Source organism: Agrobacterium cavarae (assembly GCF_004310285.1).
GTDB classification, from domain to species: domain Bacteria; phylum Pseudomonadota; class Alphaproteobacteria; order Rhizobiales; family Rhizobiaceae; genus Agrobacterium; species Agrobacterium cavarae.
The window spans coordinates 1-57,671 of record NZ_SISF01000022.1; the positions used below are offsets into that span (position 1 = coordinate 1).

Genomic DNA, 57,671 nt, shown 5'->3' on the forward strand with positions numbered 1-57,671 from the left:
TCTATCTTCTTTGATCTACGCATCGTGCTTTCCGAAAATCGATTCCGATTTTCGGGCCGATGCTGTAAAATTTCAAAAGCCCGGGAGACCGGGCTTTTTTTGTGCCTTCCGAAGCGGCGCAATCATGCGGCCGCCTTGTTGGGCTTGCTGGCCGTCTCGCTATTGGCCTCATGTTCCATCGTGTGACGGCGTGAGAACAGCCTGCCAAGAGCTTGGCCCGCACGCTCCATCTCGACGAAAATCACCGGCGTGATGAAGAGAGTAAGGACCTGTGAGACCAGCAGGCCACCGACCACCGCGACACCCAGAGGCTGGCGAAGTTCGGAACTGGCACCGGAGCCAAGCGCGATCGGCAACGCGCCGAGAAGCGCGCAGAAGGTGGTCATCATGATCGGGCGGAAACGGCGCACGCAGGCCTCGTGGATGGCGACAGCCGCCGCCTCTCCCTTGCTGCGCATGTTGTCGACCGCCACGTCGATCATCATGATCGCATTCTTCTTGACGATGCCGATCAGCATCAGAAGGCCGATCAGGGCGATGATGGAAAAATCCATGCCCATGATTTTAAGCGCCAGGAGTGCACCGAAGGCTGCCGCCGGCAGGCCCGACAGAATGGTGAGCGGATGGATGAAGCTTTCATAGAGAACACCCAGCACCACGTAGATGGTCAGCACCGCGGCCAAGATCAGCAGACCGGTATTGCCCTGTGACTGCTGGAAGATTGCTGCCGTGCCGCCATAGGTGGTGAAGACATCGTTGGGAAGGCCGATCTGCGCCTTGACCTGATCGATGCGCTGCATGGCCTGGCTGAGCGAGACACCATCCGGCAGATTAAAGGAAATGGTGGTCGAGACCAGCTGTCCCGTCTGGTTGATGGCAACCGGCGCCGGCTTGCTCTCCACCGTGGCAAAGTTGGACAGCGGCACCAGCGTGTTGGTCTTGGTGGAGAGAATATTGATGTCGCGCAGAGAGTCTGCCGTCCAGGGCTTGGAGCGATCGAACTCGACGATCACATTATAGCTGTTGCCCGTCGATTGGATCTGTGCGGCGTCATAGCCACCAAAAGACATTTCCAACGTCTTGCGCAGCTGATCGTTGGTAATGCCGTAGGCGGCTGCCTTCTCGGAATTAATCACGATGGTTGCGGCAATCGCGCCATTCTGCGCGTCAGATGTGACGGACGTGAATGTCGGGTCCTTGCGCATCTCGTCCATCAGCTTGCCCGACCAAAGGCTTGTAGCATCGGCGCTCAGGCCCTGTACGACGAGCTGATATTGCGAGGCCGAACTGCGGCCACCAAAACGAAGGCTCTGCTGCGGCGTGATGTAGGTTCTGATACCGGGAATCTTCGCGGTTGCCTTGGTGAGCTCAGCCAGTGTCTGCTGGAGCGGTTCTCGATCCGCTTTCGGCTTCAACTGCACGAACATGGAGCCATTGTTCAGCGGGCTGCGCGAACCGCCGCCAACGATGGAGGTGACATGCAGGACGGCGGGGTTGGTGCGGATCGCTGCCGCCACCTGGTTCTGCAGGTCACTCATGTCCGTATAGGAAATGTCCTCACGCGCACGGGTCGAGACCGACAGCTGACCAATATCTTCCTGCGGGAAGAAGCTGGATGGCAGGGTCCAGAACAGCAGGCCGGATGCTGCGACCGAGCCCAGGAAGCACAAAAGAACAAAGCCGCGATGGCGCAGGCACCATCCAACGGCGCGGTCGTAAACGCCGAGCGTCCGGTCAAAACCGGCATCGAACCAGCGAATGATCGCCGGCGGTCTGGAGGAATGAGACGACAGGCGCGAAGCGAGCATCGGCGTCACCGTCAGGGACACGAGCGCCGATGCCAGGATGGCAAGCGTCACCACCATGCCGAATTCGTTGAACAGGCGGCCAACCACACCGCCCATCAAAAGAATAGGGATGAACACGGCAACGAGCGATATCGACATGGACAGAATGGTGGAACTGACTTCCGCCGCACCTTTAAGTGCGGCTTCACGCATGGGCAGCCCCTCTTCATGCAGGCGCAGAATATTCTCCAGCATGACGAACGCATCATCCACCACGAGACCGACCGAGAGCGTCAGCCCCAGAAGTGAGATGTTGTCGATGCTGTATCCCAGGACATACATGGCGCCGAAGGCCGCAATCAGCGACAGGGGAACGGCAAGGCCTGGAATGATGGTCGCGGTCAGGTGTCCGGTGAAGAGATAGATGACCAGGACAACCAGCGCGATGGTCAGGAACAGTGTGAACTGAACATCCGAAACGGCGTCCTTGATCGCAACGGACGTGTCATTCATGACATGGATGTTGATCGAGGGCGGCAATTGTTCGCGAAGCGCCGGCAACTTGTCCTGTATGGCTTTCACCACATCGACCGTATTGGCATCCGATTGGCGCTGGACGGCGAGAATGATGGCGGGTTCGCCGTCGAACCAGCTGCCGGCATCCGGATTGTCCACGCCATCCTGCACATTGGCGACATCACCCAGATGGATCGGCGCACCGTTTGCGGTGGCGACGACCAGCGACTTGAACTCCTCTGCATTGGTTCTTTGCGTATCGGCATCAATCGTCAGGCGCTGGCTCTTGTTTTCCAGCGCGCCGACCGGGACCTGATTGTTCGCCTGTGCAATGGCTGTCGTGACCGTATCGACGCCAAGATTGCGGGCCTGAAGTTTGGAGGGTTCTAGACCCACCCGCACCGCATAGGTTTTTGCTCCGTAAACACTCACCTGCGCCACGCCTGAAATTGTCGAGAGCAGCGGCGAGATGATGTTCTCAGCAATATCGTCCACCTTGCTTGCCGGCATCTCCTTGCTGTTGACGGCCAGCAACAGGACCGGCGCGTCCGCCGGGTTGGTTTTGCGGTAGCTCGGCGCGGTGGTCATGTTGCTCGGCAACTGTCGCTGCGCGCGCGAAATGGCCGCCTGGACATCCGCTGCAGCTGCATCGATATCGCGGTTCAGATCGAACTGGATGACGATGGAGGCGTTGCCGAGCGTGTTGGTGGCGCTGATTTCACTGATGCCGGGAATGGTCTCAAACTGCTTGACGAGCGGTGTCGTGACCGAGGTCGCCATGGTCTCCGGCGAGGCACCGGAGAGCGACGCCGAGACGTTGATGGTGGGAAAGTCCACTTTTGGCAGCGCCGCCACAGGCAGGAGCCTGTAGCCGGCAAAGCCAGCGAGCGTCAGCCCGATCGCAAGAAGGATGGTCGCAACGGGGCGATTGATGCAAAAACGTGCGATCACTGGGCAATCTCCGTAGCGGGCGCGTTCTGTGCAACTTTGTTTGGCTGACCGGCGGCAGCTTCCGGCGTATCGACGACCGTCTGACCATCCGTCAATTCCGACTGTCCTTCGACGATGATGCGTTGTCCGGCAGAGAGGCCGCTGGCGATCGCCGTCATATTGCCGTTCGAGCGGATGACATCGACAGGCGTCATGTGAACATGGTGGCTGTCATCCACGGTGTAGACGAATTGCCCGTTTGGTCCCGCCCTCAGCGCCACTGTCGGCACAACGATCTGCTTCTGATCCGACTGGAAGTGAACGACGACGTCGGCGGACTGCCCGGGCCACACCAGGCCCTTGTCGTTCTTGAACGCGGCCTTTACCAGCACCGTACCCGATGCCTGGTCGACGGTGTTGTCGAAATAGGCAAGCTTTCCCTGGATCGGCGTTCCGCCGGTTGCCACCGGGTCGATATCGACCGTCGCGCCGTTTTTCATCCCTTCACGCAGTTGCTCCAGATAGCGCTGAGGCAGCCTGAACTGCATGTAAATCGGATCGTAGCGGGTGATGCTGACAATCGTCACACCGGCACTGAGATAGGCGCCAGGGCTTATGGTGATGATGCCGAGGCGACCATTATAGGGCGCGCGGATTTCGGTGTCCTGAAGGGTTGCCTCATCGGACTGCAATGTTGCCTTGTCGGCATCGATCTTGGCGGCGGCCATGTCGCGGGCTGCGCGGGCCTGATCCAGCACCTGTTGGGACTCCGCACTCTGTTTGGCAAGAGCGGTCGCGCGATCGAATGCCGCCTGTGCCTGTGCCAGACTGGCCTGATCGGACGCAATGTTGGCCTTGTCCTTGGCAACGGCAGCGCTCGCAAAGCGATCATCCATCTTGATGATGAGATCGCCCGCCTTGACCTCCTGGCCACTCGTGGCAGCCACAGACGCGACCGTACCCGCTTCACGCGGGGCGATGTTGGTGGCATCCGCAGCAACAGCCCAGCCGGTCGCTTCCACATCCATAGGCAAGGCCGCTTCTTCGACGGTGACTGTCGAAACTGCAGGCGGACCACCATTGCGCCGCCCGCCGCCCTGGCCCTTCGCCCGGTCGTGACCGCCGCCATCCTGGGCGGCGGCCTTGTCTCCCCCGGCCTTTCCATCAGCAGAAGCCGTGTGCGTCACGGCCCCTTGCGAAGCGACGAAAGGCAACGATTTGATATAGGGGATCTCGTCACGAAACGGCCAAGCCGCAACAGCGACGACAACCAGTATGCTGAAGAGTATCCAGATTTTTTTCATGCGGGGGGTCCGACTTGATGGAGAAAGCCGCGATACGCCCACCGTATCGTTGAGACCTTCCAGTCTCAGGAAACATCCTTATCACGCCAAAATCACCTTAAGTTTTGGTAACATGGACAAGTTTTAATTTTGGGAGGGGTGCGCGGAGCGCAAAGCAACGACAAGAAGAGCCACGCAATGCGCGAGATCTTTCGAAATCCAAAAATATCGTGAGAATTTATAAGCGCGAAATGGCGGACAGGGTGGGATTCGAACCCACGGTACGCTTTCACGCACACACGCGTTCCAGGCGTGCGCCTTAAACCACTCGGCCACCTGTCCTTCTTTACAATCTGCATGTTTGGGAAATGCAAATCACTGGAACGGCGCGATATATACCGATGAATTCGCGGCGATCAACCCGATTCTGACAGTTTTTTTAAATGTCTGTGAAAAGGCTGTTCATGAGGAGATTGCAAAGCGCTGCTTCGGACTTTATCCAGAACCAGGAGAAGGTCGCCTTGGGCGACTGTCCTGTTGAGTAAGCCGCCGGGGAGTCCTGCCATGAAAGCCTTGTTCCGGTTTCTTAGCTTTCTGCTTCTTCTGTGCGCAATTGGCGTTGGCGTCTTCGATTCCATCCGCTCGGTTTCCACATCCTCCGTCGATCTCTTGAGCTTTCGCGAAGGCTGGGCGGAAGTTTTTCCTTCCTCGCTTGCCATGGCAGAAAGCGTGACGGCACACTATATTCACCCGGAAGCGTGGCGCTGGATCGAAAACGGCTTGAATGCCGTTCCTGCCTTCGCGGTTCTTCTTGGGCTTTCGCTGCTTTTCTGGATGGCAGGCTACCGAAAGCCAAGACCGCTCGGTCGTTTTGCGGCCTGACGATACCAGCATCCCACACTGCATGAGAGCGGAACGCGGCGCCGATCGCCGCAGGGAGACTGCAATGTTTGGATTCGATACCCTTTCAAAAAAGACAGTGATGCCGACCGCAGAGACCGCGATCCCCGGCCGGGATGAGGCGGTGGTCGTGCCGGAACACCATTTCGTCAATGGAAGAAGCCTGAAAGGCCCCTACCCCGACGGGTTTGAAACGATCTATCTCGGAATGGGCTGCTTCTGGGGTGCCGAACGGTTGTTCTGGAAGACGCCCGGCGTCTACGTCACTGCGGTTGGCTACTCCGGTGGAATGACCCGTAACCCGCACTACCAGGAAACCACGACAGGGCTGACCGGCCATGCCGAGGTGGTCAAGGTGGTCTATGACCCGTCACAGGTGACGCTGGCTCAACTCCTGAAGATCTTCTTTGAAGAACATGATCCGACCCAGGGCATGCGTCAGGGGAACGATGTCGGCACGACCTATCGCTCGGTAATCTATACGACCAATGATGCGCAACTCGCCGAAGCCAAGGCCGCCCGCGATGCCTTCCAACAAGCGCTGGAAACGGCCGGTCATCGTCCGAAGATCACCACCGAGATCGAGCCGCTCGATATCTTCTATTATGCCGAGGACTACCATCAGCAATATCTCGCCAAGAACCCGGGCGGCTATTGCGGGTTGAGGGGAACCGGCGTGACCTGCAACATCGCCTAGTTGTATGGCAACTGCCCGGTGGAAGAGATTAAAAAACCACCAGAAAAGAGGTTTTCCACCGGGCAAAAAAAACGGGTGAATTTTTCTCGCAGCCGTGCAAGGATGCTCCTCACGCTCAGCCCACAAGGCTGGCTTTTCCGCAGAACATGCCCAGCATAAGGGCTTGCGGGAGGACCCTTTTTAATAAAATTAAACTGCAACAACAGGGCTGCAAAATGAAAAAATCCCTTCTGACGCTTTTCGCGCTTGCTGCGATGTCGGCTTCCGCCTTGGCCGCGGATATCAAGCCTGCATTGGTCTACGGAACGGGCGGCAAGTTCGACAAGTCGTTCAACGAAGCTGCTGCAACGGGTGCTGAGAAGTTCAAGTCTGAAACCGGCATCGAGTTCCGCGATTTCGAGCCGACCAGCGACACGCAGGGTGAACAGGCGATCCGCAACTTCGCAAGCCGCGGCTTCAATCCGGTGGTTGCAGTGTCCTTTGCCTGGACCTCCGCGATGGAGAAAGTGGCTAAAGAATTTCCCGACACCAAGTTCGTGATCGTCGACTCCGTCGTCGACCTGCCGAATGTACGCTCGGTCGTCTACAAGGAAGAAGAAGGCTCCTACCTCGTGGGTCTGCTCGCCGGCATGGCGTCCAAGACCGGCAAGGTCGGCTTCATCGGCGGCATGGACATTCCGCTGATCCGCAAATTCGCCTGCGGCTACGCCCAGGGCGCCAAGGCTGCCAATGACAAGATCGAAGTCTTCCAGAACATGACCGGCACGACGGGTGCGGCCTGGAACGACCCGGTGCGTGGCGGTGAACTCACCAAGAACCAGATCGACCAGGGCGCGGACGTGATCTACGCGGCAGCCGGTGCGACGGGTCTCGGCGTTCTGCAGACTGCGGCTGACAACAAGAAGTACTCGATCGGCGTCGATTCCAACCAGAACCACCTGCATCCGGGCTCGGTTCTGACATCGATGGTCAAGCGCGTCGATCTCGCCGTCTACAACGCGTTCAAGGACGTCAAAGACGACAAGTTCACCGCTGGCGTCAACGCGCTCGGCGTCAAGGAAGATGGCGTGGCTTATGCTGTCGATGACAACAACAAGGCTCTGATCACGCCTGAAATGGCGGCAGCTGCCGACAAGGCGAAAGCAGACATCATCTCCGGCGCCGTCAAGGTTCACGACTACATGTCGGACAATTCCTGCCCGAAATGATATGAAATTTGACAGGGGCGCATGATGTTTTTCATCTTGCGCCCTTTTCATATCCAGCCTTCGGAGAGGTTTTGGTTTGAGTATGAACCCTGCAATCGAGCTCGTGGGCATCGACAAGTCGTTCGGTGCCGTTCACGCCAATAAAAATATCAATCTGACCGTTGCCAAGGGGACCATCCACGGCATCATCGGGGAAAACGGTGCCGGCAAGTCGACCCTGATGTCGATCCTTTACGGCTTCTATCAGGCCGATTCCGGTGAAATCCGGGTCAACGGCAACCCCGTTACCATCAAGGACAGCCAGGCTGCCATCGACGCCGGTATCGGCATGGTGCACCAGCACTTCATGCTGGTCGAAAATTTTTCCGTGCTGGAAAATGTCATGCTCGGTGCGGAGGGCGGCGCTCTTCTGTCCAAGGGCACGGCGGCCACCCGCAAGGAATTGAAGCGCCTTGAGGATGAGTATGGCCTCGAGGTCAATCCGGATGCGATCATCGAGGATCTGCCGGTCGGACTGCAGCAGCGCGTGGAAATCCTGAAAGCCATGTATCGCGGCGCAGAAATCCTGATCCTCGACGAGCCGACCGGCGTTTTGACGCCTGCCGAAGCCGATCACCTGTTCAAGATTCTGAGCGTGTTGCGCGACCAGGGCAAGACGGTCATCCTCATCACCCACAAGCTGCGCGAAATCATGGCGATTACCGACGAGGTCTCTGTCATGCGCCGCGGCGAGATGGTGGCAACGCGCAAGACGTCGGAGACGACGGTGGAAGAACTGGCCGAGTTGATGGTCGGTCGCCGCGTTCTGCTGCGCGTCGAAAAGGGTGAGGCCAAGCCTGGCGCGGTTCTTTTTTCGGTTCGTAACCTGACGGTGAAGGACAGCCGTGGCGTGACCATGGTGGATAATGTTTCCTTCGATGTGCGCGCTGGCGAAATCGTCGGCATTGCAGGCGTTGCCGGAAACGGTCAGTCCGAACTCCTGGAAGCCATTGCCGGAATTCGCAAGCCGCATTCGGGTGAAATCCTGATCGGTGGCAAGCAGGTGGACAAGGTCGATCCGGCCATCTTGCGCCAACTCGGTCTGGCCCATATCCCGGAAGACCGCCACCATATGGGCCTGATCTTGAAATTCGAGGAATATGAGAATTCGATCCTCGGTTATCATCGTGACGAACGCTATGGAAAAGGTCCGTTTCTCGATCCCGAAGCCATTCGTAAGGATGCGGTCGAAAAGATCGAGAAATACGATATCCGCCCACCAAATGCCCGGCTGAAGACTGCCAATTTTTCCGGGGGCAACCAGCAGAAGATCGTCGTTGCGCGCGAAATCGAGCGCGACCCGAGCATGCTGATCATTGGCCAGCCAACGCGTGGCGTCGATATCGGGGCGATCGAGTTCATTCACCGCCGCATCATCGACATGCGCGATGCGGGCAAGGCCATCCTTCTGGTCTCCGTTGAACTGGATGAAATCCGCTCGCTCTCGGACCGCATTCTGGTTATGTTTGCCGGCCGGGTCGTTGGAGAAAAGACGGCGGAAGCCGAAGAACAGACGCTGGGCCTGATGATGGCCGGCATTGCCGCATAAGGCCACACACATGAGTACAGCTTCCGTTCCCCTGCCCGGTTGGATCACATACGGCCTTCTGCCGTTTCTGAACATCCTGACGGCCTTCTTCATCTCAGGCCTCGTCGTCTGGTCGATCGGCGAAGATCCCTTCGCAGCCCTTCGTCTCTTGATCGAAGGCGCGCTCGGTCGTGGCGACGCCATCGGGTTTACCCTGTTCTATACGACAAGCTTCATCTTCACCGGCCTTTCCGTCGCCGTCGCCTTCCATGCCGGGCTTTTCAATATCGGCTCGGAAGGACAGGCCTATATCGGTGGTCTGGGTGCGGCACTCGTGGCGCTCACGCTCGACCGTTACGTTCCCTGGTATGTGACGATGCCTTTCGCCGTCATCGGTGCCGCTGTCTTCGGCGCTGCCTGGGCGTTCATTCCCGGCTGGCTGCAGGCCAAGCGCGGCAGCCACATCGTCATCACCACGATCATGTTTAACTTCATTGCCGCGGCATTGATGGTCTATCTGCTCGTCAACGTGCTGATCGTTCCGGGCAAGATGGCGCCGGAAACCCGCACATTCCTGCCCGGCGGACAGTTGCCGAAGCTCGATTGGCTGATGGCATTGTTCGGCCTCAAGCTTGGCCCCGCGCCCTTCAATGTGTCCTTCATCATCGCGCTCGTCATGGCGTTTCTGGTGTGGGTGCTGATCTGGCGTACCAAGCTTGGCTATGAGATGCGCGCTCTCGGTTTCAGCCCGCAAGCGGCTATCTATGCCGGTATGCCCTATTCGCGCACGGTCATCATCACAATGCTGATCTCCGGCGGTCTTGCTGGCATGATGGCGTTGAACCCGGTCATGGGGGCGTCAGCCCGTCTTCAGGTGGAGTTCGTCGCAGGTGCCGGCTTCGTCGGGATTGCCGTCTCGCTGATGGGCAGAAGCCATCCGCTCGGCATCGTCTTTGCGGCGTTGCTCTTCGGCATTCTCTACCAGGGCGGCGCGGATCTCTCGTTTGAGATGCCCAACATCACCCGCGAGATGATCGTCGTCATCCAGGGTCTGGTGATCCTGTTCGCCGGTGCCCTTGAATTTATGTATCGCCCCGCGCTTGTGCGCATCTACCAGAATTTCGTGAAGAGGTAAGGCCATGGAAAGCTTTGACATGCTGGTCAGCATTCTCGGTTCGACCGTCCGCCTGACCATTCCGCTTCTGTTTACCGCCCTTGCGGGGCTATTCTCCGAACGCGCCGGCGTGTTCGATATCGGCCTGGAAGGCAAGATGCTGGCTGCCGCCTTCGCATCCGCCTGCGTTGCTTATCTGACCAAAGACCCATGGGCCGGCCTTGCCGCCGGTATCGGTATCTCGATCTTCTTCTCGCTGGTGCATGGCTTTGCCGTCATCACCAACCGCGGCAACCAGATCGTCTCCGGCGTGGCGCTGAACTTCGTCGCCGCTGGCCTCACCGTCGTTCTGGGTCAAGCCTGGTTCGGCCAGGGCGGACGCACGCCGCAGATTACCGGCGAGGGCCGTTTCACGCCGATCATTCTTCCGGGTGTGGACATGATGCGTGAGGTGCCCTTCATCGGCCCTATCTACGCCAATGTCATTTCCGGCAACAACATCTTGACGTATCTCGCCTTCCTGGCCGTGCCGATTTCCTGGTGGGTGCTTTACCGCACGCGCTTCGGCCTTCGCCTGCGCGCTGTCGGTGAGAACCCAGGTGCCGTAGATACGGCTGGCATTTCTGTGGCATGGATGCGCTTCCGCGCCGTCATCGTTGCCGGTTTCCTGTGCGGCTTTGCCGGTACCTATCTTGCCGTTGCGCAGTCGGCAGCCTTCATTGCCAACATGTCTGCCGGCAAGGGCTATATTGCACTTGCCGCTCTGATCTTCGCCAAGTGGAAGCCGGTCCCGGTCATGTTTGCCTGCCTTCTCTTCGGCTTCCTCGATGCGATGGCGAACTTCATGCAGGGCAAGGCGATCCCCGGCATCGGCGAAGTGCCGGTGCAGATCTTCCAGGCGCTGCCCTATATCCTCACCTGCATTCTGCTCGCCGGTTTCATCGGCGTCGCCAAGCCGCCAAAGGCCGGTGGTGTTGCCTACTCCAAGGAGCGTTGATCGATGCTGAACGAACCGACGACCCACGCGCTCTTCGAAGCCGCCCGTGAGGCCATGGGCTTTGCCCATGCGCCCTACTCGAAGTTCCCGGTGGGCGCTGCGATCCGTGCCGAAGATGGCAAGGTCTATAAGGGTGCCAATATCGAAAACCTGTCCTTCCCTCAGGGCTGGTGCGCGGAGCCTTCCGCCATCAGCGCCATGGTGATGGGCGGCGCCAGGCAGATCAAGGAGATCGCGGTCATCGCAGAAAAGCTGGCGCTCTGCCCCCCTTGCGGCGGCTGCCGCCAGAAGATTGCAGAGTTCGCAAGCGCTGAAACGAAGGTCTATCTCTGTGACGAGAGCGGCGTGCAGAAGGTGATGACCATGGACGAACTTCTGCCCTTCAGCTTCAAGACCGAGTTGTAAGATGGATCACGCGATCATCGACGTTTTGGTGGAACGGCTGAATGGGCTTGTTCCCCGCACAGCCATCGTGCTCGGCTCCGGCCTCGGCGTGCTGGTGGATGAGGTCGTAGACCCGATCCGCATTCCCTATTCGGATATCCCAGGTTTTCCGGAAAGTGCCGTCTCCGGCCATGCCGGTGAAGTGGTGGCCGGGTATCTCGGCGGCCAGCCGGTCATCATGCTGTCCGGCCGTGTGCATTACTACGAAAAGGGCGATGCATCCGCCATGCGCCCGGCAATCGAGGCGCTGGCCGGTATCGGTGTCCAATCCCTGATTCTCACCAACTCGGCGGGCTCGGTTCGCCAGGATATGCCGCCCGGTTCTGTGATGCAGATTACCGATCACATCAACTATTCGGGCATGAACCCGCTGATCGGCGAGGAGAGCGACAAGCGCTTCGTCGGCATGACCAGCGCTTACGATGCGGATTTGACGCTTGCCATGCGCAATGCGGCGATCCGTGCGACCGTCCCGCTGTTTTCCGGCGTCTATATGTGGTTTTCCGGCCCAAGCTTCGAAACGCCCGCCGAAATTCGCATGGCGCGCACGCTTGGTGCCGATGCTGTGGGCATGTCCACCGTACCGGAAGTGATCCTTGCACGCTTTTTCGGGATGCGCGTTGCCGCAGCTTCCGTTATTACAAACTACGGTGCCGGCATGACCGGTGCAGAACTGAGCCATGACGAGACCAAGGACATGGCTCCGATTGGCGGCAAACGTCTTGCCGCCGTTTTAACGGAAATGATTTCGGGAGGAAACTAAGCATGGAACTTCAGCGCCCGCGCGAAGCAGCCAGCCTCGCTTTGTCCTTGCTGGACCTGACCAATCTGAAAGACGATTGCACGCCGGAGCAGATTGCAAGCCTCTGCCAGAGAGCCCATACGCAGTTTGGCAACACGGCGGCCATCTGCATCTGGCCGCGCTTCGTCGCCCAGGCGCGTACGGCCTTCGGCAACAACCATTCGATCCGCATCGCGACCGTCGTGAATTTTCCGTCCGGCGATCTTGATGTCGCCACCGTCGTCGCGGAAACCGAGCGCGCCATCGCCGACGGTGCAGATGAAATCGATCTGGTCATTCCCTATCGCAAGTTCATCGCAGGCGATGAAGCCGCGGTTGCGGAGATGGTGGCGGCAGTTCGCCAAGCTTGCCCCGAGCCGATCCTGCTGAAAGTCATCCTTGAAACCGGCGAGTTGAAGGACAAGACCCTCATCCGCCGCAGCAGCGAGATTGCTATTGCCGAAGGCGCTGATTTCATCAAGACTTCCACCGGTAAGGTGGCCGTCAACGCCACGCTTGAGGCGGCAGACATCATGCTGCAGGCCATCCGCGACAGCAGGAAGAAGGTTGGCTTCAAGCCTGCTGGGGGGATCGGCACGGTTGCCGATGCTACGCTTTATCTTCGTCTGGCAGAAACCATCATGCAGCCCAACTGGGCGATGCCCTCCACCTTCCGCTTCGGCGCCTCCAGCCTGCTGGATGATGTTTTGAATGTGCTTACGGGTGGAGAGCCAGCCGAAGCTGCAACCGGATATTGACGCCTCATGATCCCGCAAGAGATCATCCGCCGCAAGCGTGATGGCGAGACGCTGGCCGCTACCGAGATCGCAGATTTTATCGCGGCACTGTCCAATGGGTCTATTTCAGAGGGACAGGCAGCAGCCTTTGCCATGGCGGTGTTCTTTCGCGGCATGACGCGCGAGGAGACGGTTGCGCTGACACTTGCGATGCGCGACAGCGGCGATGTGCTGTCCTGGGCCGACATCGGCAAACCGATCTCGGACAAGCATTCGACCGGGGGCGTCGGCGACAATGTCTCGTTGATGCTGGCACCCATCGTGGCAGCGTGCGGGCTGGCCGTGCCGATGATATCCGGTCGTGGTCTTGGCCATACCGGTGGGACGCTGGACAAGCTCGAAGCCATCCCCGGCTATGATGTGATGCCGAACGAGGCGCTGTTCCGGCGCACGGTCAAGGATGTGGGCTGCGCCATCATCGGCCAGACGGGCGATCTCGCACCTGCGGACAAGCGGCTTTATGCCATCCGCGACGTAACGGCGACGGTGGATTCCATACCGCTGATTACCGCCTCCATTTTGTCCAAGAAGCTCGCAGCGGGTCTTGAGACGCTGGTGCTTGACGTCAAATTCGGCAGTGGTGCCTTCATGCTGACTGCCGAGGAAGCCGAACTGCTTGCTGCGGCCCTGGTGCAGGTCGCCAATGGTGCGGGCGTAAAAACGTCGGCGTTGATTACCGATATGAACGAGCCTCTGGCGGATGCGGCTGGTAATGCGCTCGAAATCTTCCACTGCCTGGATTTCCTGCAGGGTCGAAAAGGCGGCACGCGCATCGAGACGCTGGTGCTTGCTTTTGCCTCAGAGATGTTGGTGCAGGGCGGTGTGGCATCAACGCTGACCGATGCCGAGGCAATGGCGCGCGAGGCGCTCTCTTCCGGTCGCGCCATGGAGCGCTTTGCGCAGATGGTCAGCGCACTTGGCGGCCCCACTGACTTCATCGACCGGCCTCAACACTATCTGAAAGCCGCACCGCACGTCGTACCTGTTACAGCCCAGGCGAGTGGATGGCTTGCATCCTGCCAGGCGCGGAATGTGGGCATGGCGGTCGTCGAGCTTGGCGGGGGCCGTCGTCACCCAAGTGACCGGATCGACCACCGCGTCGGTCTGTCAAACATCCTGCCGCTCGGCACCAAGGTAGAGGAAGGCCAGCCGATTGCGATGGTGCATGCGGCGAGCCGTGAAGACGCAGATCGTATCGCCGCATCCGTGCGAAGCTATTACGCAATCTCGGGCGCACCGATTGCGTCCGCACCCGTTATCGTCAAGCGTCTGGCCTGAGAGAGGGCGGCATTCATTGCCGCCGCTCAATCGTTGTCTCTTACAGGCCGAGCCCTTCGAACAGCGCGGTAGAGAGATACCGTTCCGCGAAGGACGGAATGATCACCACGATGGTCTTGCCAGCATTCTCCTCCCGCGCACCGACCTTGATGGCGGCAGCAAGTGCTGCACCTGAGGAAATGCCGACCGGAACGCCTTCCAGCCGTGCCGCGAGGCGTGCGGTTTCGAAAGCATCGTCATTGCTGACGGTGACGATCTCGTCGTAGATCTTGGTATCGAGAATGCTCGGCGCAAAACCCGCACCGATGCCCTGGATCTTGTGCGGGCCGGGTGTACCGCCGGACAGAACCGGACTGTCTGTAGGCTCGACCGCCACGACCTTGATATCTGGCTTGCGGCCCTTCAGCACCTGACCGACGCCCGTGATCGTCCCACCGGTGCCAATGCCGGACACAAAGATATCGACCGAGCCATTGGTGTCGTTCCAGATTTCCTCTGCCGTCGTCTTGCGGTGAATTTCCGGATTGGCGGGGTTTTCGAACTGCTGCGGGATGATGGCGTCGGGCAGCGTTTCTGCCAGTTCATGCGCCTTGGCAATGGCGCCCTTCATTCCCTTCGGACCTTCCGTCAGCACCAGTTCGGCGCCGAGCAGCGCCAGCATCTTGCGGCGCTCGACCGACATGGTCTCTGGCATGGTGAGGATCAGCTTATAGCCCTTGGCGGCAGCGGCGAAGGCCAGCGCAATGCCGGTATTGCCCGAGGTCGGCTCGACAAGCGTCGTCTTGCCGGGGGCGATCTTTCCTTGCGCTTCCAGCGACTCGATCATCGCCACGCCGATGCGATCCTTGACGGAGGCGATGGGGTTGAAGAATTCGAGCTTTGCCAGAAGCGTCGCGTGCACACCCTTTTCCTTCGCCAGCTTGTCCAGACGCACCAGCGGCGTGTCGCCTATCGTTTCGGTGATCGAGGAATAGATGCGTCCGCGTCCGGGTTTCTTCGCTTCCGACATGCCTGCTCTCCTGCCTTATGTCCTCATGCAATCGCGCGCAGGATAGGGCGATACTGGCAGGGAAGCCAGAGAACAAACGTGCTTATAGGGCGAGGTGCCTGGGATAGATCACCAATCTCAGGGCCTGATGTAGAAGACCGTTCTCAACTGGCGCGTGTTGCGATCATCGCCGCGGTTCCCGCCAGGATGCCTGCTGCGGTGCGGTTGAGGATCGTCAAGGCACTTGGGCGCTTCAGCAATGCGCGGGCTTTGGAGGCCAGCAGAATATAGGGCAGCAATACCGCCATCAGAACGGTAAAGGTCAAGCCGATCAGAAGCGCATATTCGGGAAGGCCGATCCCGCGGATGTCGATCAGGGTCGGTACGAGCGCGACATAGAACAACATGGTCTTGGGATTGCCGAGCGTGATGAACAGACCGGACAGGAAGGACATGCCGATGCTGGTGCTTTTCTTCGCCTGCAAGTCCTGCGGCAGAAGCCCGGCGGTCCAAAGCTTCCAGGCGATGTAAAGCAGATAGGCGGCACCGGCGAATTTCAGCACCATGAAGGCTTCCTGAAAGGTCTGTGCGACGAAGGCAAGACCGAGGATGACCGCCGTCAGATAGACCATATCTCCCAGCACCAGACCAAGCCCCATGAAGAAGGTCTCGCGGAAACCCGAACCCAACGCGCGCGCAACGATCGCCGTCATTCCCGGGCCTGGAATGGCTGCAGCGATGAACAGGGCCATGGCATAGGCAAGGATGGTGGTGATGGTCATGGACATGTCCCCCTCGTCAGTCCGTCGAGACATACTCCAGAATTTGCCGCCTCACAACGTCGTGATGACTAGACACCGGTCGAGCCGAAGCCGCCCGCACCGCGCGTCGTCTCCGTGAACTCGCTGACCTCAGTAACCGTCACCTGCGTTACCGGCGCAATCACCATCTGGGCGATGCGCATGCCACGCTCGATAATGAAATCCGCCTGCCCGAGATTGGCGAGAATGACCTTCACCTCGCCGCGATAGTCGCTATCCACGGTGCCCGGCGAATTGAGGCAGGTGATGCCGTTCTTGATCGCAAGGCCGGAGCGTGGACGGATCTGCGCCTCATAGCCGAAGGGGACTTCGAAGATGAAACCGGTCGGCACCAGTGCTCGCTCACCGGGGCGGAGCGTCATCGTCTCGCCAGCCTCGACGGCAGCGCGAAGATCCATACCGGCGGCGCCTGTCGTCTCGTAGGACGGTAGCTCGATGCCTTCACCATTGGGAAGACGGATGAGTTTCAGGGCGGGAGATGGGGCGCTTTGCGTGTTCATGCGGCATTAGTTTGCCCTCCATGGGTCAAGGTCAATTGCAAAAGCGGGCTCGAAACGCTAGATAGCCCGCAATTCCACAGGATTTGTTAGATGGCCGAAACACTTGCCGAGGCGGTCTCCCGCCGCCGCACCTTTGCTATTATCGCGCACCCGGATGCGGGTAAGACGACGCTGACCGAAAAGCTCTTGCTGTTCGGCGGTGCGATTCAGCTTGCCGGTGAAGTGAAGGCCAAGAAGGATCGTATCCAGACCCGTTCGGACTGGATGAAGATCGAGCGAGAGCGCGGCATCTCGGTCGTGACCTCGGTCATGACTTTCGAATACAATGATCGCGTCTTCAACATTCTCGATACACCGGGCCACGAAGACTTCGCCGACGATACCTACCGCACGCTGACGGCCGTCGATGCGGCCATCATGGTGATCGATGCCGCTAAGGGTATCGAGCCGCGCACGCTGAAGCTTTTCGAAGTCTGCCGCATGCGCGACATTCCGATCATCACCTTCATCAACAAGATGGACCGCGAAAGCCGCGACGCCTTCGAGATTCTCGATGAGGTGGAAGAAAAGCTGGCGCTCGACACCGCACCGATCACCTGGCCGGTCGGGCGTTCGAAGACCTTCTGCGGTGCTTACAATCTCGCCGAAAACACCTTCCGCGGCAACGACACACAGATCGATGGTCTGCCGGTCAACGGTCCGCAGGCGGTTGCCGACAGGCTGCCTGAAAACGAGCGGGATGCCTTTATCGAAGAAACGGAACTGGCCATGGAAGCCTGCCGTCCCTTCGACCGTCAGGCGTTTCTCGAAGGCCATATGACGCCGGTTTTCTTCGGCTCGGCGCTTCGCAATTTCGGTGTGCGCGATCTGATCAATGCGCTTGGCGATTTCGCCCCGCCGCCGCGTGACCAAGTGGCCGATACCCGCCTCGTCCATGCCGCTGAAGAAAAGATGACGGCCTTCGTCTTCAAGATCCAGGCCAATATGGACCCGAACCACCGCGACCGCATTGCCTTTGCACGCATCTGCTCCGGCAAGCTGGAGCGCGGCATGAAGGCGCGTCTTGCCCGTACCGGTAAGCAGATGGGCCTCACTGCGCCGCAATTCTTCTTCGCCTCGCAGCGCCAGTTGGCGGACACGGCCTATGCCGGTGATGTGGTCGGCATTCCCAATCACGGCACGCTTCGTATCGGTGACACGCTGACGGAAGGCGAGAACCTCGTCTTCCAGGGCGTGCCGAACTTCTCGCCGGAAATTCTACGTCGTGTCCGGCTTGAGGATGCGATGAAGGCGAAGAAGCTGAAGGAGGCGCTGCAGCAAATGGCCGAAGAAGGCGTCGTGCAGCTGTTTTCGCCAGAAGACGGTTCGCCAGCCATCGTCGGCGTCGTCGGTGCGCTGCAGCTCGATGTGTTGAAGGAACGGCTGATGGGCGAATATGGCCTGCCGGTGTCCTTCGAGATGTCGCGCTTCTCCGTGTGCCGCTGGATTTCGTCCGATCAGCCTGCCGAGTTCGAGAAGTTCTTGAACGTCAAGCGCGGCGATATCGCCCGCGACCTCGACGGCGATCCGGTGTTTCTGGCGCAGGATGCCTTTTCGCTGCGCTATGAAGCCGAGCGTTTCCCGGCGATCAAGATGGTCGCCATCAAGGAATATCACGTCGCCAAGGCGGCGTGATTGCACTTTGCTTACCAACGGTTGGAGCCATTTGAATTGGCGCATCGTGCTTATCCGAAAATCGATTTCGATTTTCGGGCCGATGCTGTAGTTTCCCGCATAAACGGGAAACTGGTCTTTGCGCATGGCTCTGTCGAACAAGCATATTCTGCTCATCATTTCCGGTGGCATTGCCGCCTATAAGAGCCTTGATCTCATCCGCCGGCTGAAAGAGCGCGGTGCCAAGGTGACGCCGGTGATGACCAGGGGCGCACAGGAGTTCGTCACGCCGCTTGCCGTCGGGGCGCTCTCCGCCACGCATGTTTTCACCGAGCTTTTCTCACGACAGGACGAGCAAGATGTCGGTCATATTCGGCTGGCACGCGATTGCGATCTCGTGCTGGTGGCACCCGCGACCGCCGATCTTCTGGCGAAGATGGCAAACGGGATGGCGGACGATCTTGCCTCCACCGTTTTGCTGGCGACCGACCGACCTGTTCTGGTCGCGCCGGCAATGAACCCGAAAATGTGGGAGGCCAAGGCTACCAAGCGCAACATCGCGACGCTGAAGAGCGACGGTATCGCCTTTATCGGTCCGATGGCAGGCGAGATGGCGGAGAAGGGCGAGGCTGGTGTCGGTCGGATGGCCGAGGCCCTGCAGATTGCCGAAGCCGTCGAGCACCTGCTGGACGACGCACCGAAGCCGCTGAAGGGCAAGACAGCCATCGTGACTTCCGGTCCAACGCATGAGCCAATCGATCCCGTGCGATATATCGCCAACCGTTCATCCGGCCAGCAGGGCCACGCCATCGCCGCTGCTCTTGCAAAGCTTGGCGCAGAGGTGACGCTTGTCTCCGGTCCTGTGACGATCCCCGATCCCGCTGGCGTGACGACCATCCATGTGGAGCGTGCCGAGGAAATGCGCGACGCCGTGCTTGGCAAGCTGCCGTCCGACATCGCCGTCTTCGTCGCCGCGGTTGCGGATTGGCGCGTCGCGAGTTCTTCGGAGCAAAAAATCAAGAAGCAGCCGGGTGACGCGCCGCCAGCGCTGCAACTGACCGAGAACCCCGATATTCTCAAAACCGTCGGCCACCACGAAAAGCGCCCTCGCCTCGTCATCGGCTTTGCAGCGGAAACGCAGAATGTCGAAGACAATGGACGCGCCAAGCTTCAACGCAAGGGCGCCGACATGATCGTTGCTAATGATGTTTCGCCGGAAACCGGCATCATGGGCGGAGCCCGCAATCAGGTGAAGATCATTTCTGCAAGCGGTGTCGATGCCTGGCTGGACCTGTCCAAGACCGAGGTTGCAGAACGGCTGGCGGCATTGATCGCAGAGAGATTGACATGAGCCTCTTCGACCGCAAGACTTTCGACGCGACGCTTGGTGTCTGGCCGGGCGTGAGCTTCGTCGATCAGTGGGATTCGCATGTCGCCAAGGTCGGCGACAAGGTGTTTGCGGTGCTCGGCGAACGGGACGACTGGCGGCTTGTCGTCAAATGCTCGGAGGAAAGCTTCGAGATATTGACGTCGCTGGAAGGCATTGCCCAGGCACCCTATTTCGCCAAGCGCAAATGGGTGTCGATCAGCGATCATTCCCCGCTGGAAGGCGAGGAGCTTGAGCACTATCTGCGCCGCTCCTACGAACTCGTGGCGGCAGGGCTGACAAAGAAACTGCGCGCAGAACTCGGCATCGTGCTGGATTAGGTGAGTCAGGCTCGGCCAACACCTGCTGCGACGCCATCCTCGCCCTTGAGGCGAGGATCCACGGCCAAAAGCAAGGCTCTCAGCCCTTAAGCACCGACCTGCGCAATCCAGTCATTGAGATTGTAGTAATTGGTCACGCGCGCGACCTTGCCATCCTTCAACTCGAAGAAAGCACCAGCTGGCAGAACATAGGTCTGGCCGTTCGCTTCCGGCAGACCTTCATCCGTCGCCAGGTACTCGCCATTGACGACGAATTCGGCCGACGCGCGCTTGCCGTCTTCGCTGGCCATGATCACCATGTCGGTCAGGTTTTCCTTGTAGCAACGGTTCATGTGCTGCATGAACGTCGCGAACACCTGCTTGCCGACCTGCCGCTCGCCCTGATTGATGTCATGCACCACATCGTCGGTCAGGAGAGCAAGAAAGGCATCCATATCCTGGCGGTTGAAGGCATCGTAGTAGGCGCGGATGGTTTCAATGGCGGACATGATCGGTCTCCCTCGAGGCTTGCACAGCATTTCCACGACGGTATAACCAAGGAAAATGCAGGTGAACATGCCCATGACCGTCGAAATCCGTTCCCTTTCCGGCATTGATGCCGCACCTTTCTTCGATGATCTGTCTCGGTTGCGCATCACCATCTTTCGCGCCTTCCCCTATCTTTACGACGGATCATTCGATTACGAGCACACCTATCTTTCGACCTATGCGAAGGCTGAGGGCGCGGTGTTCGTGCTCGCGATGGATGGCGAAAAGATCGTCGGCATGTCGACGGGCATGCCGATGATTGCGGAAACGGATGAGGTGAAGGCACCTTTCCTGGCTGCCGGTCATGACCTCGAGAAAATCTTCTACTTTGGCGAAAGCGTGCTCATGCCCGAATACCGCGGCCATGGCGTGGGAGTGCGTTTCTTCGAGGAGCGCGAAGCGCATGCAAAGCGCCTCGGAGGTTTCGAGTGGTGCACCTTCTGCGCCGTCGAGCGTCCGACTGACCACCCCCGACGTCCCGCCGATTATGTGCCGTTGAACGACTTCTGGGCAAAGCGTGGTTACGCCCATCACCCGGAGCTTTGCACCGCCTTCACATGGCGGGACCTAGATGAAGATGCAGAGAGCCCGAAGCCTCTCTCCTTCTGGATGAAGAGGATTGCCGCATGACCCGGCTTGCCGCCTGCCAATATGCAATCGAGCTGATCGAGACCTGGGAGGACTATGCCAAGCATCTTGCTGCGATCGTAGCCGAGGCGAAGGCAAAGGGCGCGGAACTGCTTCTGCTGCCGGAATATTCCGCCATGGCGCTGACCGGGCAATTGCCGAAAGATGTGCGCTCCGATCTGCACGGCTCGATCGAGGCGATGCAAAGCCTGATCCCCTCCTGGGTGGAGCTCTGCGAAGAACTGGCGCGGGAACATCAGATCCTGTTCCAGCCCGGCAGCGCGCCGGTCAAAGATGCCGATGGCAAGTTTCGTAACCGCGCCTGGCTGTTTGGTCCCGAAGGGCTGATCGGCTATCAGGATAAGCAGATCATGACGCGTTTCGAGCGCGAGCAATGGTTTATCGATGCGGGTGTGGACGGTCTGAAAGCCTTCGACACCCCTATCGGAAAGCTCGGCATTTTGATCTGCTACGACAACGAATTCCCGATGCTGGGCCGCAGGCTGGCGGAGATGGGCGTGGAACTGGTGCTGGCGCCGAGCTGCACGGACACGCTGGCTGGCTCCTACCGGGTGCGGATTGGCGCACAGGCGCGCGCCCTGGAAAATCAGTTTGCCGTGCTCTCCTCCCCAACGGCCGGGGACGCGCCATGGTCGCCGGCGGTCGATGAAAATCGTGGACGTGCCGCCCTTTACGTTCCCTCCGACTACGGCATGCCGGCCAATGGCATCGTGGCGGAAAGCGATAGCGATGCGGTGAGCGAGAGCACGCTTCTGATCGTCGATATCGATCTTGCCGATGTGGCGCGTCTGCGCACGCAAGGGCAGGTCGCGACGCGGCGGGACTGGAGCGAGCAGTTCCCCGGCTGAAAAGCCGATTTCGCCGCCGTTTGCCGCCATAGAACAGCTTCCATTTGCCCGCGAAACCCTCTATAGCGCGGGGCATGAGCACCAATTCGACCCGTACGCCCCTCGACCATATCCGCAACTTCTCCATCGTCGCCCATATCGACCATGGCAAATCCACCCTTGCCGACCGGTTGATCCAGTCGACGGGCGGTCTTGCCGAACGCGATATGTCCGAGCAGGTGCTGGACAATATGGATATCGAGCGTGAGCGCGGCATCACCATCAAGGCTCAGACCGTGCGCCTGCATTACAAGGCGAATAACGGCGAAATCTACGTGCTGAACCTCATCGACACGCCCGGCCATGTCGACTTCGCCTATGAAGTATCGCGGTCGCTATCGGCCTGCGAAGGCTCGCTTCTGGTGGTGGATGCCTCGCAGGGTGTGGAAGCGCAGACGCTTGCCAACGTCTATCAGGCGATCGACAACAATCACGAGATCGTCACGGTGCTCAACAAGATCGACCTGCCTGCTGCAGAGCCGGATCGCATCAAGGAGCAGATCGAGGAAGTCATCGGCATCGATGCCTCCGAAGCCGTGATGATTTCGGCCAAGACCGGTCTTGGCATTCCCGACGTTCTGGAAGCCATTGTCCACAAGCTGCCAGCGCCCAAGAGCGAAGCTGGTGAAAAGGGCGCGCTTAAGGCGCTGCTCGTCGATAGCTGGTACGACACCTATCTCGGCGTCATGGTTCTGGTGCGCATCATCGATGGCGTGCTGACCAAGGGCCAGCAGATCCGCATGATGGGCTCTGGCGCCAAGTACACGATCGAGCGCGTCGGCGTTCTGACGCCGAAGATGCTTACCGTGGACAGCCTTGGACCTGGCGAAATCGGCTTCATCACCGCCTCGATCAAGGAAGTGGCCGACACGCGCGTCGGTGACACGATTACCGATGACAAGCGCCCGACGGAAAAGGCCCTGCCCGGTTTCAAGCCGGCCCAGCCGGTGGTGTTCTGCGGTCTCTTCCCGGTCGATGCGGCAGACTTCGAAGATCTGCGCGCCGCCGTCGGCAAGCTTCGCCTGAATGACGCGTCCTTCTCCTTCGAAATGGAAAGCTCCGCAGCCCTCGGCTTCGGCTTCCGTTGTGGCTTCCTTGGCCTTCTGCATCTGGAAATCATCCAGGAGCGTCTGGAGCGCGAGTTCAATCTCGACCTCGTCGCCACTGCCCCTTCGGTCGTCTACGAAATGACCCTGACGGATGGCACCGAGAAGGAACTTCACAACCCGGCGGACATGCCGGATGTGGTGAAGATCAAAGATATTCGCGAGCCCTGGATCAAGGCGACGATCATGACGCCGGATGAATATCTCGGTGGCATTTTGAAGCTTTGCCAGGACCGTCGCGGCATCCAGACGGAGCTGACCTATGTCGGCAACCGCGCCATGATCACCTATGAGCTGCCGCTCAACGAAGTGGTGTTCGACTTTTACGACCGCCTGAAGTCGATCTCAAAGGGCTATGCCTCCTTCGACTACAACATCATCGATTACCGCGAGGGCGATCTCGTAAAGATGTCGATCCTCGTCAATGGCGATCCGGTCGATGCGCTTTCCATGCTGGTTCACCGCTCGGCAGCGGACCGTCGCGGGCGCGGCATGTGCGAAAAGCTGAAGGAACTCATTCCGCCGCACATGTTCCAGATCCCGATCCAGGCCGCCATCGGCGGCAAGGTCATCGCGCGTGAGACCGTTCGCGCGCTGCGGAAGGACGTGACGGCCAAGTGCTACGGCGGCGACGCCACCCGCAAGCGCAAGCTGCTGGACAAGCAGAAGGAAGGCAAGAAGCGCATGCGTCAGTTCGGCAAGGTGGAAATTCCTCAGGAAGCCTTCATTGCCGCGCTGAAGATGAACGACGAATAGCGCGTCATCGTTTCTGTTTCAAAAATCCCGGCCTACAGCCGGGATTTTTTCGTTTCATCGATCGCTATAGATCTGGAAACATCAGCGAACGGTGGGCCGCAGCGCCAGCCATGGCTCCGTCTCCCACGGCAAGTGCGACCGAACCGGCTGGGCGAGCGATGTCGCCGCAGGCAAAGACACCGCGCGTCGTTGTCTGCTTCATCGCATCGGTGCGGATGGTCGTGCCCATCGGCGTTTCCTCCAAAGAGCAACCCAATGGCTCAATCCAGGATGCGGATATCCGGAGCGTCGGTTGAGTGAAAAGCCCGTCCATTGCAAGCCTTCGTCCGTCGGTGAGAACAACATCCGCCGTACCCGCGATCCCCTGAATTGAACCCTCTTCCACGTCTGTGCCGCGCGCGGCCAGGTGGGCGCGCTGCTCCTGGTCCGGCACGAAGGCGCCATTGGTGAAGAGGGTCGTCGTTCCCCAATCGGGCAGCATCAATCCATGATGAATGGCGAGCGCGGACGCGGCAATCACGCCGATCCGACCCTGGTTCAGCTCATAACCATGGCAATAGGGGCAATGAAATACGCTCTGCCCCCAGCGTTCATGCAAACCCGGTATTGGTGGCAAATCATCCGTGACACCTGCGGCGATGACGAGCCTTCGACCCGTTTTCCGCTCTCCTCCGTCAATCTCGACCTCGAAGGCATCGAAGGCGCCGCTGACATTTCCTGCAAGACCATCGATCCAGTCGATCGTCTCATAGGCCTCAATCTGGCGACGGGCCTCGGCAACGATCTCGCCTGGCGCTTTTCCATCCTGACCGAGAAAGCCATGCGAGTGGCTGGTAAAGCGGTTGCGGCGATTGCCCGCATCGACGACGAGAACGCGTCGGCGGGCGCGCCCAAGCTGGAGCGCTGCGGAAAGGCCCGCATAACTTCCTCCGATAATGATGACATCATAGGTCATGGCATGGACTCCCTCTCAAAACCAGTTTCGTAACTTATATTGTTACGTGAAATTGTAAGTCAATGTCATGTAACTCTGATTGTTACGTTTCTATCGTCGTGGTACGGTTTGGGATGGAGATCCGATGAGACAAGACACCCGCCTGTCCAGAGTGCTGCATGTGCTGATCCACATGGAAAAGCATGAGAAACCAGCGACATCCGACGCAATCGCTGCCATGTTGCAGACCAACCCGGTGGTTGTCCGGCGCACCATGGCGGGCCTGCGCGACGCTGGCTATGTCACGTCAGAAAAAGGCCATGGCGGCGGCTGGGTTCTGGCGCGACCGCTCGCGGAGATCACGCTTCTCGATATCCACAAGGCGCTCGGAAATCCCGATATGTTTTCGATCGGCCTTTCGGGGGACAATCCGGCCTGCGTCATAGAACAGTCGGTCAACGTCGCGTTGGCGGATGCCATGACAGAAGCGCAAGCGCTCCTGTTTGCCCGTTTCGGCAAGATCACGCTTGCCGATCTCGCCCGTGAATCCTTCAACCGATGGGCTCAGTCGGGTCACAAGCCGTCGGCGATGGAGGGCTTTTAACAAAGAAAAGCCGCCTGCCTTTCGGCAAGCGGCTCTCTCAAGTTACGTCAGTGGCGATTACTGCTGTGTCGACGTGCCGTTGGTGTTCGGCGAAGCCGGAGCAGCGCCATTCACTGGCGGTGTAGCCGGAGCCGTTGGCGTCATCGGTGCCGGGGCCGGAGCCTGATCGCTGACAGCTGGCGGCGTCGTGGACGACGTCGTGGTCGGGTCGGTCGTGGACGGGCTGCTCATCTGCATCCAGATGAAACCGCCGACGAGCAGAACGACGATGATGGCTGCCCATGGTGCCCAGCCAGCGGACTTGCGGTGGGTTTCGGGCGTTGTGCGCAGTTCAGGGCGGTCCGGACGAAGGTTCGGGTCGCGGGGCAGATTTGGGTCAAAAGTCATGGTGTTTTCTCCTCTTCCAATGCGAAGAAAATGCACGTATGCGTGAATGGTTCCTAAAATGCCAAAAAACGTAACAGTCAGCGCCTCGCCAGCTTGATAGCTCTCTCGAGAATATCAGCGAATTGCGGGTGATCGCACTGCGACACGTTAAAGCGCATGAAGCTTGAGGCCGTGTCCGACTGGCTGAACACATTGCCGGGTGCAAGAACCATATTCTCGGCAAGCGCGTGGCGCGCTAAGTCGGCAGCATCGCCCCCTAAAGGAAGCCGGCACCAGAGGAATAGGCCCGCCTGCGGCTCTATCCATGGCTCGATGCCTAGCTGCCGCAATGTCGGGATCAGGCTCGCTCTTGCTTTTGAAAGCCTCGCCTTCAACGCTTCCATATGCCGCCGGTAGCTTCCGTCTTTCAGGACTTCCAGCACCAGAGCCTCGGACATCTGGCTTCCGGTGAAATTGGAGGCGATCTTCATGTCGACCAGCGGGTCCAGCCATTCCTTACGGGTGACGATGTAGCCGCATCGGGCCGAGGCCGAGAGAGCCTTTGAGAAGCTTCCGATCTGGATGACACGGTTGAGCGCATCGAAGGCGGCAAGCCTTGGCGCTTTGCTGATCTCGAAATCGGCAAAAATATCGTCTTCGATAATCGTGAGGCCCGCACGCTCCGACAGCATCAATAGACGATGGGCGTTGACGGGAGAGAGAACGGCGCCGGTCGGGTTGTGGATCGCCGAATTGGTGATGTAGAGCCTTGGACGATGCTCTTCCAATGCCTGCTCGAAAAGCGCGACATCCGGCCCGTCTGCCGTGTAGGGCACCCCGATCACCTTGACCCGGTGGGCGCGCAGCAAGGCATGGAAATTAAAGTAGCACGGATCGTCGACCAACACCGCCTGCCCGGGCTCCAACAGAAAGCGGCAGATCATGTCGATCGCCTGCGTTCCGGAATCCACCAGCAGGATTTGATCGGCCCTGACCACCAGACCGGATTCGGCCATTCGCCGCGCCAGAAGCTGGCGCAGCGGCAGCAGCCCGAGCGGCGTCCCGTAATCCGTCAGAACGTCGGCATTGGCGCGCGAGAGCGTGCGGAGCGCCTTGCGCAACGCCTCTTGCGGCATCCATGAGGGCGGCAGCCACCCGCAGCCGGGCATGGCAAAACCCTGTCCGCCTTCCAGTGCCAGTCGGGATACCCAGAAGGGATCGACCTGTCTGTCGAGCTTCGGCCCGATCTCCGCAAGCGAAAGCGGCGCCAGCTGACTGGCCACATAGAAGCCGGATCCCGGACGTGAGCGGATTGCCCCCTCGGCCACCAGCCTCTCATAGGCTTCCACCACGGTGGAAGTGGAGACAGTCAGCGCTTTTGCCAGCGCTCTGACGGAGGGAAGTTTCGCGCCCGGCGTCAATAGGCGCGCGGCGATGCGACGACGGATTTCGCCCATCACCGCATCGATGCGGGGCGATGCACTCTCCACTCGCCTTGGCGCCAGATCCATCTGTCCCGCTCACCCCACCATAACAGTTTTGCCAAACTGTACGTGACTGTTTCTGGCGGCGCCAGGGATTTCGCGACATAGAACTCAAAAAAGGAGTGACGACATGAACAAGGTGTCGAGCGGCTGGTTGAGCGGCTTTATCGGAGTATTGATTTTCAGCGGATCGCTGCCAGCCACACGCCTTGCGGTGACGGGTTTCGATCCCCTCTTCCTGACACTCGCTCGCGCCAGTATCGCCGGGCTGCTGGGAGCGGCACTTCTTCTTGCTTTTCGCCAGGCAAGGCCGGCGCGCAACGACGTGGTATCGCTCACGATCGTTTCACTCGGCGTTGTCGTCGGCTTTCCGCTTTTAACCGCGCTTGCGCTGAAGCACGTCACGTCCGCCCACTCGATTGTATTTATCGGCCTTCTTCCCCTCGCTACCGCGATCTTTGCGGTGCTGCGTGGCGGTGAGCGACCCCGCCTGGCCTTCTGGCTGTTCTCCTGCCTTGGCAGCCTGCTGGTTGCGGGCTTTGCTGTCAGCCTCAATGGCGAGGGAAATCTTACCGGCGACCTGCTGATGGTCGCAGCGGTTCTTGTTTGTGGCTTGGGTTATGCGGAAGGTGCCGCGCTTTCGCGCCGGCTTGGTGGCTGGCAGGTAATTTCCTGGGCGCTGGTCATTTCATTGCCGGTCATGTTGCCGCTGGCGCTTTTTTCCATGCCCTCCACATGGAGCGGCATTGCCGCACCGGCCTGGGGCGGATTGGCTTACGTCTCGCTTTTCAGCATGCTGATCGGTTTCATCTTCTGGTATCGCGGATTGGCGCTCGGCGGCATTGCCGCCGTCGGTCAACTCCAACTGCTGCAACCCTTTTTCGGTCTGTTGCTGGCTGCCACATTGCTCGGCGAGCCCGTCAGCCTCGCCATGCTGGCAGTCACGCTCGGCGTGGTCGCCTGCGTGGCGGGCGCGCGGAAGTTTGCGAAATAGACAGGAGGATCAACCGTTACCGCCGCGACCGATCCAGCGGTGCCAGTCCTCTTCTCTGCCGTTGAAGACATTGAGATCGATCTTGCCTTCAACGCCGTGCGAGAGCCCGGAACCGGAATATTGCCAGAACAGCCACTTGCGATCTGGATAGACCCGCGACGGATGCTGGGCCACCGCACGCAGCCAGAAGGGGTAGTCGCGCAGCTCGCCGGACAGGTGATCCTTGTAGAAATCCGGTGCGGTATAGATGATCGGGCGCTTGCCGTAATGGCGCTCGAGCCTGTCCATGAAGACCTGCATCTTTTCCAGCACCTGGGCGCGGGAAAGCCGCATCTTGCAAGAGGATTCGCCGTTATATTCGACGTCGATCACCGGCGGCAGCGCGTCGGGATCTCTCGGCACGTTGCGAATGAACCAGTCCGCCTGATGGCTTGCCGGACGGCACCAATAGAAGAAGTGATAAGCGCCGCGGCGAACACCCGCCGCCTTTGCGCGCTCCCAGTTCGTCCGGAACATCGGGTCCAGATGGTCACCGCCATCGGTTGCCTTGATGAAGGCAAAGTTGGCGCCGCGCGTTCTCAAACGCTCCCAGTCGATATTGGCCTGCCAGCGCGAGACATCGACGCCGTGAACTTCAAAATGCTTTGGTTGAACCCTGCCAAAATTGATCGGCTTGGCGTCGGAAAACGCCGGGCGAAACACGCGCGAGCGCGCGGACGATCCCGCACTCATGGCAACGCTGCCAGCCATCGCCAGTTGGACGGGCCTGTCCTGAGGAAGATTGACGCGGGCTTGGGGAACGACGGGAGGTGCTATGACCGGTTCTGGCCGCTGCTGCGTCGACATCTGCTTGTCAACGGCCGCGAAAGCGGGCGAGCCCGCCGGCATCGGTCCGCCCCATGCCAGGACTTCCTGATGCTGCTTGGTGTTGAGAGCCACTCTCTGATCGGTCTGTCCCACGCTGGCCTGCGGAACGGGGGCGGAAGGCGTAACGGAATTCGTCACCTCCTTCGAAGGCAGACCCGCCACCAGGGCGTCCGGCCCGGAATTAGAGGTACAGCCCGTAAGAGATAGGCAGGCGAGAACAAAAGCTGGCACTGTCGATCGACGCATGTGAACCCGTACGCAAAACAAAATCGGGACATGCGCAACTGCCGCCGGTCCTGATAACCAAAAGGTATGACTAACGGGAAATTATCAAAAAAGACTGAATCCAATCTTTACGACCGGACGGACCTTATGCGGGTAAAAAGCGGCGTGTCTCAACTTTGCGTGAGGAGCCCGTCATCTAAAGTGTGTCGCGATCTTTCAGATGCGCCCATACGCTTTGGGGCCTTGTTCCACAGCATGTCGTTCTCACAAAACCGATCCACGCTTTTGCGTGGACCATGCTTTAACGGATGAACAGCCGGTTCCGCTGGGTCAGTTGCCCATCAGGATATCAAGGAGCGTCGTCTGCTTTGGCCCGCTCTGTCGCGGTGGTGCGCCTCCGCCGATATCCGCAGGCGGTACCGGTCCACCTGATTGCTGAGGCGGATAGGCTTGCTGCGGATACTCCGACGGTGGTGCTGGCACCGTGCCTGCGGTTTGCTCCGCACCCACGGGTGCGGGCGGATAATCCGTCGGTGTTGGGGCAGAGCCGCCGCCCAGCGCATTGGAGATGATATCGCCGATCGTCGCTGGAGCCTGCGGGCTTTGCGCCATGGGTTGGCCGATTTCCTGCCCGCCATAGGCCCCAAGCCCAAAGAGCGGTGATGGCGACAGGCCACTATGGGCCGCCGTCATGAAATCCTTCCAGGCCTTGGCCGGCAAGCCGCCGCCCGTCACCTTCTTCATCGACGTGCCGTCATCATTGCCGAACCAGACGCCGGTGGTCAGTTGGCTGGTGTAGCCGACGAAAAGCGCATCCCGGAAAGACTGCGTCGTGCCGGATTTGCCCGCCGCCTGCCAACCTTTGAGACGCGCAGCCTTGCCGGTGCCCTCATTGATGACGCCGGTCAGCATGCCGTTCATCGTCGCGGCGATGCCCTCATCCAGAACGCGGGGCGGGTTGTCGTATTTGTTCTCGTATAGAACCTTGCCGTCGGCATCGGTGATGCGCTTGACGATATGCGGCGTTGCCTTGAAGCCACCATTCATCATCGGCGCATAGGCCGAGGTCAGCTCCAGCAACGACACTTCGGACGTGCCGAGCGCAATCGAGGCATTGGCCTGAAGGTCGGATTCAATGCCCATCCGGTGCGCCACCTGCGTAACCTTGTTGGGACCGACTTCCATGACGAGTTGGGCCGCAATCGTGTTCAGCGAATTGGCGATCGCGGTGGCAAGCGTCACTTCGCCGCGATATTTCTGATCGTAATTTTCCGGCGTCCAGTTGCCGATCCGGACCGGCGCATCGTTACGCACCGAGTTGGGTGTCAGGCCGAATTCGAGAGCGGCAATATAAACGAAGGGCTTGAAGGCGGAGCCTGGCTGGCGCTTCGCCTTGGTGGCGCGGTTGAACTGGCTTTCGGCATAATCGGCACCACCGACGACGGCGCGGACGGCACCCGAGCCGTCCATCGACACGAGCGCGGCCTGCGAGGCACCGAGCTTCTTGCCTTCGCTCTTCAGCACGTCGTTGAGCGCCTTTTCGGCATCCTTCTCAAGAGTGAGGTCGATCGTGGTGTCGATCGTCAGATCCTGCTTCACGTCGCCGATGAGACTTTTGACCTCATCCATCACCATGTCGGCCGCGTAGTGCTCGGCACCCGACCAGAAGCGCTTCGCCTTGGTGGGCGGCTGGGACATGGCAGTCTTGATCTCGTCTTCGGAGATGAAGCCGACATCGCGCATGGACTGCAGTACCACCTGCGCACGCTCTTCCGCCGCTTGTGGGTCACGCGCAGGAGACAGGCGCGATGGCGCCTTCAGGAGCCCTGCCAGCATCGCCGCTTCGCCAAGGTTCACATCACGTGCCGACTTGTTGAAGTATCGGCGCGAGGCGGCCTCGACGCCATAGGCGTTCGAACCGAAATAGACGCGGTTCAGATACATCGCGAGAATCTGGTCCTTGGTGTATGTCTGCTCCAGCCAGATGGCGAGCAGCGCTTCCTGGATCTTGCGCTCCAGCGTCTGCTCCGGAGAGAGGAACAGGTTCTTGGCCAATTGCTGCGTCAGGGTCGAACCGCCCTGAACCGTGCGACCATGAAGAAGATTGGTGACCACTGCGCGCCCGAGGCCCAGCGGATCGACGCCGAAATGGGAGTAGAAACGCCGATCCTCGATGGCAATCACCGCCTGCGGGATATAGGGCGACATGTCCTCAAGCGACAAAGCCTCACCGCCCGTCGTGCCTCTATTGGCCAGAACCGTGCCATCGACGGCAACGATCTTCAGGTTCGGCGGGCGTTCGGGAATGGCCCATGTGCTGGCGCTCGGCATGCGCGCGCCATAATAGATGACGACGCCAGCCACCGCGATGCCGCCCCAGATGCCAAGCACGATGCACCAGTAGAAAATCCTGCGGAAAAAGCCGGTAATGCCGCCGCGCTCGCGCGTCTCACGTCTTGATTTCGATTTCGAAGGTTTGCTTCCGCGCTTTTTCGGCGGCGGTGCATCGGAAGGACCAGACTTCCGGCCACCACCATTGGTGCCGGCAACGCGATCACTGGCATCAAGACGCAGGTCGTCGCCGGAATCGTGAAAATCCCCAAAAGAAGGTTCAACTCTCTGGCGTGATTTTCCACTACCTGCCATCTGTCAGAAACTGCTCCGTGATAATGATGCCGCGACGGACATGCTGTCATTCAACACATGTCCCGTTGAAGCTTAAATGCGGCGATTTAAGGTGGCGTTAAGGCCCAGAGCCCCTCACATTGGTGTCACCGCGCCCCGCTTACTGGCAGACGTCGACCCATTCGGCCTTTGTCAATTGCACCAGCCGCTCGGGCGAGATGCGCACGGCGGCATTGATGGCACCCGCTGCAGGAACGACCTCGGCGTAATTCTTGAGCGACACATCGCAATAGACCGGTAGATCGGATGGCAGGCCGAAAGGGCAGACGCCACCAACGGGATGGCTCGTCACCTCAACTACCTCTTCGGCACCCAGCATGCGTGGCTTTGCAGCAAATCGACCCCGGAATTTGCAATTGTCGAGACGCTTCATGCCAGCCGTCACCACCAGCAGAATGGTATCACCCGCCTTGAGGCAAATGGTCTTGGCAATCTGATCGGGATCAACGTCATGCGCCTCGGCTGCCAGCGCCACTGTCGCGGAACTGGTCTCGGTCTCCAGCACCTTGATCTCTGGGGCATGGGTTGCGAAAAAATCTTGGACGGAACGAAGGCTCATGCGCAATCTTTAGGCGCACTTGGTGCTGAAGGCAATGGGACAGGCCCTAGCTATGCAATTTACGCAATGCTGCGCTGCAATGATATGTCTGTTTTCGAACGGGAACTCCTGTATCTTGCAAGCATCGAAGCGACGCACTCCTCCTCCCAGCGTCGCCCGATTGGACTGACAGCACTCCTCCTCCCAGTTGTCAGTCAGTTTTAAAAACCCGGCGCACCTCCTCCCGCGCCGGGTTTTTTATTGCCTGAATGGCAACCTCCTTCGCGCACACCATCATTCGACGCGCCGGAATTTCGTCTTGAAGAGCGCGATTTTGTCCTTGCGCATTCAGAGTGCTGCGAACGGCTCTACTGAAAATCGTCCGTGAGATTTGTCGCAAAACCATGCTTGAGGGAAACTTGACTTATTTGCTTCCTCGCCCTACTTCTCTCGCATCGATATTTGTTTGACGACCAGAGCTTCGGCGTTCCAAAAACGCACAGACGATCTTTCTTTCCTTCAAATTCGACCAACACCGCGCTGATTCTCAGCGCAAAAGTAATACGCCAACGGAAGGAACTCGTTATGGCTACTGGTACAGTTAAGTGGTTCAACGCAACCAAGGGCTACGGCTTCATTCAGCCTGATGACGGCGCACAGGACGTGTTCGTACACATCTCTGCAGTCGAGCGCGCTGGCATGAGCGGTCTCAAGGACGGTCAGAAGATCTCCTACGAACTCGTTCAGGACCGTCGTTCTGGCAAGATGTCTGCCGACAGCATCGTTGCTGCCTAATTACGATTTGGCTGGTTCGTCCAGCCTGTCAGCTGAAAAGCCGGGACCTCGCGTTCCGGCTTTTTGTTTTTGACGCCCGCTGCAATTAATCTCGGGCTGGCCTTGTAAAAGACATGATGCGTACCGATATAGGGTTCATCAGTGTTACAGCAGTTCCCGATGAGGCTTTGATGAGCCGCCGCGTTGTACCCTCGTTAATGAAAAATTAACCTAGGCGCGCAATGATGAAAGGGAAGACATGAGCGACAGCCAAAAAGCTGGCGCCGTGCTGAGACACATACCGTTTTGCACTTTGACCACGGATGTACTGGCACTGATCGCACAAACGGGAATGAAAGGTCGGGCTTGCCCGGCCTTTTTGTTTTTTGGAGTTTCGGCTCCCGTGGAGCAGTGCCGCTAAAGCGCGGCACTGCCTTTTCCCAACCTCGACTACTTCGCACTCAAGGCCGACAGAACCCGCACCCAGGAACGCGTGCCCTTGTGGAAGGACTTCAACTCGTACTTCTCATTGGGCGAGTGAATGCGGTCGTCGGTGAGGCCGAAGCCAATCATCAGCGAATCCATGCCAAGCATCTTCTGGAAGTCGCCGACAATCGGGATCGACCCGCCCATGCCGATGACCACGGCGGGCTTTGCCCATTCATCCGAAAGCGCCGACTTTGCCTTGGTCAAGGCCGGCGAATCATAGGACAGATGGATGGCCGGTGAGCCGCCATGCTCGTGGAACTCGACCGAGCAATCCGCCGGGATCTTTGAGCGCACATAGGCGCGGAAGCTTTCGCGGATCGCAGCCGGGTCCTGGCGGCCGACGAGGCGGAAGGAAACCTTTGCAGAGGCTTTGGCGGCGATAACGGTCTTGAAGCCCTCGCCTGTATAACCGCCGGTGATGCCGTTGACTTCCGCCGTTGGGCGCGCCCAAGTCAGTTCGAGGACGGAGCGTCCCTTCTCACCTGCTGGAATGGACAGACCGACTTCGCCGAGGAAGGATTCGGCTGTTCGGCCGAGGTTGTCCCAGGATGCCTTGATGTTGGCCGGCGTTTCCTCAACGCCATCATAGAAGCCGGGCAAGGTCACGCGTCCCGTCTCATCATGCAGACCGGCGAGAATATCGGTCAGAATATGGATCGGGTTGGCAGCAGCACCACCGAAGAGGCCGGAATGCAGATCGCGATCGGCAGCGGTGATGACGATTTCCTCACCGACGAGGCCGCGCAGCGCTGCGGCAATCGCCGGCGTCTCGTGATCCCACATGCTGGTGTCGCAGACCAGAGCGTAATCGGCTTTCAACTCATTCGAATTGGCGTCCAGGAATGGCTTGAGCGACGGCGAACCGGATTCCTCTTCGCCTTCGAAGAGAATGGTGACGCGGATCGGCAGCGAACCGCTGACCTGCTTATAGGCCCGGCACGCCTCGACGAAGGTCATCAACTGCCCCTTGTCATCCGACGTTCCACGGCCCGAAATCACCTGTCGACCCTCACCGATATCTTTCAGCTTGGCATCGAAGGGATCGTCCTGCCACAGATCGATCGGATCGACAGGCTGGACGTCGTAGTGGCCGTAAAACAGCACATGCGGCGCGTCGGCGGTTGCGCCATCATGATGCGCGACCACCATGGGGTGACCGGCGGTATCACGGATCGACGCGTCGAAACCGATGCTCGTCAGATCGCGCACCAGCCACTCGGCGGCCTTGCGGCATTCCGTCTTATAGGCTGGATCGGTGGAGATGGACTTGATGCGGACGAGTTCGAAAAGTCTCTCAAGGCTGGAGGGAAGATTGTCGTCAACCGCCGAGAGAACGGGGGAAATATCTGTCATTGCATGATCCTGTCATGTCTGGCCTGTCACGTGTGGAGCGCCAGTCATCATTTCACTGAGCAAGGCGGGTTCCACCTCTTTAAATCTCCGCAAAGGCGTGACGACGACAGCAATGGTCATCGCGCCAATGCGCCAGATGGCAGGACGATAGAGCAAATATGAGACGGTTTCGAGCCGGAAAACTTACTTTTCCGATTTAGCCACGCTGATGGCGCGGCTCATATATTCCAGCAGCAATTGCCGCTCGAACTTCAAGAGATCCTTGAGAAGCGCCTCTTCCGTTTCTTTCGATGCGGCAATGGCGGCCTCTTCAAGCGCGGCACCTTTTTCCGTCAATGTGATGATCTGCGAACGGCGATCTGTCGGGTGGGGTTGGCGCTCAATCAGCCCGTCACGCGCCATGCGCGCCAGCGTGTTGGCAAGTGTCGCCTGTTCGATATCGACCCTGTCGAGCAATTGACGCTGCGTCAGCCCATCTTCCTGCCAGAGTTCCAGCAGGACAGGAAATTGGCCGGGCGAGAAGCCGAGGGCACCGGTACGCTTCAGCAGAGCCTGGGAAAAACCCTTGGCCAGTTGCGCCGCGAGATAGGCTGCAGAGTCCTGTCGAGAAAATCCCATCGGGCACATCGTCCGGATCATTTACATATCGTGCGATGTAGACGGTCATGCTTTCGCGAAGCATGCGGGTAGGCCCATTTGCGCAAAAGAAAACCGCCATGACCGGGAGGGGACGGTCATGGCGGCATATTGAGGGACAAAGGCCCGGAGAGGGGGAAAGGCCTTTGTCCGGTCTGACGCGGCGGGGGACGAGCCAGCTATCAGACTACGGCGTGATCAGTCGCCGTCCTCTAAGAAATGAGGCCGCAAATGCGGCTTTTCAAGGGAACATCGAATTACAAATCGGTAACGTTCCGGTGAGATTATTTGGCGCTATTTTGACGCCTCTGTCGGAGCCAAGCTGCGGCTGTCAGCGTTCCGCCTGTCAGCGCCGCGATCCAAACAAAATCCATCACCATGCGGCTCGCAGCGCTGTTTGCATGCGCCGCGACGACGACGACAAAAGCGGCGAGCAGTGCTGCCTCTGAGAACTGAAATCTCATAAACGCCTTGAGATCCGCATCCTCCAGAGAGCTATTCTGGAGGTACGCCCGAAGCCCTTTTGTCGCAAGAAGGTAGAGGGGAACGATGGCTATCTTTGCCACGGTCACCGCAGCTTGATCGCCGAGGTACCAGGACGTTGCAGCCACGCCTGCCATCAGGGTGATCGAAACGAGCCACGCTGTTGTGGTCGGCATCGTGCGCATGAAGAACCTCGCGAGACCATGGAAGAAACTTGCTGGGTACTTGAGGGCAACGATAGACCTTTCTGCCGTGTCGCGCTATCCATGCTTCCCATGAAAAAAGGCGATCATCTCTTCCTCGTGGACGGCTCCGGTTTCATTTTCCGCGCCTTCCATGCCATCCCTCCGCTCAACCGCAAATCCGATGGATTGCCGGTCAATGCCGTGTCCGGCTTCTGCAACATGCTGTGGAAGCTGCTGAAGGATGCGCGCAACACCGATGTGGGGGTGACGCCAACGCATTTTGCGGTGATCTTCGACTATTCGTCCAAGACCTTCCGCAACGAGCTCTACGACCTCTACAAGGCCAATCGCTCGGCGCCGCCGGAAGATCTCGTTCCGCAATTCGGTCTGATCCGCCACGCCACCCGCGCCTTCAACCTGCCCTGCATCGAGACCGAAGGCTTCGAGGCCGACGACATCATCGCCACCTATGCCCGCCAGGCGGAAGCAATCGGTGCGGATGTCACCATCATCTCCTCCGATAAGGATCTGATGCAGCTCGTCACGCCCAATGTGCATATGTACGACGCGATGAAGGACAAGCAGATCGGCGTGCCGGACGTCATCGAAAAATGGGGTGTACCGCCGGAAAAGATGATCGACCTGCAGGCGATGACCGGCGATTCCACCGACAATATCCCGGGCATTCCCGGTATCGGGCCGAAGACGGCAGCGCAGCTGCTGGAAGAATATGGCAACCTCGATACGCTGTTGGAGCGCGCAGGCGAAATCAAGCAGCAGAAACGCCGGGAAAACATCATTGCCAATGCGGAACTGGCGCGCCTCTCCCGCCAGCTCGTTTCGCTCCGGACCGATGTGCCGCTGGAACTTGCGCTGGATGCGCTGACACTTGAAGTCCAGGACGGCCCGAAGCTGATTGCCTTCCTGAAAGCGATGGAATTTACGACGCTCACACGCCGCGTCGCGGAAGCGACAGGTGCAGACGCATCGGCCATCGAACCCGCCCATGTTCCGGTCGAGCGTGGCGTAGAGGCCCACGGGCCCGATCTTGATGCCAGCACCGATACGGGTCGCGACGCTCCATCCGTTCCGCTTGGCGAAGCGTCGGTGGCGGATGTCGGTGCCGTGCTGTCCAAGACGGAAGGCGACACACCGCAGGAGCTTGCCTCCGCGCGCGAGACGATCTTTGCTGCCGCCAAGATCGATACGACCGCGTACCAGACGATCCGCTCGATCGAGGAACTGGATCGCTGGGTCGCCATGGCGCGCGAGACCGGCGTCATTGCCTTCGATACCGAAACGACCTCGCTCGACCCGATGACGGCGGAGCTCGTCGGCTTTTCGCTTGCGGTTGCCGACAACAGCAAGAATGCCAGTGGCTCGGACATCATCGCAGCCTATGTGCCGCTCACCCACAAGACCGGCTCTGGCGGCGATCTCTTCAGCGACGGCATCAAGCTGGCGCCGGACCAGATCCCATTCGACCTGGCCCTTTCACGGCTGAAAGACCTGCTGGAAGACCCGGCTGTTTTGAAAGTGGCGCAGAATCTGAAATATGACTACCTGCTGGTCAAACGCCTCGGCATCGTGATGCAGAGCTACGACGACACGATGCTGCTTTCCTACGTGCTGGAAGCCGGTAAAGGCTCGCATGGTATGGATGCGCTTTCCGAGCGCTGGCTTGGCCACAAGCCGATCGCCTACAAGGATGTTGCAGGCTCTGGAAAGTCCGGCGTGACCTTCGACTTCGTCGATATCGACAAGGCAACGGCCTACGCTGCCGAAGATGCCGATGTGACGCTGCGCCTGTGGATGGTGCTGAAACCCCGCCTCGTCGCCGACCGTCTGACCACTGTCTATGAGCGACTGGAACGACCACTGGTGCCAGTGCTCGCCCATATGGAAGAGCGCGGCATATCCGTCGACCGGCAAATCCTGTCGCGGCTTTCCGGCGAGCTGGCGCAGAAGGCTGCTGCCTTCGAGGAAGAGATTTACGAACTGGCGGGCGAGAAATTCAATATCGGCTCGCCCAAGCAGCTGGGCGATATCCTGTTTGGCAAGATGGAGCTGCCCGGCGGCTCCAAGACGAAGACCGGACAGTGGTCGACCTCTGCCTCCGTGCTGGAAGACCTTGCTGCCGAAGGCATGGAGCTGCCGCGCAAGATCGTCGACTGGCGCCAGCTGACCAAGCTGAAATCCACCTATACGGATGCGCTGCCCGGCTATATCCATGCCGATACCAAGCGCGTCCACACCTCCTATTCGCTGGCATCGACCACGACGGGTCGCCTTTCCTCGTCTGAACCGAACCTTCAGAATATCCCGGTGAGAACGGCGGAAGGCCGCAAGATCAGGACAGCCTTCATTTCCACGCCCGGCAACAAGCTTCTTTCGGCCGACTACAGCCAGATCGAACTCCGCGTGCTGGCGCATGTCGCCGATATCCCGCAGTTGAGAAATGCCTTCGAAAATGGCATTGATATTCATGCGATGACGGCATCGGAAATGTTCGGCGTGCCGGTGGAAGGCATGCCGTCCGAGGTGCGTCGCCGCGCCAAGGCGATCAACTTCGGTATCATTTACGGCATTTCCTCCTTCGGTCTTGCCAATCAGCTCAGCATCGGCCGCTCTGAAGCGGGCGAGTACATCAAGAAATATTTCGAGCGTTTCCCCGGCATTCGCGACTATATGGAAAACACCAAGGCCTATGCCCGCGAGCATGGCTATGTCGAGACCATCTTCGGCCGCCGCATTCACTACCCTGAAATCAAGTCGTCCAACCCGTCGGTAAGGGCGTTCAACGAGCGCGCGGCGATCAATGCGCCGATCCAGGGGTCTGCGGCCGATATTATCCGTCGCGCCATGATCCGCATGGAGCCGGCACTCGAGCAGGCGAAACTTTCCGCCCGCATGCTGCTTCAGGTCCATGACGAACTGATCTTCGAAGTCGAGGACAGCGAAATCGAAAAGACGCTGCCCGTTGTCGTCTCCATCATGGAAAACGCCGCCATGCCGGCCATCGACATGAGGGTGCCGCTCCAGGTGGATGCCCGGGCCGCCAGCAACTGGGACGAGGCGCACTAAAGCGCCGTGCGTCCTATTATGGGACGCACAAAGGCTGCTCTACCTTTTTGAACCGACGCATCGTGCTTTCCGAAAATCGGGTCCGATTTTCGGGCCGATGCTGTAACATTTCGAATGTCATGTGCCTGTCGCCCATGAGGCGTAGGGGAAATCTTCTATCAAGGAGCCCTCCCATGCACGCCCCGTTCGTTTCGCCACAACTTTCCGCCTTCTCGACCACCCATCACACCGCACCGCCCCGACATCTGGGAACGCGCTATTCTCCCGAGGGAGACTTTCTGCCCGAGCCGGGCAACACGGTCGTCTGCCATCTGGTCGAAGGTTCGCCGTCTCAACAGGCGGTCATTGCCGCCCGTCAGCGGCTTCTCGATATGCCCGAGGCTTCGACCCACCTCGCCTTCACACCCGTCTCCAGCCTGCACATGACGGTGTTTCAGGGCATCATCGAGCATCGCCGCGCCTGGCCGTACTGGCCGAAGGAGATGCCGGAAGACAGCACGATCGACGCGATGACCGCCTTCTACCTTGAGCGCCTCGCAGAATTTCCGAAGCTGCCAGCCTTCCACATGCAGGCAACATCGGTCACGCCGCTTGGCCTGATCCTGAAAGGGGTAACAGAGGTGGACGACAGGATCATCGCCGCATGGCGCGACGCCTTTGCCGAGGCCTTCGGCTATCATCATCCCGATCACGAGACTTACGAATTCCACATTACATTTGCCTATGCCCGCCGTTGGTTCGAGCCGGAGTGCCTGCCACGCTGGCAGGCGATGCTGGATGACTGCCTTGAAGAATTGCGTGCGTCAGCGCCGGTCATTGAAATGCGCCCGCCAGCCTTCTGTGCATTTGCCGACATGAACCACTTTGAGGAGTTGCTTGTCTTCGATCCCATCTGATATGGATGGGTCGGACGGATGCCGATTTTCGATTGCGTCGGTATCTCGCGAAAAAATGTGCGTCGGGGCTGGTCAAAGCCCCGCAGGGCATGTATAAGCGCGCCAAATTTCCGATATCGAGACATGCGACATTCGGCCTATGGTTCTGGCCGGTTCCCGTGTTTCGCCGCTTCAGTGGAGTAACACAAATGGCAGTTCCTAAAAGAAAAACGAGCCCGTCCAAGCGCGGTATGCGCCGTTCGGCAGACGCCCTCAAGGCAGCAACCTACGTCGAAGACAAGAACTCCGGCGAACTGCGTCGCCCGCACCACATCGACCTGAAGACAGGCATGTATCGCGGCCGTCAGGTTCTGACGCCGAAGGAAAGCGCATAATCAGCGCTTCTTGATGCGATTGCATGACGAACGAGCCGGCCTTTGGGTCGGCTTTTTTGTTGCCTTCTCCTGCCGTCGCAATGCCGCTTGGAAAAAAACGAACCCGCACATACTATCCTCACTAGGAGGACGGTTTTTTACAGCATGTCGCGCAAAGGTGGTCACCGGTTTTGCGGCAACGACATGCGACAGAAAAACCGTCATGTGGAGGGGTTTGAGTGAGATATCGGTGGGTCGGCATCCTTTTGCTTTGCCTTGGTCTGTGCGGCTTTGCCTTCACCAAGGGACGGGAATTGCTGGCGGAGAGTTATCTCAACGAGGCTGCCGAACAGGGTGGAACGACGTTACGGCTCGCTGTCTCTGCGCTTGGCGGGCATCTGAGCCGCTACGAGCCCCTTCCCGCACTGATGGCCGACCACGACGATATCGAGGAGCTGGTTGCCCATCCGGAGGATCAGCGTCTCAGGCAGCGCGCCAATATCTATCTGAAGTCGATCAACGACCTTCTGAAATCCTCCGACATCTACATCATGACGCTGGACGGCGAGACGATTGCCGCCAGCAATTATGATGGCCCGACAAGCTTCATCGGGCGGAATTTCAGCTACCGCCCGTACTTCCAGGATGCGGCCAAGGGCCTGCAGTCGCGCTTCTTCGCGCTGGGGACCACCTCACACAAGCGCGGCTATTATTTCGCCTCTCCCATTCTGTTCAACGACGTCATCAAAGGCGTCATCGTCTTCAAGGTGGATATCGAAGGCATCGAGGCCTCTTTCGGCACCGGCGAAAATCGCATCGTCGTTACCGATCCGGAAGGCATCATCTTCATGACCGGTGTGCCGCAATGGCTCTATTCGGCGATCCTGCCGCTGACGCCCGATAGAATTGCCAGAACCGAAGCCTCGCGCCGCTATGCGGATGCCAGGCTCAGCCAGTTGCCGGTGACCGAAGGCATCTTCGGCAGTCATCGGTTGATGACGATCCGTGAAGGGCAACAGGACAGGGAATATCTCGTCCTCTCGCAACCCATGCCGGAAGCGGGCTGGACGGTGAATGTGCTGATGGATACCGGCTCGGTGCGCACGCAAGTTCAGACGACGATGCTGGCGGCCCTGCTCTGCTTTGGCCTGGCAGGCGCACTTCTGGCGGCCATGCTGCAAAGACGCAGGCGCCTGCAGGACCGGCTGGTGCATCAGGCGGAAGCCCAGGCAGAGCTGGAGCGCCGGGTGGAGGAACGCACCGCAGACCTGGCGCGGGTCAATCGCGACATCAAACGCGAGGTTGCCGAACGCCGCCAGACGGAAAAGCAGCTGCGCAAAACCCAGAAGGATCTGATCCAGGCCGGCAAGCTTGCAGCCCTTGGCCAGATGTCGGCCGCCCTTTCCCACGAGTTCAACCAGCCGCTTGCCGCTGCCAAGACCTATGCCGAAAGTGCGTCACTGCTGATCGAACGCGGGCGCGTCGAGGAGGCAAGCTCCAATCTCTCCCGCATCTCCGCTCTGATCGAAAGAATGGCCTCGATCAGCAGGCATCTTCGCAACTTCGCCCGCAAGCCCAATGAGCATGTCGGCCCTGTTCCGCTCGACACGGTGGTGGCCGATACGCTCGAAATCGTCAGCGCCCGGTTGAAGGCAGCGGATGCGCAATTGCATGTGGCGCTTGGACCAGAGACGCTTTTCGTCAAGGCCGGGCCGGTGCGTCTGCAGCAGGTACTCGTCAACATCATCTCCAATGCCGCCGATGCGGTGGAGGGGCTGGACGACCGGCGTATCGATCTCACCGCGCAAAAGAGCGACAACAAGGTGATCGTTTCGGTGCGCGATCGTGGCCCCGGCGTGCCGCCCGCGATCATGGAGCGCATCTTCGACCCGTTCTTTTCGACGAAAGGCGTCGGCAAGGGTCTGGGTCTTGGCTTGTCGATCTCCTATAATATCGTCAAGGATTTTGGCGGGCGACTTGTCGTCACCAATCTGGAGGATGGCGGCGCGCGATTCGATATTGAACTCGACGCAGAAACACCGATGGAGATGGCCGCGGAATGAGCGTGTCCCGCGTATTGCTGATCGATGACGAAGAGGATTTGCGCCTTTCCACAGCCCAGGCGCTGGAGCTTGCAGGCCTCGATGTCGTCACCATCGACAATGCCGACCATGTCTTTGAGCTGATCGGCTACAGTTTCGATGGCGTGATCGTCAGCGATATCCGCATGCCGGGCATCGACGGCATGAGCCTGCTGCAGAAGGTGCGGGAGCTGGATGCCGAAATTCCGGTGATCCTCGTGACCGGCCATGGCGATGTGCAGCTGGCGGTCAGCGCCATGCGCAACGGTGCTTACGACTTTATCGAAAAACCCTTCAGCATCCAGTATCTCGCTGGCATCATCAAACGTGCCATGGATCGGCGTTCTCTGGTGCTGGAAAATCGGCGCCTGCGCGCCGTTGCCGGAAAACGTGACGATCTGGAAACGCGCCTGCCAGGCCGCACGCAGGTGATGGTCGATCTGCGCTACCGTATCCGTGCCATAGGAGCCGCGGATGCCGATACGCTGATCATCGGCGATACGGGTGCCGGCAAGGAAGTGGTGGCGCGGGCGCTGCATGATGTCAGCGCGCGTGCCGACCGTCCCTTCGTCGCCATCAACTGCGCCGCCCTTCCCCAGCATCTGATCGAGAGTGAACTCTTCGGCCACGAGGCAGGGGCCTTTCCAGGGGCGCTGAGGGCACGCTACGGCAAGTTCGAGCATGCGCGTGGTGGTACCATCCTGCTTGACGAGATCGGCTCCATGCCGCCCGATATGCAGGGCAAGCTGCTGCGCGTGCTTCAGGAGCGCACCATCACGCGGCTTGGCTCCAATGAGACCGTGGAACTTGATGTCCGCTTCATTGCCACCAGCAAGACGGACCTGGCGCATGAGGCCCTTGCCGGGCGCTTCCGCCAGGATCTCCTTTATCGTCTGAACGTCGCAACGATCCATGTCCCGTCGCTTGCACAACGGCAAAGCGATATTCCGCTGCTTTTCCTGCATCTCGTAAGAGAAGCCGCGGCGCGATATGGCCGCGACGACATGGAGGTTCCATCCAGCATCATTTCATCGCTGGCGATGCGCGAGTGGCCGGGCAATGTGCGCGAGTTGAGAAACGAAGCGGACCGGTTCGTTCTTGGACTGGACGGTCGCTCCGGCGAAGGGCCGCAAAGCGATCCGCTTGCTGGTCATGGGCTCTCCGCCAAGGTGGCAGAGTTTGAAAAAGGCATCATCGCAAGAACAATCGCGAGCCATAAAGGCAATCTGAAAGCCGTCTATGAGACGCTCGGAATATCGCGCAAGACGCTTTATGAAAAGATGCAAAAATACGCACTAACAAAGCATGCCCCCATCGATGAGGACACGACAAGCCCCTGAGTTCTGTTTTCTTTTCTTGTCATGGGTAGGAATCCACCCACGCCATTAAGGCGATGTTTCGGATTCCACCCATTCGGGCCGTTAGCCGGGACTCTTTTAACGAATTGTTTTCTTCCCTCGATTGCGTGACGCGCGATCTCGACTGCAAATGATCTCACCCCGGCGAGCGCAGAGGAGTGCGTCTCGTCGCTGAGGCCATATTCATCGGGAGGAAAAGATGAAACTTCTGAAATCCGTCACGGGTGCAGTCGCTGCCGCCGCCGTATCGCTCTTTGCGCTTTCCGCAGCCGCACAGGATTATCCTGGCCGTAACATCACCATGGTCGTGCCGTTCTCCGCAGGCGGTCCAACGGACACCGTGGCACGTCTCGTTGCTGAATCCATGTCCAAGGATCTCGGCCAGCAGATCATCGTCGAAAATGTCGGCGGCGCGGGCGGCACGCTTGGTGCAGGTCGCGTGGCATCTGCCGATCCGGATGGTTACACCATCCTTCTGCATCACATCGGCATGGCCACCAGCGATACTCTCTACCGCAAGCTGGCCTACAAGACGCTCGACGCCTTCGACTATGTCGGCCTCGTGACCGAAGTTCCGATGACGATCCTGTCGCGCAAGAACCTAGAAACCAACGACCTCAAGGGCTTGATCGACTACGCCAAGGCGAACAAGGACAAGGTGACGGTTGCCAATGCCGGCATCGGCGCTGCCTCTCACCTGTGCGGCATGCTGTTCATGAGCGCCATCGAAACGCCGCTCGTCACTGTTCCCTACAAGGGAACGGGTCCTGCCATGACCGACCTTCTGGGCGGCCAGGTCGACATCATGTGCGACCAGACCACCAACACCACCAAGCAGATCCAGGGCGGCACCGTGAAGGCTTACGCGGTCACCACGTCTCAGCGTCTGAGCGTCCTGCCGAACGTGCCGACCGCAACGGAAGCCGGCCTGCCCAACTTCGAAGTCGGTATCTGGCACGGCATCTACACACCCAAGGGCACGCCTGCGGCTGTGAATGAGCGTTTGTCCAAGGCGCTTCAGGTGGCCCTGAAGGACCAGAACGTTGCCGCACGTTTTGCCGAACTCGGCACCACGCCTTCGCCGGAAGCAGATGCGACGCCAGCCGCGCTCAAGGCCAAGCTTGAAAGCGAAATTGCTCGCTGGAAGCCTGTGATCGAATCTGCCGGCCAATACGCCGACTAATCCTGCTTCAAGGCCGGGGATGACGTATGTCGTCCCCGGCTTCGCCTTGCAGACGACCGTTATCCTTGAAGACCTTACATCGAACTCTACAGACATCGGGCCAAAGGCGGCACCGATGCACAGGCGGGGACGACCATGAAATCAGTTAGTTTCGATGCCACAGAAGCCATCTGCGGCGCAATTTTCATCTGCCTCGGCATCTTCTTTGCCTGGCAAGCCTATGATCTGGATTTGGGAACGACATTCCGCATGGGGCCGGGCTATTTTCCGCTCGTCCTGTCCTTGATCCTCATATTGCTCGGCGGCGTCATTTTTCTTCGCGCTGGCAAGGTTGCAAACGAGCCGATGACCTCCATCGCGTGGCGGGGCATTTTCTTCATCCTTCCGGCGCCGATCTTCTTCGGCATGACAGTGCGTGGACTGGGCTTCGTGCCATCGCTGTTTCTCAGTGCGCTGATTGCGTCCTTTGCATCGCACAAGATGAAACCAGTGATGGCCGTGCTTTTATCGGCTGCCATAACGGTGTTTTCGGTTCTCGTCTTCAATTACGGTCTCGGCCTGCCTTTCCAGCGCTTTGGCCCCTGGCTCAACTTCTGAGGTCGCGTCATGGAACTCTTCGATAATCTGGCGCTCGGCTTTTACACGGCCTCAACGCTTCACAATCTGTTCTTCTGCCTGATCGGCGTGCTTCTCGGAACGCTGATCGGCGTTCTGCCGGGTATCGGTGCTACGGCCACCATTGCCATGCTGTTGCCGATCACCTTCCAGTTGGAGCCCGTCTCCTCGCTGATCATGCTGGCCGGCATCTATTACGGCGCGCAATATGGCGGCTCGACCACGGCGATCCTGATCAACATGCCGGGCGAGTCCTCATCCGCCGTGACGGCCATCGACGGTTACCAGATGGCGCGCAAGGGCAAGGCGGGTGCAGCTCTTGCAATCGCTGCCATCGGTTCCTTCTTTGCCGGCACTGTTGCGACCTTCCTCGTAGCGGTCTTCGCTCCGCCACTGACGTCGATTGCTCTCGAGTTCGGCGCAGCGGAATATTTCTCGCTGATGGTCGTCGGTCTCGTCTCGTCCATCGCACTGGCACATGGCTCCATCGTCAAGGCGCTCGCCATGGTCGTGCTCGGCCTGCTGCTGGGTCTCGTTGGTACCGACATCTATAGCGGCACGCCGCGCTTCACCCTTGGTATTCGCGAATATGCCGATGGCCTGAACTTCGTCGCTGTTGCCGTCGGTGTTTTCGGTATCGCCGAAATCCTGCGCAATCTGGAAGACGAGCGCACCCGTACCGTGCTGATGGCCAAGGTTTCCGGCCTTCTGCCGACCAAGGACGACTTCAAGAAGATGGTGGGGCCGGTCCTTCGCGGTACGGCCATCGGCTCGGCACTCGGCATCCTGCCGGGCGGTGGTGCCATCCTCGCGGCCTTTGCCTCCTATACGGTGGAAAAGCGCGTCTCTAAGAACCCGGAAGAATTCGGCCATGGCGCGATCGCCGGTGTCGCCGGTCCGGAATCGGCCAACAATGCCGGTGCTCAGACCTCCTTCATCCCGCTTCTGACGCTTGGCATTCCTGCCAACCCGGTCATGGCACTGATGGTCGGTGCAATGATCATCCAGGGTATCGTTCCCGGTCCGAATGTCGCGACCGAGCAGCCAGCGCTCTTCTGGGGCATCATCGCCTCCATGTGGATCGGTAACCTGATGCTGGTGGTGTTGAACCTGCCGCTCATCGGGCTCTGGGTGAAGCTTCTGACGATCCCTTACTACGTCCTCTTCCCGATCATCATGGCCTTCTGCGCCATCGGGGTTTACAGCGTCAACTCCAACGTCTTCGATCTTTATGCTGTCGCTTTTTTCGGCTTCATCGGTTACGCTTTGGTGAAATTGCGCTGCGAACCGGCACCGCTGCTGCTCGGCTTCGTGCTAGGGCCGCTCCTGGAAGAGAACCTCCGCCGAGCCATGATCCTATCGCGTGGCGATCCGAGCACCTTCGTCACCCGGCCGATCAGTGCCACGCTGCTTCTGATCGCCGTGCTGGTTCTCGTTGTCGTCTTCCTGCCAAGCGTCAAGAAGAAGCGCGAAGAGGTCTTCCAGGACGAAGGCTGACACCGCCTCACGTTTTCAGCACACCATCAAAGGCCGGGCACCATGTGTCCGGCCTTTGTCTTGTTTATGCTTTATAAAACTGCGAAAGCAGCGTGAGTGATAACGGAGGTCTTCATGGCAGATCACAACGAAGCGCGGATCGTCGCTTTGGAAGAGACGGTGGCATATCAGGCCAAGACGATCGAGGAACTGTCCGATCAGTTGGCTGAGCAGTGGAAGGTGGTCGAGCAGACCCGTGCGAAGCTTGATCGTCTCACCGAGCGGTTCTTGAGCCTCGAGGAGCAGTCGCTCGACGCGCCAGCCATAACCAAGCCGCCGCATTACTGATAGCGTCGGTGCGCGCCAGCACAGACCAAGACATTGAGGAGCTGAGATGACAGAAATCGCGATACCGACGCCAGCCGCCGAGGTCCTGTCCTTCTGGAACGAGGCAGGCCCGGAAAAATGGTTTGAGAAGAACGCCCATTTCGACAGTTCCTTCCACGCCCGCTTTCACGATCTGCACTTCGCGGCGGCCCGTCAGGAATTGACCGACTGGCTGAATGCGCCAGAGAGCAGCCTCGCCCTCCTGCTTCTGCTCGACCAGTTTCCCCGCAACTGTTTCCGCGGCACGGCGCATATGTATGCGACCGATCCACTGGCGCTTCATTATGCCCGCGACGCCATTTCGCGCGGCCATGATGAGACGATCGATCCCGAACTGCGGATTTTCTTCTACCTGCCCTTCATGCATTCCGAAGAGCTGGCTGACCAGGAGCTTTGCTGCGAGCTTTGCGAGCCTCTTGGCGAACGCTACCTGCCTTTCGCGATCGAACACCGCGATATCGTCGCGCGCTTTGGCCGCTTCCCGCACCGCAACGACATCCTGCTTCGCGAGACGACGGCTGAAGAGCGCGCCTTCCTTGCCGAAGGCGGGTTTGCAGGCTGATCAACAAAAACGCCGCCAATCCAGATGGATGGCGGCGTTAGAAGACTTGTGAGCTGAAGGCGGCGTCAGCCGTCAAAAAATTCCTTCATCCGAGCAAAGAAGCCCGTCGATTCCGGATTGTTGTCCTTCGATGAGATTTCCTCGAACTCCTGCAAGAGTTCGCGCTGACGCTTGGTCAGCTTCTGCGGCGTCTCGATCTGGATCTGGATATAGAGGTCACCCGTCTGCGCCGAGCGCAGAACTGGCATTCCCTTGCCCTTCAATCGGAACTGCTTGCCTGGCTGCGTGCCTTCCGGCACGGTGACGCGCGACTTCGTTCCGTCCAGTGTCGTGACATCGAAGGTGCCACCGAGCGCTGCCGTCGTCATCGAGATCGGCACCGCGCAATAGAGGTCGGCGCCATCGCGCTGGAAGAATTCGTGCGGACGCACCGACAGGAAGATGTAGAGATCTCCCGAAGGACCGCCCCGCATGCCAGCTTCACCCTCGCCCTGCAGACGAATACGCGTTCCGTCTTCGATGCCAGCCGGGATATTGACAGACAGCGACCGCTCTTCCGTTACACGACCCTGGCCGTGGCACTTGGTGCAGGGATCGGTAATCGTCTGGCCGCGGCCATGGCAGGTCGGGCAGGTACGCTCGACTGAGAAGAACCCTTGCGCGGCACGCACGCGTCCCGAACCCTGGCAGGTGCCACAGGTCTTGGGGCTCGTACCCGGCTTTGCGCCGGAACCGGAACAGACATCGCAGGTTATGGATGTCGGCACCCGGATCTGCGCCGTCTTGCCGGTGAAGGCTTCTTCCAGCGAGATTTCCATATTGTAGCGGAGATCGGCACCGCGTTCGCGACCGCCCGACGACCGGCGCGCACGACCGCCACCCATCATCTCGCCAAATATGTCTTCGAAGATGTCGGAGAAACCGCCGCTGGCAAAACCACCGCCGCCGCCACCGCCACCCATGCCACCATGCTCGAAAGCTGCGTGGCCAAAGCGATCGTAAGCCGCGCGCTTCTGTGGGTCCTTCAGTGTTTCGTAGGCTTCGTTGATTTCCTTGAATTTCTTCTCGGATTCAGCGTCATCGGGATTCTTGTCCGGATGATACTTCATCGCAAGTTTGCGGAAGGCGCTCTTCAGCTCCTTTTCATCGGCGGATCTGCTCACGCCCAATGTCTCGTAAAAGTCTGCTTTCGCCATGAAGATAACACACCCCGAAATGGATTTCCGGCTGCACGAGGCAGCCGGAGTCAGTCTCATTTACCCAAGTTCAAGAGCAAGAACCACACTTAAGCGGACCTCTTGTCGTCCTTGATTTCCTCATAGTCGGCGTCGACCACACCATCGTCCTTGCCGCCTGCGCCGCCTTCACCGGCTTCCGCCTGCTGGGCTTCGTAGATGGCCTGACCGAGCTTCATGGACACTTCCATGAGGGTCTGGGTCTTCGCCTGGATGTCGTCTGCATCCGGCTCGGATGCTTCAACAGCCGTCTTGAGGGCAGCGATGGCATCTTCAATTGCCTTGCGGTCAGTTTCGGAAACCTTGTCACCATACTCCTGAACCGACTTCTCGGTGGAGTGGATCAGGCTTTCCGCCTGGTTCTTGGCTTCTACGCCCGCACGACGCTTCTTGTCGGCTTCAGCATTGGCTTCCGCATCCTTGACCATCTTCTCGATGTCGGCGTCGGAGAGACCACCGGAGGCCTGGATACGGATCTGCTGTTCCTTGCCGGTGCCCTTGTCCTTGGCCGAAACCTGGACAATGCCGTTCGCATCGATATCGAAGGTCACTTCGATCTGCGGAACGCCACGGGGAGATGGCGGCAGGCCAACGAGGTCGAACTGGCCGAGCAGCTTGTTGTCGGCTGCCATTTCGCGCTCACCCTGCGAGACGCGGATGGTCACGGCAGACTGGTTGTCTTCGGCGGTCGAGAAGGTCTGGCTCTTCTTCGTCGGGATCGTCGTGTTACGGTCGATCAGACGGGTGAAGACGCCGCCCAGCGTTTCGATACCGAGAGACAGCGGGGTTACGTCGAGAAGCAGAACGTCCTTGACGTCGCCCTGCAGAACGCCTGCCTGGATGGCAGCGCCCATGGCAACGACTTCGTCCGGGTTGACGCCCTTGTGGGGCTCCTTGCCGAACAACTGCTTGACGACTTCCTGCACCTTCGGCATGCGGCTCATACCACCGACCAGAACGACTTCGTCGATCTCGGAAGCGGACACTCCTGCATCCTTAAGAGCTGCCTTGCACGGCGCGACAGTGCGCTGAACCAGGTCATCAACCAGGCTTTCGAACTTGGCGCGGGTCAGTTTCAGCGTCAAGTGCTTCGGACCGGAAGCATCTGCCGTGATAAAGGGCAGGTTGATTTCGGTCTGCTGCGAAGACGACAGCTCGATCTTTGCCTTTTCGGCAGCTTCCTTGAGGCGCTGCAGAGCAAGCTTGTCGGACTTCAGGTCGATGCCGTTGTCCTTCTTGAATTCGGCTGCGAGGTACTCGACCAGACGCATGTCGAAGTCTTCACCGCCGAGGAAGGTATCACCATTGGTGGACTTCACTTCGAAGACGCCATCGCCGATTTCCAGGATGGAGATATCGAAGGTACCACCACCAAGGTCGTACACGGCAATCGTCTTGCCTTCCTTCTTGTCGAGGCCATAGGCAAGAGCGGCAGCTGTCGGCTCGTTGATGATGCGCAGCACGTCGAGACCAGCGATGCGACCTGCATCCTTGGTGGCCTGACGCTGGGCGTCGTTGAAGTATGCCGGAACGGTGATGACGGCCTTTTCGACCTTTTCACCGAGATAGGATTCAGCGGTTTCCTTCATCTTCTGAAGGATCATCGCGGAGATTTGCGACGGGGAATAACCCTTGCCCTGCGCCTGTACCCAAGCGTCGCCATTGTCACCCTTGACGATGTCGAAGGGAACCAGACCCTTGTCCTTCTCAACGGTCGGATCGTCGTAACGACGGCCGATGAGGCGCTTTACCGCAAACAGGGTATTGGTCGGGTTGGTGACGGCCTGGCGCTTTGCAGGCTGACCGACCAGACGCTCGCCATCATCGCTGAACGCGACCATGGAGGGGGTGGTGCGCGCGCCTTCCGCGTTTTCGATTACTTTGATGTCCTTGCCGTCCATCACTGCGACGCAGGAATTGGTCGTGCCAAGGTCAATGCCGATTACTTTTGCCATTTTCTTCTCTCCTTGAAGCGAGTCATCGGAACCCCGGGAGGCATTCCACTGACGACTCCTTGACTTGGATGGTCTTGCCTTTTTGTCAGCATTTCTGCTGGTATGCGGCGTATATAAGGAGCGAATTTTCTTGCTGCAAGGCGAATGGCGTCAGCGAAGGCAGCAAAAAGAAAGATTTGCTGAACTTCTTCATCAAGCTTCTAAAGCTGGTGTGACAGGCGCAGGATCCACACAAGGGATCGCGCTATAGCCGCTGGACAACCCTCAACCCTGCGGCTTGATCAGGCTCTTGACCCTTTGGGCGAAAACATCGAGCTGGAAGGGCTTGGTCATGACATGCATGCCATGCTCCAGATGACCATGGTTCAACACCGCATTCTCCGCATAACCGGTGATGAACAGCACTTCCAGATCCGGCCGGTTGGTGCGCGCCGCATCTGCCAGCTGGCGTCCATTCATGCCTCCCGGCAAGCCGACATCAGTGATCAACAGGCTGATTTGTCTACTGGAATTGAGCAGCCGCAGGGCAGACGGCGCGTCTTCCGCTTCGATGACGGAGTAGCCCAAATCCTGAAGCTCCTCGACGGCAAGCATTCTGACGAGAGGCTCATCATCCACCACCAGGATCGTCTCGTCGCCATCCGCCCGCGGTGCATCGATGCTGGCCTCCGCTTCCGGATCGGCCGCATCGATGGAGCCGGAATAGCGCGGCAGATAGATGCAGATCATCGTGCCCTTACCAAGTTCGGAATAGATGCGCGCAGCACCGCCCGACTGACCGGCAAAACCATAAACCATGGAAAGGCCGAGCCCCGTGCCCTGACCGATCGGCTTGGTGGTGAAGAACGGATCGAAGGCACGCTCGATAATGTCCTGCGACATGCCCGTTCCCGTATCGGAAACGCAAAGAGACACGTACTGTCCCGGCTCCAGCCCGCGCATCCGGGCCGCGCGCTCGTCCATCCAGCGATTTCCGGTTTCGATCGTCAGCTTGCCGCCATTCGGCATGGCGTCGCGCGCATTGATGCAGAGATTGAGAAGCGCATTTTCGAGCTGGCTGGTATCGACGAAGGTCGGCCAGAGACCTGCCGCCCCCACCGTCTCTACCTTGATCTCCGGCCCGACGCTGCGGATCACCAAGTCCAGCATGCTATCGACCAGCGTGTTGATGTTGAGCGGTTTCGGATCGAGCGTCTGGCGGCGCGAGAAGGCAAGCAATCGTTGGGTCAGTGCGGAGGCCCGCTTGGTAGCCCCCATGGCACCATTGATATAACGTGACAGGTCTCCAACCCGACCCTGTGCAAGCCGGGTGTTCATCATCTCCAGGCTGCCACTGATGCCAGCCAGGATGTTATTGAAATCATGGGCCAATCCGCCGGTGAGCTGGCCGACGGCTTCCATCTTCTGGGCTTGGCGCAGAGCTTCTTCCGCCACCATCAGCTCGGCGGTGCGCTCCTCGACCTGCTGCTCCAAAGTGACGTTCAGCTTCTCCAGCGCGAGCTCCGCCCGTCTGCGCGCGGTAATATCCTGAAAAAGAACGGCGACCTGGCGCCGCTCCCTCGGCTCGATGCGAACGGCCGCAAGCTCGAGATAGCGTCCTGTGGCCACCAGCTCCTGCTGAAAACGAATGGGTTCGCCGGTTTTGAGAACCGCACCATAGCGCGCGATCCAGGCATCGGCCTCGTCCGGCACCATCTCGCGCAGCTTTTGGCCAACCACATTCGGGATACCTGCGTGACGGGCATAGGCATCGTTTGCCTGGATGTGCACATAGTCGCTATCGCGCCCATGCGGCCCATCCATAAACTCGATGATACAGAAGCCCTCATCAATGGCATCGAAGAGGCCTTTGTAGAGGTCTTCGCTTTCGCGTCTCGCCCGTTCGGAGAGCGTGCGTTCCGTGACGTCCGAGCCCTCGACGAAGATGGCACAGACGTCTCCGTTCTCGTCACGGATCGGCTGATAGAGGAAGTCGAGATAGCATTCTCTGCCGGGTCCACCCTCTTCCGTCTGAATGACGAAGAGCGCGCCGAGAGCCTTATAGGGTGTGCCCGTTCGGTAAACGTCGTCGAGAATGTTGACGAAGCCTTGCGCAGCGGCGTCAGGAAGCGCTTCGGCCACCGTCCGCCCTAGAATATCGTGCCGTCCAACAAGGTTCAGATAGCTTGGATTGGCAAGCTCGAAGCGGTGGTCTGGTCCGCGCAAAAGCGCAATGAAGGTCGGCGCCTGTTCGAAAAGCTGGGTCAGAATCGGACCGATATTGCCGGTATTACTCGTCACAGTCATAGCCATTACGGAGTCGTTGTTGCGGGCATGATCAGGTTCGGTGGCACAATCAGAGCGTCTTTGCCGCTGATCATGGCATCCAGATACTCGAGCGCATTCTGTAAGCCATTGACCGTATAGGGTTTTTCAATGGCTCCGACAGCGCCGGCAAAATCAGGCGGGATGCGTTTCACATTGCCGCTGACGAACACGTAAGGGATGTCTTTGCTGGCAAGAAACCGCCCGACATCCACGCCGGTCGGACCGTCAAGGAGATGAATATCGACAAAGGCGAAGTCCGCACTTTCCTTCTCGATCAAGGTCATGGCCGACGCGCTATCGGCTGCGACACCGATGACGGTATGTCCGGCGGCCTCGACTTCGCTTTCCAGTTCAAGCGCCAGGAGTGCCTCATCCTCGACGATGATAATGCGCAAATTCATGATTCCTTTTCATGTCCCACCAGCAGCGTCACGCTGACGATCGTCTGCCGGCCATTTTGTTCTCGTTTGATTTCCGCACTGACTTGGCGTGCGCATGTTTCCAGCAACATCTGACTGAAACGCTGTTCTTCCTCATCGACCTCGACCGGATCGGTCGTATCGGCCACCTGAATGAGGAAATGCCCGTTCAGCCTCTTCACCGTCACCTTGATGTCGCCGCCACTATCACCCAGCCCGCGCCTGACTGCATCGCCCACCAACTCGTTGACGATGAGCGACAGAGGCGATGCTTTGTCTGCGGGCACATAGACCGGGGATAGATCCAGCGTGACATTGATATCGGTGCGCTTCAGCTGGCTTGTCAGATTGACGACGAGATCTTCGGCGAAATCGGCAACATCGAAGCGAGCGATATTGTCGAACGTGAACAGCTTGCGATGAACGGTGCTGAGGGCCTCGATGCGGTTCAGCACCGATTTCAGCGTCGCGCTCGCCGTCTCGTTCTCCGTCATCCGCTCCTGAAGCTTCACGATAGACGCCATGGTCATCAGGTTGTTCTTGACGCGGTGATCGACCTCGTGGACCAGCATGGTCTTTGCGTCGAGCGCATCGCGAAGATCCTTGGTGCGGCGGCTGACTTCTTCTTCGGCAAGGTTACGGGCTTCGGCGAGCTCTGCTTCCTTGTCCTTGATCCGGGTGAAATCGAGCTGCGAGGCGAAATAGTAGATCACCTCTCCCTTATCATCCCAGACAGGGCTAACGAAGAGAGCATTCCAGAACTGCGTTCCGTCTTTTCGATAGTTCAATATGTCGACGGAGACCGAGGTTTGCGCACTGATGGCGTCGCGGATTTTGGCGACCGCCTGTGGATCGGTCCTCTCGCCCTGGAGAAGACGACAGTTTCGGCCGATCAACTCATCGCTGCTATAGCCTGTGAGGTCATTGAAGGCCTTGTTGCAGAAGATGATCGGATTGTCGTCCTGCTTCGGATTGGTGATGATCATCGGCATGCGGGTTGCCTTGAACGCTGCCGCAAAAGGGTCTTCCGATGCATGATCAGCAAGCAAACGCTCACCGGCTCTACGCGCTTCCAGAGGCAGCAAATAATCGACCATGAATTTTTCCGCACTTCACCCCATGCGTAATCCGCTTGCGGCAGGAAAGTTCCCGGCTGAAGATTATTTTCACCGCCTCGTCATGTGCTCGTTGGACGACGGAATTTTGCGTGGAGGCGCGCTGCTAATACGCAGTGTCGCCTCCACATTGTCTTTCTCTCAAAAGACTCTGCGCAGCTTGGCATCGATGGAGTGCCTGTTGCCGCCTCTGACCGCAAAGAACAGAAAAATCGCCGACCACAGGATGGACTTCTCTGCCCCGCCGAGCCCTTCCGACTTGACGATCCAATGGAAATAAACCGTCACCATCAAGACGATGAAGGCGGCGAAAGCCGCGGGACGCGTGAGGAGCCCGATCGCCACAAGGATGCCACCGAAAAATTCCGTTGCCGCCAGAAGCGGTGACCAGAAGACGCCGGGATAGAAACCCAGGCTTTCCACCATGCCGACAGCGCCGAAGGGATTTGTGATCTTGCCGAAGCCATGCGTGACGAGAAGCACGCCGGCAACGACGCGCAGAATCGTTTCCGCCAGTTCGTAGGTACCATTATAGATCGGCGCGACAGCCGGGATGATCAATCGCTCACGAGAAAGCTCATTATTTTCCATGGAATACTCCGCTGATTGCAATTCCTGACCATCTGCAACAAGCTGCCGTTCGCGCAAGTTGCGCTCGTTCAAAACATGACAAACTAAGTAATATTTCCGTGAGCTTATATGAGGACGGCTGAGATGGAAGGCACTGTAAAACCCCGCGTTTCGATCACCTACTGCACACAGTGCAACTGGCTGCTACGTTCTGCTTGGATGGCGCAAGAGCTGCTCAGCACCTTCTCGGACAGTCTCGCAGAGGTCGCGCTGGTTCCGGCCACGGGCGGCCGCTTTGAAATTACCGTAGATGGGGCACTGTTGTGGGAGCGGAAACGCGATGGCGGTTTTCCCGGGCCCAAGGAGTTGAAACAGCGTCTGCGCGATATGATCGACCCGGACCGGGATCTCGGCCATCTTGACCGGCAGAAGAATGAGGGGCTTGATACCTAACGCGACAGGCAAGCAGGCTGGCCGCTATCAGGAATCAGCGCATGGAAGGCGCATCATCGAAGGCCCAATATTGGATTGCTCGACCGACATTCCAGTATCCATCTCACGCCCAGCAACGATGTTTTTTGATGAAAAAACAAGGATCGTCACAAAACTTCAAAATCCCTGTTGACACCAGCCGCCTGCCCCCGTACATGGCTCCTCGTCGCCCAGATGGCGGAATTGGTAGACGCGCCAGCTTCAGGTGCTGGTACTCGCAAGGGTGTGGAGGTTCGAGTCCTCTTCTGGGCACCATTCCTTATTTGATCCTAGCCAGATCAATCACTTAGCCAAAAAATAGAAATTTTGATCTCCCCTTAGGGGGCGATACTTTTAGCGTTTGTATTGGCGATCTTCACTCATAAATTGGGTGTCGATGAGCGTCGTGCGAGGCGGCGGCTCTTTGCATGCAAGCACGCTTCTACGCACGTATTAATGGCCGTGTTCTTCCTGCGAAACTTCTGTTTCAACAAAAGGGAAAGTCGTTTTTGAGTGCAGTGCGTGTGGCGTCCAAACGCCAAAGTCAGTAGATGTGTTCAGCGAACGCGGGCTGAACCAAGAACACTCTGAAGCGAGTCATGCTGGCATACGCGATTTTAGTTCTGCGCGTGCTCTTCACAGGAGGGCGAACAGGACAGAACGCTTCGTGAGGTCTGGCGATAGACCCTGACCGTGTTGCCTTCATCAATCGACACCAGAACGCGTTCATCGACGATTGCGTTTCCCTCGGCATCCAAGAGTACGAGATTGGTGGTGCCGAAACTGCGTCCGGTCAGCACGATCGTCGTTGCATCGGCAACCGTCGCATCCGCGACCTTCGAGTTACCGACAATGACTTTGCTCACGGCGCGGTCAAGCTTCAGCACCCGCGCCTGATTCATCGAGACGCGGAGCATCCCATCATCCGCCGCGAGCGCAAAAGCAGGCGCAAAACCTAAGACCGCTACAGCAATTGCAAATCTTTTGATGGTGGAAGACAGCATGAGCGGAACAGACCTTTGTTTATGCTTGGCGCATTTCATCGTCACCACCATGAACGGGAATGGTGAATGAAGACTTAAACGGCGCTCCAA

The 57,671-nt window shown here is 58.9% G+C and carries 52 protein-coding genes and 2 tRNA genes; 31 read left to right on the forward strand and 23 right to left on the reverse strand.

Annotation, left to right across the window (positions count from 1 at the left end):
- Positions 1-122: 122 nt before the first annotated feature.
- The 3 genes from EYC79_RS02460 to EYC79_RS02470 form a co-directional block, all read right to left on the reverse strand.
- A complete protein-coding gene (locus tag EYC79_RS02460) occupies positions 123-3,254 on the reverse strand; it encodes an efflux RND transporter permease subunit (protein ID WP_130977050.1) in 3,132 nt (1,043 codons plus the stop codon).
- Positions 3,251-4,537, reverse strand: coding sequence for an efflux RND transporter periplasmic adaptor subunit (locus tag EYC79_RS02465; protein WP_130977051.1), 1,287 nt, complete (start codon positions 4,535-4,537; stop codon positions 3,251-3,253). Before EYC79_RS02465 ends, EYC79_RS02460 begins: the two co-directional genes overlap by 4 nt.
- 231 nt (positions 4,538-4,768) lie before the next feature.
- Positions 4,769-4,858 (reverse strand) — tRNA-Ser (locus EYC79_RS02470).
- Between the two features lie 222 nt (positions 4,859-5,080).
- Here EYC79_RS02470 and EYC79_RS02475 point away from each other — a divergent pair.
- The 10 genes from EYC79_RS02475 (at position 5,081) to deoA (ending at position 14,299) form a co-directional block, all read left to right on the forward strand.
- Complete coding sequence (locus EYC79_RS02475; protein WP_062427198.1) at positions 5,081-5,398, forward strand: hypothetical protein; 318 nt, start codon at positions 5,081-5,083, stop codon at positions 5,396-5,398.
- Positions 5,399-5,462: 64 nt separating this feature from the next.
- The gene (gene msrA, locus EYC79_RS02480) at positions 5,463-6,113 is read left to right on the forward strand and encodes a peptide-methionine (S)-S-oxide reductase MsrA (protein WP_062427199.1); all 651 of its coding nucleotides are present in this window, start codon (positions 5,463-5,465) and stop codon (positions 6,111-6,113) included.
- Positions 6,114-6,328: 215 nt separating this feature from the next.
- Entirely contained in the window at positions 6,329-7,321 is a 993-nt protein-coding gene (locus EYC79_RS02485; protein ID WP_062443185.1) for a BMP family lipoprotein, read from the forward strand.
- An 82-nt stretch (positions 7,322-7,403) separates the two neighbouring features.
- Entirely contained in the window at positions 7,404-8,909 is a 1,506-nt protein-coding gene (locus EYC79_RS02490) for an ABC transporter ATP-binding protein (RefSeq protein ID WP_130977112.1), read from the forward strand.
- Positions 8,910-8,919: 10 nt separating this feature from the next.
- Positions 8,920-10,023 carry an ABC transporter permease gene (locus EYC79_RS02495; RefSeq protein WP_062427202.1) on the forward strand — a complete coding sequence of 368 codons (1,104 nt, stop codon included), beginning with the start codon at positions 8,920-8,922 and terminating at the stop codon, positions 10,021-10,023.
- Positions 10,024-10,027: 4 nt separating this feature from the next.
- Positions 10,028-10,999, forward strand: a complete 972-nt coding sequence (locus EYC79_RS02500) for an ABC transporter permease (protein ID WP_130977052.1) — start codon at positions 10,028-10,030, stop codon at positions 10,997-10,999.
- A gap of 3 nt (positions 11,000-11,002) precedes the next feature.
- Complete coding sequence (locus EYC79_RS02505; RefSeq protein WP_113178801.1) at positions 11,003-11,404, forward strand: cytidine deaminase; 402 nt, start codon at positions 11,003-11,005, stop codon at positions 11,402-11,404.
- A 1-nt stretch (position 11,405) separates the two neighbouring features.
- On the forward strand, positions 11,406-12,206 hold the full coding sequence (locus EYC79_RS02510) for a purine-nucleoside phosphorylase (protein ID WP_112520052.1): 801 nt from the start codon (positions 11,406-11,408) through the stop codon (positions 12,204-12,206).
- Between the two features lie 2 nt (positions 12,207-12,208).
- Complete coding sequence (gene deoC / locus EYC79_RS02515; protein WP_130977053.1) at positions 12,209-12,982, forward strand: deoxyribose-phosphate aldolase; 774 nt, start codon at positions 12,209-12,211, stop codon at positions 12,980-12,982.
- Positions 12,983-12,988: 6 nt separating this feature from the next.
- A complete protein-coding gene (gene deoA, locus EYC79_RS02520) occupies positions 12,989-14,299 on the forward strand; it encodes a thymidine phosphorylase (protein WP_130977054.1) in 1,311 nt (436 codons plus the stop codon).
- A gap of 40 nt (positions 14,300-14,339) precedes the next feature.
- On the opposite strand, the gene cysK is transcribed toward deoA, so the two are convergent.
- The 3 genes from cysK to dut form a co-directional block, all read right to left on the reverse strand.
- A complete protein-coding gene (gene cysK, locus EYC79_RS02525) occupies positions 14,340-15,308 on the reverse strand; it encodes a cysteine synthase A (protein ID WP_062427208.1) in 969 nt (322 codons plus the stop codon).
- Positions 15,309-15,451: 143 nt separating this feature from the next.
- Positions 15,452-16,069, reverse strand: a complete 618-nt coding sequence (locus EYC79_RS02530; RefSeq protein WP_062599623.1) for a LysE family translocator — start codon at positions 16,067-16,069, stop codon at positions 15,452-15,454.
- Between the two features lie 68 nt (positions 16,070-16,137).
- Entirely contained in the window at positions 16,138-16,608 is a 471-nt protein-coding gene (gene dut, locus EYC79_RS02535; RefSeq protein ID WP_130977055.1) for a dUTP diphosphatase, read from the reverse strand.
- A 90-nt stretch (positions 16,609-16,698) separates the two neighbouring features.
- Between dut and EYC79_RS02540 the strand changes: the two genes are divergently transcribed.
- The 3 genes from EYC79_RS02540 (at position 16,699) to EYC79_RS02550 (ending at position 19,968) form a co-directional block, all read left to right on the forward strand.
- A complete protein-coding gene (locus tag EYC79_RS02540) occupies positions 16,699-18,282 on the forward strand; it encodes a peptide chain release factor 3 (protein WP_130977056.1) in 1,584 nt (527 codons plus the stop codon).
- Positions 18,283-18,406: 124 nt separating this feature from the next.
- A complete protein-coding gene (gene coaBC, locus EYC79_RS02545; protein WP_130977057.1) occupies positions 18,407-19,612 on the forward strand; it encodes a bifunctional phosphopantothenoylcysteine decarboxylase/phosphopantothenate--cysteine ligase CoaBC in 1,206 nt (401 codons plus the stop codon).
- Entirely contained in the window at positions 19,609-19,968 is a 360-nt protein-coding gene (locus tag EYC79_RS02550; RefSeq protein WP_130977058.1) for an MmcQ/YjbR family DNA-binding protein, read from the forward strand. The genes coaBC and EYC79_RS02550 overlap by 4 nt, the downstream gene beginning before the upstream one ends.
- Before the next feature lie 86 nt (positions 19,969-20,054).
- Here the strand turns inward: EYC79_RS02550 and EYC79_RS02555 are convergent, their stop codons facing one another.
- A complete protein-coding gene (locus EYC79_RS02555) occupies positions 20,055-20,456 on the reverse strand; it encodes a ketosteroid isomerase-related protein (protein ID WP_062443214.1) in 402 nt (133 codons plus the stop codon).
- Positions 20,457-20,529: 73 nt separating this feature from the next.
- On the opposite strand from EYC79_RS02555, the gene EYC79_RS02560 reads away from it, so the two are divergent.
- The 3 genes from EYC79_RS02560 (at position 20,530) to lepA (ending at position 23,893) form a co-directional block, all read left to right on the forward strand.
- Positions 20,530-21,126, forward strand: a complete 597-nt coding sequence (locus tag EYC79_RS02560) for a GNAT family N-acetyltransferase (RefSeq protein ID WP_165456949.1) — start codon at positions 20,530-20,532, stop codon at positions 21,124-21,126.
- A complete protein-coding gene (locus tag EYC79_RS02565; RefSeq protein ID WP_130977059.1) occupies positions 21,123-21,992 on the forward strand; it encodes a carbon-nitrogen hydrolase family protein in 870 nt (289 codons plus the stop codon). The genes EYC79_RS02560 and EYC79_RS02565 overlap by 4 nt, the downstream gene beginning before the upstream one ends.
- 62 nt (positions 21,993-22,054) lie before the next feature.
- On the forward strand, positions 22,055-23,893 hold the full coding sequence (gene lepA / locus EYC79_RS02570) for a translation elongation factor 4 (protein WP_062427323.1): 1,839 nt from the start codon (positions 22,055-22,057) through the stop codon (positions 23,891-23,893).
- Between the two features lie 64 nt (positions 23,894-23,957).
- Here the strand turns inward: lepA and EYC79_RS02575 are convergent, their stop codons facing one another.
- The gene (locus EYC79_RS02575) at positions 23,958-24,848 is read right to left on the reverse strand and encodes an NAD(P)/FAD-dependent oxidoreductase (protein WP_130977060.1); all 891 of its coding nucleotides are present in this window, start codon (positions 24,846-24,848) and stop codon (positions 23,958-23,960) included.
- Positions 24,849-24,972: 124 nt separating this feature from the next.
- On the opposite strand from EYC79_RS02575, the gene EYC79_RS02580 reads away from it, so the two are divergent.
- A complete protein-coding gene (locus EYC79_RS02580; RefSeq protein WP_130977061.1) occupies positions 24,973-25,431 on the forward strand; it encodes an Rrf2 family transcriptional regulator in 459 nt (152 codons plus the stop codon).
- 57 nt (positions 25,432-25,488) lie between these two features.
- Here the strand turns inward: EYC79_RS02580 and EYC79_RS02585 are convergent, their stop codons facing one another.
- Positions 25,489-25,818 (reverse strand): hypothetical protein, encoded by a 330-nt coding sequence (locus EYC79_RS02585; protein WP_130977062.1) that lies wholly within the window; start codon positions 25,816-25,818, stop codon positions 25,489-25,491.
- A 77-nt stretch (positions 25,819-25,895) separates the two neighbouring features.
- Entirely contained in the window at positions 25,896-27,308 is a 1,413-nt protein-coding gene (locus tag EYC79_RS02590) for an aminotransferase-like domain-containing protein (protein ID WP_130977063.1), read from the reverse strand.
- 103 nt (positions 27,309-27,411) lie between these two features.
- On the opposite strand from EYC79_RS02590, the gene EYC79_RS02595 reads away from it, so the two are divergent.
- Complete coding sequence (locus tag EYC79_RS02595; protein WP_130977064.1) at positions 27,412-28,275, forward strand: DMT family transporter; 864 nt, start codon at positions 27,412-27,414, stop codon at positions 28,273-28,275.
- A 9-nt stretch (positions 28,276-28,284) separates the two neighbouring features.
- On the opposite strand, the gene EYC79_RS02600 is transcribed toward EYC79_RS02595, so the two are convergent.
- From EYC79_RS02600 to EYC79_RS02610, 3 genes are all read right to left on the reverse strand, one after another.
- On the reverse strand, positions 28,285-29,388 hold the full coding sequence (locus EYC79_RS02600; RefSeq protein WP_062427220.1) for a glycoside hydrolase family 25 protein: 1,104 nt from the start codon (positions 29,386-29,388) through the stop codon (positions 28,285-28,287).
- 309 nt (positions 29,389-29,697) lie between these two features.
- Positions 29,698-32,013 (reverse strand): transglycosylase domain-containing protein, encoded by a 2,316-nt coding sequence (locus EYC79_RS02605; protein ID WP_130977065.1) that lies wholly within the window; start codon positions 32,011-32,013, stop codon positions 29,698-29,700.
- Positions 32,014-32,152: 139 nt separating this feature from the next.
- Complete coding sequence (locus tag EYC79_RS02610; protein ID WP_130977066.1) at positions 32,153-32,611, reverse strand: YbaK/EbsC family protein; 459 nt, start codon at positions 32,609-32,611, stop codon at positions 32,153-32,155.
- 564 nt (positions 32,612-33,175) lie between these two features.
- On the opposite strand from EYC79_RS02610, the gene EYC79_RS02620 reads away from it, so the two are divergent.
- The gene (locus tag EYC79_RS02620) at positions 33,176-33,385 is read left to right on the forward strand and encodes a cold-shock protein (protein ID WP_027674583.1); all 210 of its coding nucleotides are present in this window, start codon (positions 33,176-33,178) and stop codon (positions 33,383-33,385) included.
- Positions 33,386-33,814: 429 nt separating this feature from the next.
- On the opposite strand, the gene EYC79_RS02625 is transcribed toward EYC79_RS02620, so the two are convergent.
- From EYC79_RS02625 to EYC79_RS02635, 3 genes are all read right to left on the reverse strand, one after another.
- Positions 33,815-35,206: a M20/M25/M40 family metallo-hydrolase gene (locus EYC79_RS02625; RefSeq protein WP_130977067.1), complete on the reverse strand. Its 1,392-nt coding sequence runs from the start codon at positions 35,204-35,206 to the stop codon at positions 33,815-33,817.
- A gap of 183 nt (positions 35,207-35,389) precedes the next feature.
- On the reverse strand, positions 35,390-35,824 hold the full coding sequence (locus tag EYC79_RS02630; RefSeq protein WP_130977068.1) for a MarR family winged helix-turn-helix transcriptional regulator: 435 nt from the start codon (positions 35,822-35,824) through the stop codon (positions 35,390-35,392).
- A gap of 302 nt (positions 35,825-36,126) precedes the next feature.
- The gene (locus EYC79_RS02635; protein WP_130977069.1) at positions 36,127-36,510 is read right to left on the reverse strand and encodes a hypothetical protein; all 384 of its coding nucleotides are present in this window, start codon (positions 36,508-36,510) and stop codon (positions 36,127-36,129) included.
- A 90-nt stretch (positions 36,511-36,600) separates the two neighbouring features.
- On the opposite strand from EYC79_RS02635, the gene polA reads away from it, so the two are divergent.
- The 10 genes from polA (at position 36,601) to EYC79_RS02685 (ending at position 48,505) form a co-directional block, all read left to right on the forward strand.
- Positions 36,601-39,594, forward strand: a complete 2,994-nt coding sequence (gene polA, locus EYC79_RS02640; RefSeq protein ID WP_130977114.1) for a DNA polymerase I — start codon at positions 36,601-36,603, stop codon at positions 39,592-39,594.
- 173 nt (positions 39,595-39,767) lie between these two features.
- On the forward strand, positions 39,768-40,490 hold the full coding sequence (locus tag EYC79_RS02645) for a DUF1868 domain-containing protein (RefSeq protein WP_130977070.1): 723 nt from the start codon (positions 39,768-39,770) through the stop codon (positions 40,488-40,490).
- A 188-nt stretch (positions 40,491-40,678) separates the two neighbouring features.
- Entirely contained in the window at positions 40,679-40,864 is a 186-nt protein-coding gene (gene rpmF, locus EYC79_RS02650) for a 50S ribosomal protein L32 (RefSeq protein ID WP_016556742.1), read from the forward strand.
- 218 nt (positions 40,865-41,082) lie between these two features.
- Positions 41,083-42,906, forward strand: a complete 1,824-nt coding sequence (locus EYC79_RS02655) for a sensor histidine kinase (RefSeq protein ID WP_130977071.1) — start codon at positions 41,083-41,085, stop codon at positions 42,904-42,906.
- On the forward strand, positions 42,903-44,264 hold the full coding sequence (locus tag EYC79_RS02660) for a sigma-54-dependent transcriptional regulator (protein ID WP_112358199.1): 1,362 nt from the start codon (positions 42,903-42,905) through the stop codon (positions 44,262-44,264). The genes EYC79_RS02655 and EYC79_RS02660 overlap by 4 nt, the downstream gene beginning before the upstream one ends.
- A gap of 217 nt (positions 44,265-44,481) precedes the next feature.
- The gene (locus EYC79_RS02665) at positions 44,482-45,465 is read left to right on the forward strand and encodes a tripartite tricarboxylate transporter substrate-binding protein (protein WP_112520080.1); all 984 of its coding nucleotides are present in this window, start codon (positions 44,482-44,484) and stop codon (positions 45,463-45,465) included.
- A gap of 135 nt (positions 45,466-45,600) precedes the next feature.
- On the forward strand, positions 45,601-46,062 hold the full coding sequence (locus tag EYC79_RS02670) for a tripartite tricarboxylate transporter TctB family protein (RefSeq protein WP_112358201.1): 462 nt from the start codon (positions 45,601-45,603) through the stop codon (positions 46,060-46,062).
- Positions 46,063-46,071: 9 nt separating this feature from the next.
- Positions 46,072-47,577 (forward strand): tripartite tricarboxylate transporter permease, encoded by a 1,506-nt coding sequence (locus EYC79_RS02675; RefSeq protein WP_062427230.1) that lies wholly within the window; start codon positions 46,072-46,074, stop codon positions 47,575-47,577.
- 114 nt (positions 47,578-47,691) lie between these two features.
- Complete coding sequence (locus tag EYC79_RS02680; RefSeq protein WP_062427231.1) at positions 47,692-47,904, forward strand: SlyX family protein; 213 nt, start codon at positions 47,692-47,694, stop codon at positions 47,902-47,904.
- A 46-nt stretch (positions 47,905-47,950) separates the two neighbouring features.
- Complete coding sequence (locus EYC79_RS02685) at positions 47,951-48,505, forward strand: DUF924 family protein (protein ID WP_111850244.1); 555 nt, start codon at positions 47,951-47,953, stop codon at positions 48,503-48,505.
- Between the two features lie 65 nt (positions 48,506-48,570).
- Here the strand turns inward: EYC79_RS02685 and dnaJ are convergent, their stop codons facing one another.
- The 6 genes from dnaJ to EYC79_RS02715 all read right to left on the reverse strand — a co-directional run bounded on the left by dnaJ (position 48,571) and on the right by EYC79_RS02715 (position 56,127).
- Positions 48,571-49,701 (reverse strand): molecular chaperone DnaJ, encoded by a 1,131-nt coding sequence (gene dnaJ / locus EYC79_RS02690; RefSeq protein ID WP_062599114.1) that lies wholly within the window; start codon positions 49,699-49,701, stop codon positions 48,571-48,573.
- A gap of 89 nt (positions 49,702-49,790) precedes the next feature.
- Positions 49,791-51,695: a molecular chaperone DnaK gene (gene dnaK, locus EYC79_RS02695; protein ID WP_130977072.1), complete on the reverse strand. Its 1,905-nt coding sequence runs from the start codon at positions 51,693-51,695 to the stop codon at positions 49,791-49,793.
- A gap of 264 nt (positions 51,696-51,959) precedes the next feature.
- On the reverse strand, positions 51,960-53,987 hold the full coding sequence (locus EYC79_RS02700) for a PAS domain-containing protein (protein ID WP_112358204.1): 2,028 nt from the start codon (positions 53,985-53,987) through the stop codon (positions 51,960-51,962).
- Positions 53,987-54,397 carry a response regulator gene (locus EYC79_RS02705; RefSeq protein ID WP_062427327.1) on the reverse strand — a complete coding sequence of 137 codons (411 nt, stop codon included), beginning with the start codon at positions 54,395-54,397 and terminating at the stop codon, positions 53,987-53,989. Before EYC79_RS02705 ends, EYC79_RS02700 begins: the two co-directional genes overlap by 1 nt.
- A 2-nt stretch (positions 54,398-54,399) precedes the next feature.
- Positions 54,400-55,518 carry a PAS domain-containing protein gene (locus EYC79_RS02710; RefSeq protein ID WP_130977073.1) on the reverse strand — a complete coding sequence of 373 codons (1,119 nt, stop codon included), beginning with the start codon at positions 55,516-55,518 and terminating at the stop codon, positions 54,400-54,402.
- Between the two features lie 159 nt (positions 55,519-55,677).
- The gene (locus EYC79_RS02715) at positions 55,678-56,127 is read right to left on the reverse strand and encodes a DoxX family protein (RefSeq protein WP_130977074.1); all 450 of its coding nucleotides are present in this window, start codon (positions 56,125-56,127) and stop codon (positions 55,678-55,680) included.
- 123 nt (positions 56,128-56,250) lie between these two features.
- Between EYC79_RS02715 and EYC79_RS02720 the strand changes: the two genes are divergently transcribed.
- Positions 56,251-56,559 (forward strand): Rdx family protein, encoded by a 309-nt coding sequence (locus EYC79_RS02720; protein WP_062427328.1) that lies wholly within the window; start codon positions 56,251-56,253, stop codon positions 56,557-56,559.
- A 207-nt stretch (positions 56,560-56,766) separates the two neighbouring features.
- Positions 56,767-56,853: transfer RNA gene (locus tag EYC79_RS02725), tRNA-Leu, on the forward strand.
- A gap of 341 nt (positions 56,854-57,194) precedes the next feature.
- On the opposite strand, the gene EYC79_RS02730 is transcribed toward EYC79_RS02725, so the two are convergent.
- Positions 57,195-57,581, reverse strand: coding sequence for a pilus assembly protein N-terminal domain-containing protein (locus tag EYC79_RS02730; protein ID WP_130977115.1), 387 nt, complete (start codon positions 57,579-57,581; stop codon positions 57,195-57,197).
- Between the last annotated feature and the right edge of the window lie 90 nt (positions 57,582-57,671).

Coding starts and splice junctions, on each gene's coding strand:
- EYC79_RS02720 (WP_062427328.1), top strand. CDS start 56,251: ATGGAAGGCACTGTAAAACCCCGCGTTTCGATCACCTACTGCACACAG.
- cysK (WP_062427208.1), bottom strand. CDS start 15,308: ATGTCGGAAGCGAAGAAACCCGGACGCGGACGCATCTATTCCTCGATC.
- EYC79_RS02510 (WP_112520052.1), top strand. CDS start 11,406: ATGGATCACGCGATCATCGACGTTTTGGTGGAACGGCTGAATGGGCTT.
- EYC79_RS02670 (WP_112358201.1), top strand. CDS start 45,601: ATGAAATCAGTTAGTTTCGATGCCACAGAAGCCATCTGCGGCGCAATT.
- EYC79_RS02465 (WP_130977051.1), bottom strand. CDS start 4,537: ATGAAAAAAATCTGGATACTCTTCAGCATACTGGTTGTCGTCGCTGTT.
- EYC79_RS02710 (WP_130977073.1), bottom strand. CDS start 55,518: ATGGTCGATTATTTGCTGCCTCTGGAAGCGCGTAGAGCCGGTGAGCGT.
- EYC79_RS02700 (WP_112358204.1), bottom strand. CDS start 53,987: ATGGCTATGACTGTGACGAGTAATACCGGCAATATCGGTCCGATTCTG.
- dnaK (WP_130977072.1), bottom strand. CDS start 51,695: ATGGCAAAAGTAATCGGCATTGACCTTGGCACGACCAATTCCTGCGTC.
- EYC79_RS02555 (WP_062443214.1), bottom strand. CDS start 20,456: ATGTCCGCCATTGAAACCATCCGCGCCTACTACGATGCCTTCAACCGC.
- EYC79_RS02610 (WP_130977066.1), bottom strand. CDS start 32,611: ATGAGCCTTCGTTCCGTCCAAGATTTTTTCGCAACCCATGCCCCAGAG.
- EYC79_RS02645 (WP_130977070.1), top strand. CDS start 39,768: ATGCACGCCCCGTTCGTTTCGCCACAACTTTCCGCCTTCTCGACCACC.
- EYC79_RS02500 (WP_130977052.1), top strand. CDS start 10,028: ATGGAAAGCTTTGACATGCTGGTCAGCATTCTCGGTTCGACCGTCCGC.
- EYC79_RS02595 (WP_130977064.1), top strand. CDS start 27,412: ATGAACAAGGTGTCGAGCGGCTGGTTGAGCGGCTTTATCGGAGTATTG.
- EYC79_RS02630 (WP_130977068.1), bottom strand. CDS start 35,824: ATGGGATTTTCTCGACAGGACTCTGCAGCCTATCTCGCGGCGCAACTG.
- msrA (WP_062427199.1), top strand. CDS start 5,463: ATGTTTGGATTCGATACCCTTTCAAAAAAGACAGTGATGCCGACCGCA.
- EYC79_RS02495 (WP_062427202.1), top strand. CDS start 8,920: ATGAGTACAGCTTCCGTTCCCCTGCCCGGTTGGATCACATACGGCCTT.
- EYC79_RS02575 (WP_130977060.1), bottom strand. CDS start 24,848: ATGACCTATGATGTCATCATTATCGGAGGAAGTTATGCGGGCCTTTCC.
- deoC (WP_130977053.1), top strand. CDS start 12,209: ATGGAACTTCAGCGCCCGCGCGAAGCAGCCAGCCTCGCTTTGTCCTTG.
- EYC79_RS02680 (WP_062427231.1), top strand. CDS start 47,692: ATGGCAGATCACAACGAAGCGCGGATCGTCGCTTTGGAAGAGACGGTG.
- EYC79_RS02540 (WP_130977056.1), top strand. CDS start 16,699: ATGGCCGAAACACTTGCCGAGGCGGTCTCCCGCCGCCGCACCTTTGCT.
- EYC79_RS02585 (WP_130977062.1), bottom strand. CDS start 25,818: ATGACTTTTGACCCAAATCTGCCCCGCGACCCGAACCTTCGTCCGGAC.
- EYC79_RS02550 (WP_130977058.1), top strand. CDS start 19,609: ATGAGCCTCTTCGACCGCAAGACTTTCGACGCGACGCTTGGTGTCTGG.
- EYC79_RS02715 (WP_130977074.1), bottom strand. CDS start 56,127: ATGGAAAATAATGAGCTTTCTCGTGAGCGATTGATCATCCCGGCTGTC.
- rpmF (WP_016556742.1), top strand. CDS start 40,679: ATGGCAGTTCCTAAAAGAAAAACGAGCCCGTCCAAGCGCGGTATGCGC.
- EYC79_RS02660 (WP_112358199.1), top strand. CDS start 42,903: ATGAGCGTGTCCCGCGTATTGCTGATCGATGACGAAGAGGATTTGCGC.
- EYC79_RS02565 (WP_130977059.1), top strand. CDS start 21,123: ATGACCCGGCTTGCCGCCTGCCAATATGCAATCGAGCTGATCGAGACC.
- EYC79_RS02635 (WP_130977069.1), bottom strand. CDS start 36,510: ATGCGCACGATGCCGACCACAACAGCGTGGCTCGTTTCGATCACCCTG.
- EYC79_RS02475 (WP_062427198.1), top strand. CDS start 5,081: ATGAAAGCCTTGTTCCGGTTTCTTAGCTTTCTGCTTCTTCTGTGCGCA.
- EYC79_RS02490 (WP_130977112.1), top strand. CDS start 7,404: ATGAACCCTGCAATCGAGCTCGTGGGCATCGACAAGTCGTTCGGTGCC.
- EYC79_RS02485 (WP_062443185.1), top strand. CDS start 6,329: ATGAAAAAATCCCTTCTGACGCTTTTCGCGCTTGCTGCGATGTCGGCT.
- deoA (WP_130977054.1), top strand. CDS start 12,989: ATGATCCCGCAAGAGATCATCCGCCGCAAGCGTGATGGCGAGACGCTG.
- EYC79_RS02730 (WP_130977115.1), bottom strand. CDS start 57,581: ATGCTGTCTTCCACCATCAAAAGATTTGCAATTGCTGTAGCGGTCTTA.
- EYC79_RS02620 (WP_027674583.1), top strand. CDS start 33,176: ATGGCTACTGGTACAGTTAAGTGGTTCAACGCAACCAAGGGCTACGGC.
- EYC79_RS02665 (WP_112520080.1), top strand. CDS start 44,482: ATGAAACTTCTGAAATCCGTCACGGGTGCAGTCGCTGCCGCCGCCGTA.
- dut (WP_130977055.1), bottom strand. CDS start 16,608: ATGAACACGCAAAGCGCCCCATCTCCCGCCCTGAAACTCATCCGTCTT.
- dnaJ (WP_062599114.1), bottom strand. CDS start 49,701: ATGGCGAAAGCAGACTTTTACGAGACATTGGGCGTGAGCAGATCCGCC.
- coaBC (WP_130977057.1), top strand. CDS start 18,407: ATGGCTCTGTCGAACAAGCATATTCTGCTCATCATTTCCGGTGGCATT.
- EYC79_RS02580 (WP_130977061.1), top strand. CDS start 24,973: ATGAGACAAGACACCCGCCTGTCCAGAGTGCTGCATGTGCTGATCCAC.
- EYC79_RS02530 (WP_062599623.1), bottom strand. CDS start 16,069: ATGACCATCACCACCATCCTTGCCTATGCCATGGCCCTGTTCATCGCT.
- EYC79_RS02590 (WP_130977063.1), bottom strand. CDS start 27,308: ATGGATCTGGCGCCAAGGCGAGTGGAGAGTGCATCGCCCCGCATCGAT.
- EYC79_RS02625 (WP_130977067.1), bottom strand. CDS start 35,206: ATGACAGATATTTCCCCCGTTCTCTCGGCGGTTGACGACAATCTTCCC.
- EYC79_RS02505 (WP_113178801.1), top strand. CDS start 11,003: ATGCTGAACGAACCGACGACCCACGCGCTCTTCGAAGCCGCCCGTGAG.
- EYC79_RS02560 (WP_165456949.1), top strand. CDS start 20,530: ATGACCGTCGAAATCCGTTCCCTTTCCGGCATTGATGCCGCACCTTTC.
- polA (WP_130977114.1), top strand. CDS start 36,601: ATGAAAAAAGGCGATCATCTCTTCCTCGTGGACGGCTCCGGTTTCATT.
- EYC79_RS02605 (WP_130977065.1), bottom strand. CDS start 32,013: ATGGCAGGTAGTGGAAAATCACGCCAGAGAGTTGAACCTTCTTTTGGG.
- EYC79_RS02685 (WP_111850244.1), top strand. CDS start 47,951: ATGACAGAAATCGCGATACCGACGCCAGCCGCCGAGGTCCTGTCCTTC.
- EYC79_RS02600 (WP_062427220.1), bottom strand. CDS start 29,388: ATGCGTCGATCGACAGTGCCAGCTTTTGTTCTCGCCTGCCTATCTCTT.
- EYC79_RS02675 (WP_062427230.1), top strand. CDS start 46,072: ATGGAACTCTTCGATAATCTGGCGCTCGGCTTTTACACGGCCTCAACG.